Here is a 56,691-nt window from a genome sequence, read left to right as displayed (position 1 = left end):
TCGTCTCGGATCGCTGTCGATTCAGTGCCTGTCAAAGGCCTGTTGCCCTACGACTCACAACCCAGCATTTCGACGGACGAACGGAGCCTCACCTTCTTGGTCCCGAACGAGGCCAACCAAAGCGTCTATCGCCAAGCACTGCTTCGCTTCAGAGAGCTGTACGCAGGCCCGGCGGCTCAAGCCCTGACGCTGGGGCATTCTCTCTTCCTCGAGGTGATTCCTACGAGGATGCGGGGCTACTCGCCTCAGCAGGACATCGAATTGGGAACCGAAGGAGAGAACATCTCGTCCGTGCTCTGGTCCCACTGCGAGCGCCATCCGGATACCCAGCAGGAATGGGTCGATTGGCTGTCCGAGCTGTGCGGCCCGGAGATCGTCGGCCTCGATTTCAGCAGGACCGAGCTGGGGGACGTGATGCTCGTCCTCGTGGAGAAGGACGGGACCCGGACACCCGCGCGAAGCTTGTCGGACGGGACATTGCGCTTCCTGGGAACACTGGTTGCATTGAGGACCGTGCGGGAGGGCAGCCTCGTGATTCTGGAAGAGCCTGAAACCGGACTTCATCCACAGCGCATCCACCTTCTCGTCGAGTTCCTTGAGTCCGTCGTATGTGAGCGCGGGCTTCAGGTCATCCTGACCACGCACTCGCCACAGGTCCTTCAAGCTCTGTCCGCCGAGTCCCTGAAGAACACCGTGCTCTGCGCTCGCTCCCCAGACCAAGAGGGCACGATGCTGCGCCGCCTGGGGGACCTTCCGCACTTCGAGGAAGTGTCGCAGCGCTCCAACATCGAGCACCTGTTCACCACGGGCTGGCTGGAGCGCGCATTGTGAAGGTCCTCGTCATTCCCGAGGACCCCACGCGCGACCAGTACATCCTCAAGCCCATCGTCGAAAAGCTCTTCGAGGAATTGGGACGGAAGGCCCGTGTCGAGGTCCTGAAGGATCCTCATCTCCGAGGCACTTCCGAAGCGCTCGATAAGAAGACGATCGAGAGCATCGTCGCGGAGAACCCGATGGAGAACCTGTTCCTCCTGATGGTCGACCGGGACGGGGATCGGATGCGGAACTCCCATCACGCAGCGGGTCGCGAAGCGGATCATCCACATCGGCTCATCGCCTGCCTCGCACGCGAAGAGGTCGAAGTGTGGATGCTCGCGTTGCATCGCGATGAACTGGGCGCTGCCTGGGCGGAGGTTCGTGCTCACCAGGACCCCAAGGAGCACTACGCGGACCCTTTCCTTCGCCGGAAGGGATGGCTGATGCAGGTGGGCAGTGGCCGCAAACGCGCGATGCAGGGACTGGGAGCCCAGTGGCAGGCCCTGCTCACGGTCTGCCCGGAGCTGAAGGACCTTCGGGACCGGCTGCGAGCCTGGCTGGACCGCACTCCTGTCTGAGTGAGTCCACGGCTGGGGATGTGAGGTCCGAAAGGCGGATCCTGCCCGGCTCAAAGCCCCTGATTCCGGGCACCTGACGCTGGCGCACCGGCTGCACAGGCACGGGCTCCTCCTTCCTCGGAGCGAGCCTGATGTCCCGAATCGATGCGCCCGGTAGCAGTCCCCTGTCCCCCGAACCCACGCTTCCTGAACCTGATGCACCCGCGCCGGAACTCCGCGTGGGCACGACCGCGTCCCGCAGGACCTCCGTCGGTGAGAGCAGCGCGTCCTCGCCGTCGCGCAACGAACTGCGGCCCTATGACGGCCCCTCCGTTGCTCCGTTCTCACCTCGTCCCTCCACGCACGCGGAAGGTCCCGCAGTGTCCGCGCGCGAGCTCGCGGCCATGGGCGGCCGGCTGCGCTCCCCCTCCGCCCCCGTCCCCGAGGACGTCTATGCCTCGGTCCGCTCGCACCTGACGCGCAGCCTGTCGAACCCCTTCCTCACGGACAGCGATGTGAAGGCCACGCACGATGCGCTCGGCTCCGTGCCTCGCGATGCGTACCAAGCCACGCTGGAGCGCATGGACCGTGATGGGCTGCTCGCCACCTATGTGTCCCGGATGGATGCTCCGTCGCGCCAGGCCTTCCTTGAGCAGGCCGCGTCCAACGGCGTCCTCTCGCGTCGCCCGGGCGGCGTGGAGGGGCCGCTCGGCATGCCTGGACGGCCGGAGACCTTCGTCAATGATCCGAAGCTGCCCACTGCCCTTCGCGACGCGGTGAACGGGCACGCCACCGACACGGGCCGCGCCGCCGTCGTCGCCTACGACGCCTCCCTGCAACGCTACGGCGACGCCGTGGCCCAGGCCGGCAGCCTCCAGGCCCTTCGCGCGCTCGGGCCTCCTCAGTCGCTGGACCTGCGTGAGACGTCGCTCGGCCTCTCCTGGTCCGACCCCCAGCGCGAACGCTATGAGTCCGAGTGGAAGGCCGGCCTGGGACGACCCCAACACTCGCTCGTCCAGGCCTATGAGACCGTCACCGCCCGCGCGCAGGTCCTCTCCGGCGAACGTCCCGCCGGTGCCTTCGTCTCCGCCGAAGCGAGCGCGTCCCACGAGATGCTCCACTTCAAGCGCACGGCCCATGCCTCCGCGCGCGGCACCACCGACCTCCAGACGCAGGCGGGCATCGCTTCGAAGGCAGGCCCCCTGGGCCTGGAGGTGATGATGGACGCTCACGGCAAGACGGAGACCCAGCTCCAGGTGGACCTGGGCATCGTCAGCGTGAGCCGCGACTCGGAGGGCAAGGTGGAGCTGTCCATGGGCGCGGGCCCGCATGCCCGTGCCTACGCGGCCCTCAACCCGCGCACCGCGGAGTTCGGCGGCGGCGTCTCCTTCGAAGTCTCCGACAAGGAGAGCCAGAGCCACGCGGGCCTCAAGCTGGGCTACGGCCTGCGCGGCCTCACCCCCGAGCGCGCCTCCCAGGCCGTCCGCAACGACATCCCCGGCCTCTTCAGCCGCCCCCAGGACCTGGACCCCGGCGTCGCCTGGGAGGCCCTGCCCGCGGAGCGCCGCGCCCTCTACGAACGGCAGGGCTGGACGCGCGAGGAGTGGGCCCAGGACTCACGGCGCTGACGACCTCCCGGTCATGGCGAGGACTGCGCCGAACGCTTCGTCGGCGCCTCCTCCGTCTCCGCTTCCGGGCGCAGGGAGATGGCCGTCCACAGCGCCAGGTGCCACGGGACGAAGAGCAGGGCCACGCCATACGAGAACAGGGCCAACGGCAGGGCGATCAGGATCCACACCACCGCCGCCGCCCACAGCACCGTCGAAGCGATGGACTGCATGTCCCTCGACCGCGAGTGATGGCCCATCAGGGAGAGCCCGGTGAAGAGCCAGAGGACCGAGCCGATGCCGAAGGTCACCTCGGCCGCCGCCGGCATCCGGAGGTACTCGAGGAGGATCCACACCCCCACCATGCCCACCGACTGGTACAGCGCGCTCACCACCGCCAGGGTGGCGTTGCCCACGCTCAGCCCCGGCTTCCTGGCGTCCGCGCCCTTCGTCTCCAGCAATTCAGGCGGCAGCTCCATCGCGTACGGATAGCCCATGGCGAGCAGGGCCTCCTTCGCCGCGTGCCGCACCTTCATCCCGCCCGAACCCGTGTAGTCCCCCACCGGGTTGCTCCGGTCCAGGAGCCCCAGCAGCAGATCCGCCCGCTCCCGCGGCGGTTCGTCCGGCGCGGGCGGCCGGCCCAGGCCCACGATGAGCGCGTCGATGTCCGCGCGCACCATCCCCGGCGAGCGCACCTCCTCCAGCAGGAACGTCAGCGGCGGGGACGACACCTCCGCGAGGGACTCGGGAACGTCGTCGGGCGCCTCGTCGGCGATGGAGGACGGCGGCGCGGAACGGAGGGCTTCCTGGGACATGGGTGCTCCTGGAGGACAGTCATCCTCCGGCGGAGGCCCGCGAGCAAGGGGGGCTGCCCCCGCCCTCGGGTGCCATGAGGAGACAGTGTCCGTGGAGCCACCCCGGACGTGTCAGCGCAGGAACTTCTCCACCACCACCACGTCGTGCCACGCACCGTCCACCCGCGCGTGCTTCTCGTGCGTGCCCACCGTGGTGAACCTCAGGCGTTCGAACAGCTTGCGGGTGTGCTCCTGGTCCGCGAGGACGCAGGTGGTGAGCTTGTGGAGGCCCGCTTCTTCCGCGGCCTTCAACAGCGCCTTCAGCAGCAACTCGTCCACGCCCCGGCCCCGGACGTCCTTCGCCACGAAGAGGCTGAAGTCCGCCACGCCCGCGTAGCACTCGCGCGAGCTGTAGGCGCGGGTGGCCGCGCACGCGACGACGCGCCCGTCCTCCTCCGCCACCAGCACCGGGTGCCGCCCGTCGTCCTCGCCTTCGGATGGCGCCTCGAAGGTCGTGGGCCGCCGCGCGAGCGCCGCGTCCTGGAGGCCCGCGATGGCGTCCCGGTCCTCGGGCGTGGCGGGCCGCACGGTGGGCGGGGGCGGCGATGCGCGCGGGGGCACCGGGGCCTCCAGCGGAGCCGGAGCCGACATCGCCATCACGATGGCGCACACCAGCGCCGCGTGCCACGGCATCAGGAGCGCCGTGACGAACTCCCCCTTGAACAGGGCCACCACGGCCATCAACGCCCAGACCACCGCCTGGAGCACGAACCACACCGACCCGCTGGCCTGACGCTTCAGGTCGCCCCTCGCGATGCCCCACAGCGACACCAGCGAGGGGAACAGCACCAGGAACGCCACGGTGCCATAGCCCTTGGAGAGCAGCGCCCCGAAGTCCCACGGCGTCACGTTCGCCAGCGGCATCACCCGGCGCAGCTGGTACAGCGCGCACAGCGCGAGGAAGACCGCGGTGCCCCAGCCGGGCGGCGAGTGCTCCACGGCCCTGGGCGCCGGGGCCTGGGCCTCCGCCTCACCCGCCACCGCCGCGGGAGGAGCCAGGGCCAGCAGGGCCGCCTCGGCCTCCTGCCAGGACTGCTTCCTCGGGGCGGTGGACGGCGGCTCGGGGCGGTGGGCTTCCTGGGACATGACGGCGTTCAGTCTTCCTTCACCGGGCCACCCGGGAGCAAGGGGGTGGGGCCTCCGTCCGGAGGACGAGGGAGCAGCCGCGGACGGCGGCCACCTGCCCCTCGCGTGCGCACCCTTCCCGGGCACACCCCTGATTTCTCATTCGCGACGAGCGAGGACCCCCGATGCCGATGGAACGAGCGCAGCGGTTCGTGGACGCACTGTTGAAACTGGAGGAGCACGGCGACATCGAGCCGATGGTCGCCCTCTTCGCCGACGATGCGCAGGTGAGCAACGTCGCTTCACCCAACGTCTTCTCCGGCACCGAAGGCGCCCGCCGCTTCTGGACCGAGTACAAGGGCACCCTCGGCCAGGTGAAGTCCACCTTCCGCAACATGATTGAGTCCGGCGACCGCGTGGCGCTCGAATGGGAGACGCAGGGCACCGGGCGCAACGGGGCCGCCATCGCCTACGAGGGCGTCTCCATCATCGAGTGGGACGGCGACCGGGTCCGCCGCTTCTTCGCCTACTTCGACCCGCACGCCCTGGGCCAGGAGCTCGCGCACGGCACCGCGCCCCGCTCGCAGGTGCCCTCGACGACACCGGCCTGACACACGGACGCGACTTCCGGCGGTCCCTGGGGTTCTTATGGCTGAGGCCACCCGGGGACATGCCGGCAGCGCAAGGTACACCCGGACCCTGTGTGCACTGCCGTGCACCCGAACCGCGAGCCGGGGTAGCCTGGGAAGACATGGCCCCCCTTTTTCCGACGGGCCGCGTCGTCCCCCGGGAACCCCATGATGACCCGCGTCATTTCTCCCCTCCTGGCCGTCATGCTCCTGGCGGCCTCCCCCGCTGGCGCGGCCCTCGCGCCGGACGCCCCCGTGATGGTCGCCGCGGCGAAGCGCAAACCCGCGAAGCGCAAGCCCGCCACGCCGGTGCCGCCCCCTCCGCAGGAAGCCGCGCCCGCGGCGCCGGTGACGCCGGACGTCACGCCGCCCGTGTCCGCCACGCCGGAGCCCGGCTCCGCCGCGCCGCAGGACTCCAGCGCCGCGCCGTCGTCCGAGCCTGGCCTGGACTTCGACCTGCTCACCCCGGAGGCGGAGGCGTCCGCGGGCCTGCTGGATCCGAACCTGCAGAAGGACCTGGAGACGCGCCGCACCATGCTCAAGCTGCACCAGGGCCTGGGGCTGGCCATGGCGGGCGGCCTCACCGCGGCCACCGTGCTGGGGCAGCTCCAGTTCAACGAGTCGTTCCGGGGCGGCGGGGATGACCGCACGCTGCTTGCCTGGCACCGGGGCGTCATCATCGGCACGTCGGTGCTGTTCGCCACCGTGGGCACGCTGGGCCTGCTGGCTCCGGATCCGGTGGAGCGCCCGTTCCAGTGGGACACGGTGACGTTCCACAAGATCTTCATGAGCCTGGCGACCGCCGGGATGATTGCCCAGGCGGTGCTGGGCATCCTGGCCACCCACAGCTACGGCGAGATCACGGAGCCGAAGTACGCCACCGCGCACCAGGTGGTGGGCTATGCCACGTTGGGCTGCGTCGCCGCGGGCATCGTCACGCTCACTTTCTGACCCCATCCCCCTGTCGTGAATGTCTCCGCGCGCCGGCCGTTGTGCGGAGACAAGACGTAGCCCCCTCTGGAGGACGCCGTGATTGCTCGACGACTCGTTCTTTCCGCTGCCCTGCTGTTCGCGCTGCCCGCCGCCGCGCAGAACGCGAAGATGTACTCGGTGAAGAAGGACGCCAGCTCCCTCACCTACAAGCTCATCCACAAGATGCACACCGTGTCCGGCAAGGCGCCGCCCAGTGAGGGCAAGGCCGTGCTGAAGCCGGACGGCACCCTGCAGGTGGCCGTGCGCGCGCAGGTGAAGGACTTCGACTCGCAGAACTCCAACCGCGACACGCACATGCTGGAGGTGACGGAGGCCGCCAGGTTCCCGCTGGTGGAGGTGAAGGCCGTGGGCACCGGCGTGAAGCCGCCCGCCACCTTCCCGGGCAGCGTGCCGGTGACCCTCAAGGGCAAGCTCACCTTCCACGGCGTGACGAAGGACGTGGAGATCCCCATGACGGTGAAGTTCGACTCCGCGAAGCAGGTCACGGCGGACGGGTCCTTCAAGATCAGCCTGGAGGGCTACAACATCGAGCGGCCCACGCTGCTGCTCGTGAAGGTGGAAGACGAGCTGGTGCTGGAGCCGCACCTCGTCTTCACGGAGGGCACGTGAGCTCGTCGCGCCGGGACTTCTTCAAGAAGCTGCTGGGAACGGGCGTGGTGGTCGCGGGCCTGCCGCCCGCGTGCGCGCCCAACATCGACCCCGCGCCGGTGCTGGACGTGCCCATGCCCGGCGAGGACGGCCTCGTGTCGCTGGTGGTGCAGCGCTACCCGGATTTGTCCCGCGAGGGCGGCGCGGTGACGCTGCGCTTCCCGAAGGAATCCGGGCAGGAGAACCTGCTGGTGATGCACCCCACGGCGGACACCTACGCGGTGCTGTCCGCCACGTGCACCCACGTGGGCTGCCCCATGGGCTTCGACGGGAAGGAGGCCGTGTGCCCCTGCCACCTGTCGAAGTTCGCGCTCGACGGCACGGTGACGCAGGCGCCCGCGACGGTGCCGCTCACTCAGTACGTGTGCACGTACAACGCGGGCACGCAGGTGCTGAGCATCAACATCTTGGACGGTGATCCCAACTTCCCCGCAGTGGTGGGCGGCAAGTTGGCGCTGACCTTCGAGGAGTTCCCGGACCTCCAGAACACAGGGGGCATGGTGAGCGGCCGGCCCAGGGGCTACGGCAAGACGATCTTCGTCTTCAAGCTGGAGGACGGCTCCTACTCCGCGGTGGACTCCGTCTGCACGCACCAGGGCTGCACCGTGGGCTTCGAGGCGAGCATCAACGAGCTGCTCTGCCCGTGCCACGCGTCCACGTTCAGCAAGACGGGCGTGGTCGACCCCGGGGGCGCGGCGACGGTGAACCTGAAGACGTTCCCCGCGACGGCGGACGCGTCCGGCGTGGTCGTCTCCATCGCCTGATGACCGTGGCCTGGACGACGGGAGGCCCTCCGCGCCTCCCGTCTCCTCGGGCCTTGATCAGCGCAGTCGGCTCCAGAACGAGCGCCGGGACGAGATGCGCTCCAGCGCCTCCTGCAGCTCCTCGTCCTGGTCCGCGCGGCTGGCGATGTCCCCCAGCGCGATGATGCCCACGAGCCGGTCGTCGGGCTCCACCACGGGGATGCGGCGCACCTGGCGGCGGCCCATCAGCTCGATGACGCCGTGCAGGCCCTCCTCCGGCAGCACCGCCTCCAGCTCCTCCGTCATCACGTCCGCGGCGCGCAGTCCGTCCACGGCGCGTTGGCCCGTGAAGGCGCGCAGCGCCAGGTCGCGGTCCGTGACCAGCCCCAGGAGCCGCCCCTCCGCGTCCACGATGGGCACCACGCCGCAGTCCTCGTCGCGCATCAGCTGCGCCACCTCGCGCAGGGAGCTGTCACGGCGGGCGGTGCGCACCTGGCGGGTCATGATGTCGCGCGCGGTGAGCGGCTCGCGCTTCCAGCGGCGTCGCGAAGCGTCGGACGCGTCCCGGGAGGCGCGGAGCCTCGGGTCCAGGGGGAAGGTGGCCTCCCGCCTGGGGGCCAGCCGTTCGCGCAGGTGCGGGTCCTCGCGCGGCGCCGGTGACGCGCGGCGCGGGCGGTCGCGCAGCAGGGGCTCCTCCCCGCCGTAGCCGCTGCGGTCCCACTCGCGGTAGTCGGCGCGCTCGGGGGGCATCTCCTGGACGGTGTCCTCGCCCTGGGTGCGCCGGGGGCCCGCGCCGTTGGCGTAGCGCACGTCCCGGTCGTCGCGGCCGTAGGGGCCGGTGGCGCCGCCGTCGCGCTCGCCCTCGCGGTCCGCGCGCCAGGTGCCGGTGTCGTCCACGTCCGTGCGCACGCGGCCCAGGCGCCACGCGGCGGCGCGGTGGAAGCGCCCCTGGCGGTCCGCGGGCAGCTCGTCGCGCCCGGGGCTCCAGCCGCTCACGTCGGACTCCGAGCGCTCGCGCGAGCCCGGCGGCGCCACGTCCGGTGAGCGGTGCGTGGCCATCGCGTCGGTGGGAGGCGTGGAGATGTCCGCGCGCCCCAGGTCATGCCTGCCGTTTCCGTTGCTGTAGTCCTTGGTGCCCATGTGCGTCGCAAGCCTCCTCGACTTGCGAACATGGGAAGCGGGCCCGGACGCGCAAAGCTCCAGCCGGCCAGGTGCGGCGCCGCTCGCCCGTCCGCCCTGGCGCGGGAGGCAACCCGGGCGGGCCGTCAGACGACGGTGAGCGCGTCTCCCAGGTGCACCAGCCCCCGGAAGTCCTCCAGGTCCGCGCCCGCGTCCGGCGCGGCGATGGCCAGCGCGCCCCGGGGCAGCCCTTCGGCCAGCCTCGCCAGCAGCGAGCGGTGGGCCCTGGCGCGCGCGTCCTCCACGCCCGCCAGGTGCTCCAGCGCGCTGACGGCGTCCGTGTCCGCGGCGTTGCTCGCGTGCGGCTTCAGCGCGGCGGCCGGGGCCAGGCCGTCATCCCGCGCCCAGCTGCGGTTGAGCACGTAGCCCGCGAAGGGCAGCCCCTTGGCCTGGAGCGCCTCCTGGAAGAAGGTGGCCTCGCGCAGCGCGGCGGCCTCCGGCGACGTGACGAGCAGGAACGCCGCGTCCTTCGACGACAGGTGCTCGCGCAGCCGGTCCGCGTGCAGGCGGATGCCGGCGAACAGGCCTCCGAAGGCGGCGACGAAGGAGCGCATCTCCTGCGCGAAGCCGCCGCCGAAGATGCCGTCCAGCACCTTGCCCACCAGCGCCTGCGCGCCCTGCCACAGCCGGCCCGTGCGGCCCGAGTCCGGACCGAAGAGGGAGATGATCCGCTCGTCCAGGAAGCGCGACAGCCGGCCCGGGGCGTCCAGGAAGTCCAGCGCGTGGCGGCTGGGCGGGGTGTCCAGGACGATGAGGTCGTAGTGGCCCTCCGCGATGAAGCTGTCCAGCGCCTCCGCGGCGGCGTACTCCTGCACGCCCGCGACCAGCTCCGACAGGAAGCGGTACAGGCGGTGCTCCAGGATGGTGCGCGCGGCGCTCTCCGTGGCGGACATCCGGCGCACCATGCGCTCGAAGACGATGCGCGGCTCCAGCATCCACACGTCCAGCCGGCCCTCGCCGCGCTTTCCGTCCGCGAACAGGCGCTCCGCGGGCACGGAGGTGGGCTCCGCGCCGTTCTCCTTCAGCCCCATGGCCTCCGCCAGCCGCCGCGCCGGGTCGATGGTGAGCACCAGCACCTTGCGACCCGCTCTCGCCGCGGCCACGCCCAGCGCCGCCGCCGTCGTCGTCTTGCCCACGCCGCCCGCGCCGCACAGCACGAGGATCCGCTTGTCGCGCAGCATGCCGTCCAGGTTCATGGCGTGGCCTCCCGTCCGCCGCGGGACGCGGCTCCTTCGAGTGAGGACTCCAGGAGCTCCGCCAGCCGCTCCACCAGCGCCATGCCCGTCAGCGCCAGCTCCGGCAGGCCCCAGTGGGGCACGCCCACGCCCGCCGCCAGCCGCTGACGGGCCATCCGCGCGCGCTCCAGCCGCTCCAGCGCCCGCTGCCCCCGGTGCGGCCCGTGCGTCTCCAACAGCCGCTCCAGCGCCGCGCGCGACTCCGGCGTGAAGGGGTCCTCCGGCATGCGGTTGAGCACCGCGGCGGACAGGGGCAGGCCCACGTCCTTCAGCTCCCCCACCAGCGACAGCGTCTCGCTGACGGGCAGGGGCTCCGGCAGCGTGGTGAGCACCACGCCCGTGCGCGCGGGGTCCTGGAGCAGGTCCAGCCCCTCACGCACCGCGCGCCCCACGGGCCCGCCCGGCATCAGCGACAGGATGCTCCGGGGCAGCGTGGCCAGCGCCAGCGCGTGGCCCGTGGCGGGCAGGTCCACCACCGTGAGCGGGTGCACCCGGCGGCCGTCCGGGTGCGTGAGGCGCACCAGCGCCAGGAGCTGGAACATCAACCCCATCTCCTTGAGCGCGGGGCCCGCCTCCAGGAAGCGCCGCAGCGCCCGCGAGCGCAGCGCGGCCTCCGCCAGCCACTTCACGGGCAGCGTCTCCTCCAGGAACAGCCGGTGCCCCTCCTGCGCGGACAGGCGCACGAAGGACAGGTTCGGCCCCACCGGCACCACGCGCGGCCCGGCCTCCTTCACGCCCACCAGCCCCGCCAGCGTGGACGGGCCCCCCTCGTCCGGGGACAGCTCCGCCAGCAGCACCGGCCGGCCCGCGCGCGCCGCCGCCACCGCCAGTGCGGCGGAGAGCGTCGTCTTGCCCACGCCGCCCTTGCCCGACACGAGCACGGCGCGTCTGCTCCACAAGGACTCCAGCACCACGCTCCCATCCCCCGCGCCAGCGGCGCGACCCTTCACGGTGAGCAAGGAAGCGCGTTCCGACAACCGGCCGGAGATGCGCCCAGGGGCGGCCGTCCGTCTGGCCGCCCGCTCCACGAGCATAGCGGCTTTCTGCTCGCGCCCCGCAGGTCCCCTGCGCCGCGCTGACCCGGCCGTGACACAACGGCCACATCCCAGCGCCATGACGCGACGTGCGAGGAATGACCCGGCCCGGAGGGACACGTGGCGTGCGCGGACGCGACGACCCGGAGGGTTGGGCGGGCGGGTTCCCTCGGAAAAGGAGGGGTCACGGGCTGGTGACGGGCCCCGGGTTTTGGGTACCCTGCGGCCCTCTGCGTGGGAGAGGGCATGGCGGTGCTGCGGGAGTGGGTCTTCGGGACACAGCGTGTCTCGCTGGAGGACTCCGACATCCTCTGGATCAAGGTCCGGGGAGCGTTTTCAGAGACGGACGTGCGGGAGCTGGTGGACCTGTTCCACGAGCTGGAGGCGGGGCCGGACAAGCCCCTGTACCTCGTCGCGGACCTGAGCAGCTCCGAGGGCCTGTCGGTCGCGCCGCGCAAGTACCTGGCCAAGCACCTGAGCCCCACGTGGTTCCGCGCGGTCTGCTTCTTCGGCGCCAAGCGCACGCATCGCGAGGTGCTGCGCGCGCTCGTGGCGGTCGTCAACTTCACCAGCGGCACGAGGGTGGAGGCGGAGTTCTCGGACTCGGAGGCCCAGGCCCGCGCGTGGCTGGCGTCCCACCGGCGCCGTCAGGCAGCGGCGCCGCGCTGAAGGCCCGCCCGGGCGTCCTTCAGTGGACGGCCCAGCGCTCGGCGATCTCCTCGCACGCGAGCACCACGTCGCCCAGCCGGCGGATGTGCGCGCGCGGCGCGACGAACAGCGAGCCCGCGAACACGTCCACCACGGTCATCAGCCGGTGGTCCGCCGGGCCCAGCCGGCACAGGTGCTGCTCCGCGAAGCGCTGCAACAGCGTGCCAATGTACTGGCCGCTGCGCTCGTCCAGCGGGTGCGTCTTGGAGAAGTAGAGCTTCATCAACCCCACGCGCGGGTTGCCGTGCTTGTCCAGCCGCTGCACCACCACCTCCGGGCGCACGCTGATGGTGACGCCGGCCATCTCCAGCACGGGCGGCTCCGCGCCCACCGCGCTGATGATGGCGTCGTCCAAGTCCAACCAGGGCACCAGGTCCGCGAAGCGCTCCAGCGCCTCCGAGCACAGCTGCATGCGCTGCGCCTCGAACTCCGTCTGCGGCACCGCGCAGGCGAACCGGCGCTGGGACTCCCGCAGCACGTTCAGGTCCAGGCCCCGGCAGAGGAAGTCCGTGATGGCCTGGGACGCCTCCGGATAGCGCAGGTACTGGGCATCCGGCGGGTGCTTCTGGTCGTGGATGATGCGCTTGCGGCGGGCGGGCGTGGCGACCAGGTACTCGCCCAGCTTGTTCACCGAGACTCGCGGCAGTTCACGGGTTTCCGTCATGGTGTTTCCCCCTCTGAAAGGCTGTCGGAATGGGTACACAGTACAGAGGGGGTCTGACATCCAATGGACAGCCGGAGCTTGTACGGAAGGGCAGGGGCGCTTCCCTGGACCGGAGGGGGCCGGCGTAGGGTTTCTTCCAGAAGCCGGGGGGAGAACCGCATGGAGCAACAGATTCGCGAGTGGACGTGTGGCGCGCACCGGATCCGCATGACGGCGCCGGACGTGTTGCATACGAAGTACACGGGGCTGGTGGGGCTGCAGGACGCGAAGTGGGCGCTGCGCGTCTACGAGGAGATGGCGGCGCAGGGGCCGTTCTACCTGGTGGCGGAGGTGCCGGGGTCGGAGCTGCCGGCCGAGTCGCGCAAGTACCTGGCCAACAACGTGCGCGCGGAGTGGATGCGCTCGGTGGTGTACGTGGGGTCCGACCTGTCACAGCGCGTGGTGGGCAAGGCGATGTCCGTGGCCATGCTGCTCACCGGCCACGCGGCCAGCTTCGACACGGTCTTCGTGGACACGATGGCGCAGGCGGATGCGTGGGTGGACGCGCACCGGTTGGATCACGCCCCGCGCCGCGTGGGCTGATCCCCGTCTCCGGACGTGACGAAGGGCCAGGACGGGGCGGAAAAGCCCGGCTCCTGGCCCTCGGTGTTTCCAGGGCGCTTCAGCGCTCGCGGTCGGGCAGGCGGTCCGGGTGGCCGTAGCGGTACACGTCGGACACCGGGTTGGTGCCCGCGTCGCTGCGGGGGCCGTCGCCGTCCGGCATGTCGTCCAGCGATGACCCCGGGGCGCGCTCGCGAGGGTCATACGGATGCAGGCCGCTGGCGTCGCGGAGGCGCAGGTCGCGGTCGTCCGCGTCGTCCCCGGCGCGCGGGTGGATGCCCTTCTCGTCGGCCTCGGTCAGCTCACGGCGGGGCTTGCGCTCGTCGTCTTCCTCTTCGGTGTCGGGGCGCTGGGGTTCGCCGTCTTGTCGCGGCGTGGTCGGACGCCCGTAGAAATCCTCGGCGGGCTGCGTGGGTGCGGGACGCTTGTCGTTGCTGGCCATGAAGGAATCCCTCCGTCGGAGGAGGTTCGTCATCGCCCCCTGTGTCCGGCAACCCGCTCCGGAAGCGCCCGTCCGGGCCTGGAGGGCAGGCAGCCAGGCATCAGGGCCCTCCTGTGCGCGGCGTGTCTTGTCCGCCTCGCCAGACCCCGCGTGGGCCTGGGGCAACCTGGCAGCCAGCGGCCCGCACTTGGTGAAGCCGCGGATGCGATCCATTCAGCCGACCCCGGCGCGATCCATTGTCCCGGTCCCTGTGAGCCTTTCAGCGGCTCGTGATTCAGGACGAGACGGGATGCATGAGCCCTGCCCGGGCCAGCAGTTCGCGCACACGACGCGCCAGCGCGATGTGCTCGGGGTTGGCTACGGTGAATCGCTCTGGAGTCAGGATGATCAACGAGCCCCTGTCCTCCACGGGCTCGATACGCACAGGGGCGGGCAATGGCGGCACCTTGCCCAGGTGACTGGAGAGGTACGTCACCCAGCCAAGCCACACGTCGGCCTTGCCGTCCTTGTCGTCCAGGTCTCGATGCGTGCGGGACATTGCCGCGGCCCAGTCGGGTTCCCAGGCAAGTGCCATGCTGCGCGTCACGTCCATCAGCACGGAGGCTGTGAAAATACGCTCCGCGTTTGCTCCCTGGCTGGGGAGCGACAAGAAACAGGAGTTAGAAACTGCTTCCGCATATCCGCCGCAGTGGATGCGCAGGGCCGCGCAATCACGACTGGCTCCGCCGTTGTCGAACCAGAAGCTGAAGCCCAAGTCCTCAAAGACGGGCCCCCCTTTCTCCCGGTTGACGCCTCGCCGGAACATCTCAGCGAGCGTAGGCATGTCGGGCGGCATGAGGGGATGCTTGCGCGCGTCCTTCCGCGACTTGGCGGGCTTGTACCAGTGGGCCAGGAACGGGTCGCACTCCGCCAAGAAGTTGAGGAAGCCCGCTGTGCGACGGGCGCACTCCTCGGGAGACTCTTTGCGCGGCCCCCAGTAGGCGCCTGCAAAGTAGGTATCGGAATAGGTCTCTGAGTCGAGATTCACAAGCATGAGGTTATCCACTCAGAAAACTGGGGTGTGGACGATTTCGACCCCCACAACACGCGCGTTCTTGAAGAGTTCGCGGAAGGCATCGGCAGCCGCCTTCTCCGCGACATGCCACCGGACGGGAATACCCATGCCACGAACTTTTCTGCTCTGGCGCTCTGCTTGCTCAACGAGCATCCGTGCTCCGGAGTTCCGGAACCACTCCTTGGGCTCAAGGCCATCAAAGAACTTCGCGTAGCCGGGTCCCTTGGCCTCAAGCAACACCCCGTCCTTGAAGCCGTCGAACTTCACGCCGCCGGCCTGCGTGCTCATGCCGCCGACCCAGTAGGCATCATCGGCGGAGTGTCCCGTGATCTGCTCCTGATAGCGCCGAGCGGGCGGCTTCATGGACTCCTTCGCCGGTCCCCACTGTCCAGGTCCCTGGGAAGGTGCTCCTCCCTTCGAGGCCGTGTTCGTGCGCTGGAGGATGAGGGCCGCCCCAGGGCCGCCGCTGAGTGCCGCCGCCGCGCGCCCTGCTGGCACCGCGACGCGCTCCAACGCCAGCACGCCCTCCGCTGACAGCGAGAACACCGGCGCCGTGGCCTCCGCACCCAGCGCCATCCCTTTCATCGTCCGCGTCGTGGCCGAAGCCGCGCCCCCGGTGATGAGCAGGCCCGTCGTGAGCCGCGACACCTCGCGGATCTGCTCGCCACGGGTCATGGACTGGAAGCGCTCCCAGTACATGGGCGAGGACGCGATGAGCGCCGCCACGCTCGCTGGCAGGTGGCTCAGCCCCGCGATGCTGTCCACGGGGCGCGTGAGCACCTGGCCCAGCGCGTGGTACAGCTCCACGAACGCATCTTCCGCGCCATCCAGGGTGCGGCTGAGGACGTCCGCGTCGTCGTACACCTCGGCCATGGGCCGCCAATCCGAGGCCTGGAACTGCGCGTCCACGGCGCGGAAGACACCGCCCTTGCCGCTGTAGAAGCGGCCCAGCTCGAAGCCATGCGCTCGGAAGGCGCCGTCCTTCCATTCGACTGGCGCCACCTTCTGCTGCGTGCGCCCGGTGAGCGCCCATGCCAGATAGCCGTCCGGTCTCAGCACCGCGATCTGCGCCCGGGAGAAGCGCTCGACCCGCCGCGACAACTCCTGCCGCGTGACTTCGCCTCCCTCCATCACCTCGCGCAGGATGAAGCCCGCGGCCATGCGAGGCGGGAAGGCGCTCAACGTGACGGGCTTGCTCACCAGCACATCCAGCAGACGCGCGGCTTGCCCAGGAGTCAGCCCCCCTCCCAGAGGGCGCTCGTCCCGCGCATCCAGGCCCGCGTTCGTCAGCAACCGCTCCCAGACGTCCGACTCCAAATCGTCAGTCCGGGTGACGTCCGCCATGGCCACCGTGCGAACGGGGCTTGCCCCCGTCATCACTTCGCGCACGGCCTTGCGGCGGTACAGCGGAGGCGCTTCCTCACGGGACGTGACACTCGACTCCGGAGCGGATGCGCGCGGCGCCCCGTCGTTCGACATGCGCGCCCCAGGGGCATCCGTGGCCGTGGGGGACGTGTAGCTCAGCGTCCTTCCGGGCGCGTGCGGCACGGACGCGCAGCCGGTGAAGAGGAGGGCCACGCACCCGAGCAGGACTTCAACGCGCATGGTCCACCCCCAGGCCCACCGACGCGAAGGCCCCCGGACGCAGCGTCCCGTCAGCAACAGCAGCCACAGCCAGACCGCCCCACTTCGCGTCATTCGCATCCACGCCCCCTGGGATTGACACCTCCGAGGAGAGCAAAGGACACACGTCTGACATTCAGACGGGCACCCGCAGGCCCCGCACCACTGCCAGGAGTGAAGGTCGGCTGCGTCGAGCCGGCGACTATTGATGCCGTGCCAGTCGCAGGGCGCCCGGTCCCGGCCCCGTCGTCGCCTCGTCCGCGCTGCGCAGCGGGCGCGGCTCCGTGCGGATGGCGCCCTGACCCGGCGACGGAAAGGCCGGGACGATGCCCCAACTGCTCCGGGCTGCGATCCGCTTGGCCGACCCCGTCGCGATCCGCTTGGCCGACCCCGCTACGAACAGCTTGGGTGACCCGACTGCGATCCATTACCCCGGCCCGTCACAGGAGCGCTCGCCCACGTCCACGAGCTTGAAGCGAGTGCGGCCCTCCAGCTCCACGGAGGCCCGGTCCAGCGCTGAATCGAGGACGAGGGTCGTCAGGATGCCCGCCGCGACTGGAACCTCCAGGACGGGCTCACCAGGGCGAGGGAGCACCACCCGCCTGTCCCTGCGCTCGCGGACCGCTGATGCCGACTGAGCCTGGGCCGCAGTGAAGAGAAGCAGTCCCCCGAGGACGAGGGGCAGGTTCAACGCGGAGAAAGGGAAGGGCAAGCGGGGCGGCCTCCGCTCGCGAAACTGCCAAACCGGAAGGAACCACAGGCCTGGAAACTCCGCTGACGGTCCAAGCGCGCGGGGGACGGATCCACGGCCACGTGGACGTGGGTCGCCAGGGCCCTCCTGTGCGCGGTGTCAGGGCAACACGAGGAGGATGCCCCCGGCGAGCGAGGGTGCCTCGTCATCGCCAAGGGCACGCACGTGGCCGTATCCGAGCTGCCCGGAGGTGTTGAAGCCCCAGCACAGCGCACGGCCAGAGGAGAGCACGGCGCACGTGTGCTGCCCGCCCGCGGTGACGGACGTGGCGGGGGCGCCGCCCACGTCGATGAAGGCGGCGCCGGGCGCGGAGAGGGAGCGCGTGTTGGCGTAGCCCAGCCGGCCCCGGGCGCCGTTGCCCCAGCACTGGAGCTGGCCGGACTCGAGCAGGGCGCAGGTGTGCTGTGCCCCGGCGGCGACCTGGACGGCGCGGAGGCCCGAGCCCAACGCCACGGCGGTGAGGGGCGTGGCGTAGTCGGGGTTGCCATTGCCCACCTGGCCGTAGGCGTTGGCGCCCCAGCAGCGCAGGGCGCCGGTGTCCAGCAGGGCGCAGGTGTGCTGGGTGCCCAGGGCCAGCTGCACGGCGGTGCCGCCCACGTCCACGTCCCCGGCTGACGACGGCAACTCGGTGTCACCGACATCGTCGTCACGGTTGTAACCCAGTTGTCCGTAGGCATTGGCGCCCCAGCAGCGGGGACGGCCGGAGAAGAGCAGGGCGCACGTGTGGTCGCCGCCCGCGACCAGGTCCTGCACGGGGGCGCCGACCGGGACGTCGGTGGTGGGCGGAGGCTCGTTGTCGCCCAGCGTGTCGGTGTGGCCCAGGCCCAGCTGCCCGTGGGTGTTGTCGCCCCAGCAGCGCACGTGGCCGGAGGTGAGCAGCGCGCAGGTGTGACGGTCGCCCGCGGTGATGCGCAGCGCGCGGGCACCGCCCAGGTCGACGGTGCCCACGCTGGCGATGGGCTCGTCATCGCCGATGGTGCGCGTGTGGCCCAGGCCCAGCTGGCCGGAGGCGTTGGCGCCCCAGCAGCGCACGCGGCCGGTGGAGAGCAGGGCGCAGGTGTGGCCCAGGCCGGTGGCCAGCTGCACGGCCTGCTCACCGGGAGCGAGGGGCACGGGGCCCTTGGAGGCGGGCGTCTCGTCGTCGCCGACGTTGGCGGTGCCGGTGTAACCGAGCCGGCCCTGCGCGCCGCTGCCGAAGCAGCGCACGGAGCCGTCGTTGAGCAGGGCGCAGGTGTGGCTGTCTCCGGCGCGCAGCTGGGCGACGTCGGTGGGGCCGCCGGTCTGCAAGGGGGCGTCGGGGAACTGCTGCGCGCCCAGGCGGTAGGTGGCGGTGGTGCGGGCCCCGGCCGCGTCGGTGACCTGGAGGGACAGCCGGCCCTGGAGCGCGGGCGCGTAGTGCTGGAGGACGGTGGGGTTCGCCTGGGTGGTGAAGCCCGGCGACGGCGTGACGGGCGCGTCCGGGATGAAGCTCCACGCGTAGTCGAGCGTGCGGGTGGGCTGATCATCCGACACGGAGGCGGACCACGCGACGTCGGAGGTGCCCGCGAAGCGGGACGCGGCCAGACCCTGGATGACGGGCGCGAAGAGGATGCGCACGGTGGTGCCCAGCGAGTCCGTGGAGCGATCCGCGGGCAGCACGCGCGTCACGAACGTGGTGCTGACGGAGTGCCCCGCCGGGTTCGTGACGGTGAGCGAGTGCGTGTAGTCGGTGGGACTGGGAACGCCGAACGGGGGCAGGTAGCGGGCGACGAAGGCGCCGGAGGTCCCGGTGAGCGTGAACGTGCCGCTGGAGGGAACGAAGGTGCCGCCGTTGTTCGCGGCGGTGAGCGCGAAGGTGAGGGCCTCTCCGGAGTTGGCCTCGACGAAGAAGGTGACGGTGGCGGGCTGGCCGAAGACGAGCTCGCCGGGAAGCTGGATGCGGGGGATGCGCGGCAGGGTGATGGGCGCGCCGTCGTTGGTGGGCGCGAGCGTGATGGCCACGGACTCGCGGTCCGCGATGAGCGTCTGCGTGGTGCTGCCCTGGAAGAGGAGCGCGCTGTTGCCGTCGTAGGCCCGCGCGATGAACGTGAGGGATTGATGGCGCGGCAGGGACGGCATCGTGCCGGACCAGCCAGCGGGAGAGGGCACCAGGTCGAAGTTGTTGAACAGCGCGCTGTGACTGGCCGCGTCCTCCACGTCGACGCGGATGCGCGCCACGTCCGCGAAGGTGCTGCCCGCCAGGGCGCGCCGTGTCTGGGATTGAGAGCCGGCGGTGTCCGCCGTGATGTTGAACGTCACCGCGGACGTGGGCTCCGGCGTGACCGGATCCGTCGTGGGCGACGTACACGCGGCGGCGGTGCACAGCAGGAGGAGCGCGAGGGCGGCGGGCTTCGTCATGACTCTCACGGGAAGATAGCGGAGCGGGCGCCCGACGTGTGCCGGGCGCCCACGAGTATTCAGGAACTACGGCGTGGGCGGCAGGAGCTGGATGTCGCCCACGGCGGATGGCAGCTCGTTGTCACCGATGTTGTTGGTGTTGCCGTAGCCGAGCTGACCTCTGTGGTTCAGGCCCCAGCACCGCGCCTTGCCCGTGGAGAGCAGCGCGCAGGTCTGGGCTCCGGAGGAGGCCGTCACCTGGTACGCGGTGGCGCCATCCAGGTCCACGGCCGGGCCCGGCGTGGACCGGTTCGTGGTGTTGCCGTAGCCCAGATTGCCGTAGCCCCCGTAGCCCCAGCACCGCACGCTGCCAGTGGAGAGCAGGGCGCAGGTGTGGGCCCCACCGGCGGAGATCTGCAATGCGCTGGTGCCCAGGTCGATGCTCCCTGAGTCCTTGAGCAGGAAATAGCTGAGGGCCTGCCCCGTGCCCAGCTGTCCCGAGGTGTTCAGGCCCCAGCACCGCACGGTCCCCGTCTTCAGCAGGGCGCAGGTGTGGATCCCACCGGCGGAGATCTGTGAGACCGGCCCGGCCGGCTCGAACGGGGTCTGGCTGTTGGGCAGCTCGTTGTCGCCGATGTCGTTGAAGTGGGTCTGGCCGAGCTGACCGTAGCTGTTGGAACCCCAGCAGAGCATCTTGTCGTTGGAGAGCAGCGCGCAGGTGTGGTTGCCGCCCGCGACGACATCCGTGGCGGTGACGTTGCCCAGGTTCACTTCGCCCGCGCTCCAGGGCTGCTCGTCGTCACCGATGCTGTTGACGTGGCCATAGCCCAGCTGGCCGTACTGGTTGCGGCCCCAGCAGCGCACCTTGCCCGTGGCCATCACCGCGCACGAGTGCTCCGCGCCCACCGCGATGCGGATGGCCGGGCCGCCCAGGTTGACGTAGCCGAAGCTGGCCACCGGCTCGCCGTCGCCCAGGTTCTGCGTGCTGTTGTAGCCGAGCTGTCCGTAGGTGTTCTGGCCCCAGCACCGCACCAGGCCTGTGTCCAACAGGGCGCACGAGTGGTTGCCGCCCGCCGCCAGCTTCGTGGCCTTGCCAAGCAGCTTCACCGCGCCGGCCGTGTACGGCAGCTCGTTGTCACCGATGTTCTGGGTGTTCTCGTAGCCCAGCTGACCGTAGGCCCCGTAGCCCCAGCACCGCACGGAGCCGTCATTCAGCAAGGCACACGTGTGGTCGTTGCCGTTGCGGATGCTGTTGATGCCCTCCAGGGGCCCTTCGGCCACGGGCTCGTCCGGGAACTGCTCCGGGGGGAGCTTGTAGGTGAGCGTGGTGGTGCCGTTGTTGCCGTCCGTCACGGCGAGCTTCAGGTCGCCCTGGACGAAAGGGGTGTAGTTCTGGAGCGTGGAGGGGTTCGTCGCGCCAGTGAATTCGGGCGCCGGGCCGAAGAGGATGTCCGCGGTGGACGTGAAGCTCCAGGCGTAGGTGAGCGCCTCCTGCGCCCCGTCGTCACTCACGTCGGCGGTGAAGATGACGTTCTGCGTGCCACGCACCCGCAGGCCGTTGAGACCGTTGATGACGGGATTGAAGAGGACGGCGATGGAGGTGTCGATGGCGCCGCTGGAGGTCTCCGGAGGCATCACCTTCGTGGTGAAGGTGGTGCTGATGGAGTGGCCCGCGGGGTTGGTGACGGTGACGGTGTGTTTGAAGACCGTCTCCGTGCTCACCGTGGGGGGCGTGTACTGGGAGACGAAGGCGCCCGCCGTGTTCTGAAGCGTGATGGCGCCATTGAGAGGCGAGAAGCTGCCGCTGCCCGCGACAGCGGAGGTGATGGCGTAGCGAAGCGCCTCACCGTTGGTGGCCTCCACCGCGAACGTGATGTTGCCGGACTGCGAAGAGGCGAAGGCGCTGGGGATGCTGATCTTCCGGATGCGCGGCAGGGAGATGACCGCGCTGTTGTTGGCGGGGGCCAGCGGGACGGTGACGGTCTCGAAGTCGAGGTTCAGCGTGGCGTCGAGCGTGCCGGAGAAGAGCGGGTTGCCGGAGGCATCGAGCGCGCGGGCGAAGAAGGTGAGGGCCTTGCCCTTGGGGAGGAAGGGCAGCTTGCCGGTCCACGCCCCGGCGGAGGTGAAGAGGTCGAAGTTCTTGAAGATGACCAGGCCGTCGGCGCCCTGCTCGGAGACGTCGACGCGGATGCTGGCGACGTCGGAGTAGCTGAAGGCCTGCGCGGAGACGCGGCCCTTCACGGCCTGGGCGTACAGGTCCTGCGCACCGATGGAGACGGTGACCTGGGACTGGGTCTGGTCGGCGGGCGCGGAAGGCTCGGGCGTGGAAGGCTCGGGCGCGGAAGGCTCGGGTGCACTCGGATCCGCGCTACACGCGGCGAACCACGGCGAGGACAGCGACAACAGCAGCGCGCCCAACATGCCGCGCGACTGGAACCAGCGGGGGGATGACCTCTGCATGGATGACTCCTGAAGGCGGACGAAGGAGGAGCGGGCGCCCTGGTACGTCGGGCGCCCGCTCGGACTTCAACGGCTACGGCGTGGGCGGCAGGAGCTGGATGTCGCCCACGGTGGACGGCAGCTCGTTGTCACCGATGACCGTGGTGTTGCCCTGGCCCAGCTGCCCGGCGTTGTTCTTGCCCCAGCAGCGCGCCTTGCCCGTGGAGAGCAGCGCGCAGGTGTTGCCGCTGCCCGAGGCGCTGATCTGATAGGCCGTCGCCCCACCCAGCTCCACGTTCCCTCCAGGCACCGCCAGGTCCGTCGTGTTGCCGTAGCCCAGTTGCCCGTAGGTGTTGCTCCCCCAGCACCGCATGGCGCCCGTGGAGAGCAGGACGCAGGAGTGCTCGCCACCGGAGGTCACCTGCAAGGCGGTCGTTCCGCCCAGGTTCACCGTCGTCGAGTTGGCGAGGTAGTTGAAGTAGCAGCGGGTCGACGGGTGCTCGGCGCAGTACCAGATGTAGTCACCGTAGAGGTTGTTGCCCGTCTGCCCGTTGAGGTTGTCGCCCCAGCAGATGACGCTGCCCGTCTTCAGCAGGGCACAGGTGTTGCTCCGGCTGGCGGAGATCTGGGCGACAGGCCCCTTGGGCTCGAACGCGGCCTGGCTGCTGGGCAGCTCGTTGTCACCAACGGGGTTGATGTGTGAGTACCCGAGCTGTCCCAGGCCGTTGCGGCCCCAGCAGAGCATCTTGTCGTTGGAGAGCAGCGCGCAGGTGTGGTTGTCGCCCGCGACGACATCCGTGGCGGTGACGTTGCCCAGGTCCACGTCGCCCGCGCTCCAGGGCTGCTCGTCATCGCCGATGCTGTTGGTGTGGCCGTAGCCCAGCTGGCCGTACTGGTTGCGGCCCCAGCAGCGCACCTTGCCCGTGGCCATCACCGCGCACGAGTGCTCCGCGCCTACCGTGATGCGGGTGGCCGGGCCGCCCAGGTTGACGTAGCCGAAGCTGGCCACGGGCTCGCCGTCACCCAGGTTGTCCTTGTTGTTGTAGCCGAGCTGTCCGTAGGTGTTCTGGCCCCAGCACCGCACCAGGCCTGTATCCAGCACCACGCAGGAGTGGTTGCCACCCGCCGCGAGCTTCGTCCCCTTGCCGAGGATCTTCACCGCGCCAGCCGTGTGCGGCAGCTCGTTGTCACCGATGTTCTGGGTGTTCTCGTAGCCCAGCTGGCCATAGACCCCGTAGCCCCAGCACCGCACGGAGCCGTCATTCAGCAGCGCGCACGCATGGTCCCAGCCCGTGCGGATGCTGTTGATGCCATCCAGCGGCCCTTCGGCCACGGGGTTGTCCGGGAACTGGTCCGGGGTGAGCTTGTAGGTGAGCGTGGTGGTGCCGTTGTTGCCATCCGTGACAGCGAGCTTCAGGTCACCCTGTACGGCGGTGGTGTAGTTCTGGAGCGTGGACGGGTTGGTGTCCCCGGTGAACGCGGGCACGGGGTCGAACGTGGTGCCCGTGGCGGGAGTGAAGCTCCAGGCGTAGGTGAGCGCCTCCTGCGCCCCGTCGTCACTCACGTCGGCGGTGAAGATGACGTTCTGCGTGTCGCGCACCCGCAGGCCGTTGAGGCCGTTGATGACGGGGTTGAAGAGGACGGCGACGGAGGTGTCGATGACGCCGCTGGAGGTCTCTGGAGGCTTCACCTTGGTGGTGAACGTGGTGCTGATGGAGTGGCCGGCGGGGTTGGTCACCGTCACGGTGTGGCTGAAGACCGTCTCAGTGGAGACGGTAGGCGGCGTGTACTGGGAGACGAAGGCGCCCGCGGTGTTCTGAAGCGTGATGGAGCCATTGAGAGGCGAGAAGCTGCCGCTGCCCGCGACGGCGGAGGTGATGGCATAGCGCAGCGCCTCGCCATTCGTGGCCTCCACCGCGAAGGTGATGTTGCCCGACTGGGAGGAGGCGAAGGCACTGGGGATGCTGATCTTCCGGATGCGCGGCAGGGAGATGACCGCGTTGTTGTTGGCCGGGGCCAGCGGGACGGTGACGGTCTCGAAGTCGAGGTTCAGCGTCGCGTCGAGCGAGCCGGAGAACAGGAGGTTCCCGGAGGCATCGAGCGCGCGAGCGAAGAAGGTGAGGGCCTTGCCCTTGGGGAGGAAGGGCAGCTTGCCGGTCCACGCTCCGGCGGAGGTGAAGAGGTCGAAGTTCTTGAAGATGACCAGGCCGCCCGCGCCCTGCTCGGAGACGTCGACGCGGATGCTGGCGACGTCGGAGTAGGAGAAGGCCTGGGCGGAGACGCGGCCCTTCACGGCCTGGGCGTACAGGTCCTGCGCACCGATGGAGACGGTGACCTGGGACTGGGTCTGGTCGGCGGGCGAGGACGGCTCCGGCGTACCCGAACCAGCGCTACACGCGGCGAGCCACGGCGAAGACAGCGACAGCAAGAGCGCGCCCAACATGCCGCGCGACCGGAACCAACGGGGGGATGACCTCTGCACGGAACACTCCTGAAGGCGGAAGGGATTGCGGACGGAAAAAGAAGCGGGCGCCCCGGTCCTGCGAGCGCCCGCGAGGACGTCAGCGACTACGGCGCGGGGGGCAGGAGCTGGATGTCGCCCGCGGCGCTCGGCTGCTCGTTGTCACCGATGTTGTTGGTGTTGCCGTAGCCGAGCTGACCGAAGTTGCCCTGGCCCCAGCACCGCGCCTTGCCCGTGGAGAGCAGCGCGCAGGTGTGGGCTCCGGAGGAGGCCGTCACCTGGTACGCGGTGGCGCCATCCAGGTCCACGGCCGGGCCCGGCGTGGACCGGAGCGCGGTGTTGCCGTAGCCCAGCTGGCCGGAGGCATTGGCGCCCCAGCACCGCACGCTGCCGGTGGAGAGCAGGGCGCAGGTGTGGTTGGAGCCGGTGGAGATCTGCAATGCGCTGGTGCCCAGGTCGATGCTCCCGGAGTCCCTGAGCAGGGAGTAGTTGAGGGCCTGCCCCGTGCCCAGCTGCCCTGAGGAGTTGAGGCCCCAGCACCGCACGGTCCCCGTCTTCAGCAGGGCGCAGGTGTGGGTCCCACCGGCGGAGATTTGTGAGACCGGTCCGGCCGGCTCGAAGGGGGTCTGGCTGTTGGGCAGCTCGTTGTCGCCGATGTCGTTGAAGTGGATCTGGCCGAGCTGACCGTAGTTGTTGAAGCCCCAGCAGAGCATCTTGTCGTTGGAGAGCAGCGCGCAGGTGTGGTTGCCGCCCGCGACGACATCCGTGGCGGTGACGTTGCCCAGGTTCACGTCGCCCGCGCTCCAGGGCTGCTCGTCATCACCAATGTTGTTCGTGTTCCCGTAGCCCAGCTGGCCGTACTGGTTGCGGCCCCAGCAGCGCACCTTGCCCGTGGCCATCACCGCGCACGAGTGCTCCGCGCCCACCGCGATGCGCGTGGCCGGACCGCCCAGGTTGACGTAGCCGAAGCTGGCCACCGGCTCGCCGTCGCCCAGGTTCTGCGTGCTGTTGTAGCCGAGCTGTCCGAAGTTGTTCTGGCCCCAGCACCGCACCAGGCCCGTGTCCAGCACCACGCAGGAGTGGTTGCCACCCGCCGCGAGCTTCGTGGCCTTGCCGAGGAGCTTCACCGCGCCGGCCGTGTACGGCAGTTCGTTGTCACCGATGTTCTGGGTGTTCTCGTAGCCCAGCTGACCGTAGGCCCCGTAGCCCCAGCACCGCACCGAGCCGTCATTCAGCAAGGCACACGTGTGGGCGGTGCCGTTGCGGATGCTGTTGATGCCATCCAGCGGCCCTTCGGCGACAGGGTTGTCCGGGAACTGATCCGGGGTGAGCTTGTAGGTGAGCGTGGTGGTGCCGTTGTTGCCGTCCGTCACGGCGAGCTTCAGGTCACCCTGCACGGTGGTGGTGTAGTTCTGGAGCGTGGAGGGGTTGGTGTCCCCCGTGAAGGCCGGCGCGGGGTCGAAGGTGGTGCCCGTGGCGGGCGTGAAGCTCCAGGCGTAGGTGAGCGCCTCCTGGGCGCCGTCGTCGCTCACGTCCGCGGTGAAGATGACGTTCTGGGTGTCGCGCACCCGCAGGCCGTTGAGGCCGTTGATGACGGGGTTGAAGAGGACGGCGACGGACGTGTCGATGACGCCGCTGGAGGTCTCCGGGGGCTTCACCTTCGTGGTGAACGTGGTGCTGATGGAGTGCCCAGCCGGGTTGGTCACCGTGACGGTGTGGGTGAAGACCGTCTCGGAAGACACCGTGGGGGGCGTGTACTGGGAGACGAAGGCGCCCGCGGTGTTCTGCAGCGTGATGGCGCCGTTGAGCGGGGAGAAGCTTCCGCTGCCCGCGACGGACGAGGTGATGGCGTAGCGCAGCGCTTCGCCATTCGTTGCTTCCACCGCGAAGGTGATGTTGCCCGACTGGGAGGAGGCGAAGGCACTGGGGATGCTGATCTTCCGGATGCGAGGGAGGGAGATGACCGCGTTGTTGTTGGCCGGGGCCAACGGGACGGTGACGGTCTCGAAGTCGAGGTTCAGCGTGGCGTCGAGCGTGCCGGAGAAGAGGAGGTTCCCGGAGGCGTCGAGCGCGCGAGCGAAGAAGGTGAGGGCCTTGCCCTTGGGGAGGAAGGGCAGCTTGCCGGTCCACGCCCCGGCGGAGGTGAAGAGGTCGAAGTTCTTGAAGATGACCAGGCCGTCGGCGCCCTGCTCGGAGACGTCGACGCGGATGCTGGCGACGTCGGAGTAGCTGAAGGCCTGCGCGGAGACGCGGCCCTTCACGGCCTGGGCGTACAGGTCCTGCGCACCGATGGAGACGGTGACCTGGGACTGGGTCTGCTCGGCGGGCGCGGAGGGCCCCGGCGCCTCGGTGCCCGAACTACACGCGGCGAGCCACGGCGAAGACAGCGACAGCAAGAGCGCGCCCAACATGCCGCGCGACCGGAACCAACGGGGGGACGTTCGCTTCACTCGACACTCCTTGGGAAGACAGACAGGAAACAGGCCAATGACTCACAGCGGGCACACGCCGGCCTCACGTGCCCGGGACGGAGCCCGGAGACACGCTTCCCGTGCCGCGCTCGGAGCGAGCACGGCCGGGGGACGGCATGGAAAACGGAGGGAATGGACAGGCCTACGCCGACCCGGGGGGACCTCCCGGCCCTCGGCGTATGTCTGGGCTACAGCTGGAAACGCAAATCACAGTGCCAGCGGGTGAAAATGCTGTCACGCCTTTTATTGGTTCCTGTGAAAGTCTGTCAATGTCTGGGTTTGCGCTGACTGGCGGGTGGAACGCGTGTCAGTCGCGGCGGACCCGCGCGGTGACAGGATTTGTCATCCCCCTCGGAACACCCCCTGGAGGAACGGGCCGGCCGGGTGACGCACCGGGTTGATGAGTGAGAGGATTCAAGCAACTCACGGAAGCTTCGTGAAACACTGCAACGCTTTACGGTTCGCGCGAAATCCGGAAAAGACAGTCATGGCCGTCTTGCAGGGCCCCGCTGGTCCCGGGGGACTCGGGTGACCGGAGTCCCAGGGACCCGGTGCGGACGCGCGCTCACACGGGCTGGTGGCCGTCGTCGTCGTCCTCGAGGTCGTCTCCCGGTGCCTCCTCGTCAGGGCTGGCCAGCTCGTCCAGGTCCTCGACCAGGTCCTGGGGCAGGGGCTCGTCATTCAGGTCCGGCGTCACGTCGTCGCCCTGGAGGAACGGCGGCGGGCCCTCCTGGCTCGCGGGCCCGGCGGCCTCGGACGTCATCGCGGCCTCCTCGGCGGTCAGCTCCTCCGGGTGCAGCCCGCCCTCCAGCAGCTCCGCCTGGTTGCGCCGGCCCGTGGCCTCGCGGGCCGCCTCCGCCACCTCCTCCGCCGCGGCCTGCCGCCCGTACGCGGGCGCATGGTCGCGCAGCCACTCCCTCAGGGCCGCCGCCAGCTCCGCCGCCGTGCCGAAGCGGTCCGCCGGGGACTGGCGCAGCGCCCGCGCCACCACCGCGCGCAGCCCCTCCGGCACCTCGCGCGCCATGCGCTCCACCTCCCCGGGCCCCACCAGCGCCATCCGCGCCGCCACCTCCGTCAGGGGCATCCACGTGGGCCCCTGCGCCTGCACCGGCGGCAGGTCCGGCGGGGGCGGAGGCGCCGCGTCCCCCTGCGCCAGCGGGTGCGTCCCCGTCAGCACCTCCAGCAGCACCAGCCCCAGCGAGAACAGGTCGCTCCTCGCGTCCACGGGCTCGCGCCGCAGCGCCTCCGGTGAGGCGTACGCCACGTCTCCCTTCACCAGCGGACGGCTGGTGATCTCCCGCCCCGGCAGCGTGGAGAACGCGGCGGTGAAGTTCGTGAGCTTCACCTCGCCGTGCACGCCCAGGCGCAGGTTCCGGGGGCTCACGTCCCGGTGCACGATGCCCAGCGGCCGGTTCCACTCATCCCGCAGCGTGTGCGCGTGGTGCAGCGCCTCCGCCACCTCGGAGACCACCCACGCCCCGAAGGCCGGGGACATGGGCTTGCGCCGCATGGCCACCAGGTTGAGCACCGTGTCCAGCGACCGGCCCTCCACGTACTCCATCACCACGTGCGGAACGCCCCGGTACGCCTTCAGGTGGTAGACCTTCGCGATGCCCGGGTGGTTGAGCCGGAACGTCAGCTCCACCTCCTCCACCAGCCGCCGCCGCTCCACGAAGCCGGACGGGTTGCGCAGCCGCTTGATGACCACCGGGCCGCCCATCCCGCCCCGGTAGCGCCGCCGCGCCAGCATCAGCAGCTCCCCGGTGGAGCGCACCTCCAGCTTGCGCACGAACTCGAAGGCCGTGCCTCCCACCGTGAACAGCACGCGCGGCCGGCTGGGCATGCCGGGGTTCTCCTCCGTCGTCGTATCGGGCGTCTTCATGTCCTGCCTTCCAACCTCTCAGGTGGAGCGGAAATCGCTCAACCCCGCAGGTAGCACAAACCCTGTCGTGGGGAAAATCTCCAGGGTCGTGTGGATGGCGGTGGACCCTGGAGGTTCATCCGTCCCGGCGCAACCCCAGACGCCGGAGCCACCGCTCCCACCGCCGCCGCCACGCCAGCCGCCGGGCCACCCACCAGGGCATGGGCGGGGGCAGGGGCGCGGCCAGCCCCAGCGACGGGCCGGGCGGAGGCGGCACGGGCGGCGTGGACGCGCTGGAGTGGGGCGCTGCGCCAGGGATGCGCCGCTCGTAGGCGCGGGCCCAGCGGCGCAGCTCGCGCGCCTCTTCGTTGCCGTCGAAGTACGCGTCGGACTCCTCCGTGACGGCCTCGTGGGGCGGCGGCGTGTTGAACAGCGGCGTGTCCCAGCTGTCCGGAGCCCGCTCCAGCGCCGCGCTCAGGTCGGCGTAGAGGTCCGCGCCCATCTGGTAGCGCTGGCTGGCCTCCAGGCGCAGCAGCCGCTCACAGATGTCATTGAGGGCGCGGGGCACGCGCGCGTTGATCGAGCGCGCGGACCGGCCCTTGATGCCCTGGATTCCGCCCAGGAGCGCCGCGGCCGGCAGGTCCGGCGGATAGGGGAAGTCCCCGGTGAGCACCTGGAAGAGCGTGAGCCCCAGCGAATAGAGGTCGTCCGTGGGCTGGTACACGTAGCGGGACATGCCCATGGGGTGGTTCAGCCAGTAGCGCAGGAGCTCCGGGCTGCGGTAGCTGGGCGTGCCCGGCGGCGGCCGCCCGTCCGTGATGGCCGGCGCGCAGGCGTGGTCGCTGGAGCCGAAGTCCACCAGCACCGGCCTCGCGTCCGACGCGCGCACGATGATGTTGCTGCCCTTGATGTCGCGGTGGCGCACGCCCGCGCGGTGGATGAAGTCCAGCGTCAGCGCCAGCTCCGCGAACAGCCGCGCCACCTGCCGCGCCGTGGGCTTCGCCTCCACCGCCCAGTCGGACAGCGTGGGACCCTCCACGTAGTCCATGACCAGGAACAGGTAGCCCGTGCGCGGGTTCGGCCAGCGGTGGTAGCCGCGCAGCGCCACCACGTTGGGATGGGTCATGCGGTGCAGCACGCTCACCTCCTTGAGCGTGCGCGCGTCCACCTGCGAACCCTCCTCGGAGTCCTGCGGCCCCTGGAGCGCGAACTTCAGCGCCACGTGGAAGCCCCCCGTCTCCGCCAGGAACACGGTGCCGTAGCCCCCCGTGGCCAGGCGCTTCAACAGCCGGAAGCTGCCCACCACCTCCTGGGGCTGGAGCAGCAGCGGATGTCCTCCCTCCAGGCTCATGGCGTGGCGCCTCCTGCGCGGAAGGGAAGCCCGGATGCTTCGGGACGTGGAGGGTTGAACCCCAGAGGGAGGACGTGGCTGAGAGGATGCATTCGCGAAAGGAGCAATGGAACCTCCAGGGTCCATAGCATGGCGGACGCCCCTTGGGGTAGTGTTGGTGCCGTGTCAGGTAGGATGCCGGACACCTGACTTCATGGGAGACACGGTCCGGCCAGGGGTGGTGAGCGGCAATGAACGAGGAGCTGGCCATCACGGTGGGCACCGCGGCGCGACAGGCCCGCGAGCGGCAGGGCCTGACCCAGGGCGACGTCGCCAGCCAGGTGGGCATCGCCATGGAGGTCTACAGCCGCATGGAGCGCGGGCGGGTGCTGCCCAGCTCAACCACCTTGCGCCGCATGTGCATGGTGTTGCGCATCCGCGCGGACACGCTGCTGGGGTTGGACGGGCCCTCGCCCCCGGACGAGGCGCTCACGCTGGCCCTGGCGGACCGCGAGGAGGATCCGCCCTCCCTGCGCCGGCTGGTGCGCGCCCTGCGGCCCCTGGATGAAGAGGGGTTGAAGGCCATGGGGCTCATCATCCAGGGCGCGCTCGCGCTGCGTGAACGCTGAGCGCCAGGCCCTCGAAAACTTGCGCCCCGGAGGAGAGGTGCAAGGTTTTGCGCGTGCCCGCCCCGGTGAATGAAAAGCTGAACACGGTGTTTGGAGCCGCCGCCCGAGACGCGCGGCTGCGCTTGGGACTCACGCAGGCGGACGTGGCGGAGCGCGTGGGCATCGCCATGGAGGTCTACAGCCGCATGGAGCGCGGCCGCATGCTCCCCCGGGCTCAAACCCTGCGGCGGCTGTGCGACGTGCTGTCCGTGTCCGCGGACGCGCTCCTGGGTGTGGGGTCCGGCACCTCCCCGGTTCCGCCCCGGGCCTCGCCAGCCCAGGAGGACTCGCTGGAGCTGCGCCGGCTGGTGCGCACGCTGCGCGACCTGGAGCCCCGCCAGCTCAAGGCCGTGGCCCGCGTGGTGCGCACGGTGGTGTCCGTCATGCCCCCAAAACCGGCGCCCGGGTCCTCGCCCACTCCCGCGCCCCGGAAGAAGCCGCGGGCCGCCCGCAAGCGACGCGCCGGTTAGCAGGGCGCCATGGGCAGACAAATCCTCCCGGGCTGCAACGGGATGTCCGCCTGCCTGTCCTCCTGACCCGGGGCCGGGCCACCGGGTGGGGCCCCCTCCCCAATGGCAGACAAGTGGGGTAGCACGGGAGGTACGCCATGCTTCCTCCCCCGACGCCCGCGGATGAGCCGCGGCGCCTCCAGGCGCTGCGCGCGCTGTGTCTGCTGGACACGCCCGCCCACGAGCGCTTCGACCGCATCGTGCGCACCGCGTCGCATCTGTTCCGCGTGCCCATCGCGCTCGTCTCACTGGTGGATGAGAACCGCCAGTGGTTCAAGGCCCGCCACGGCCTGGACGCCACGGAGACGCCGCGCGAGCAGTCCTTCTGTGCCCACGCCATCCTCTCGCCCGCCACCTTCGTCGTGCCGGACGCGCTGGGGGATCCGCGCTTCCACGACAACCCGCTCGTGCTGGGCGCCCCCTTCGTCCGCTTCTACGCGGGCCACCCCCTGCGCGCCGCGGACGGCAGCCGCGTGGGCACGCTGTGCCTCATCGACTCGAGGCCCCGGGACTTCCCGGACGCGGACCGCGCCGCGCTCGCGGACATGGCCGCCTGGGCGGAAGGGGAGATCAACGCCCTGGACGCGCGCGAGGCCCGCACGGCGCTGGAGCAGCAGGAGCGCTTCTTCGAAGTCTCCGTGGACATGCTCTGCATCGCCGCCATGGACGGCACCTTCCTGCGCCTGTCCCGCGCCTGGGGCCGCACGCTGGGCTTCTCCGACGCGGAGCTCTACAGCACGTCCCTGGTGGACCTGGCCCTGGAGGAGGACCGCGCCGCCACCGCGGCGCACCTGGCCCGCGCCCGGGAGGGGCTCCCCGTCCTCCAGTTCGAGCACCGCGCCCGCTGCCGCGACGGCACCTGGCGCTGGCTCCAGTGGAACGCCGTGCCGGACCCGGAGGAGGGGCTGCTCTACGCCGTCGCCCGCGACGTCACCCAGGCCCGCCTGCTGGAGGAGGAGCGCCAGCGCGTGGAGCGGATGAAGAACGAGTTCATCTCCACCGTGAGCCATGAGCTGCGCACGCCGCTCACCTCCATCCGCGGCTCGCTGGGCCTGCTGTGCGGCGGCATCGTCGGTTCCCTGGAACCCGAGGTGGCGCGGATGGTGGGCATTGCCCACAAGAACAGCGAACGGCTGCTGCGCCTCATCAACGACATCCTGGACCTGGAAAAGATGGAGTCCGGCCGGCTGGACCTGCACCTGGCTCCCACGAACGTCGTCCCGCTGCTCGCCCTGGCCCTCCAGGCCCACCAGGGCTACGCGGACGAATACGGCGTGCGCCTGGAGGCCGCGGTGGACCTCCCCCACGCCCACGCGCGCGTGGACGAGGACCGCTTCATCCAGGTGCTGGCGAACCTGCTCTCCAACGCCATCAAGTTCTCCCCCCAGGGCGAGCGCGTCACCCTGTCCCTCACCCGCGAGGCCGGCGCCCTGCGCGTGGGCGTGCAGGACCGCGGCCCCGGCATCCCGGAGGCCTTCCAGGCCCGCGTCTTCCAGAAGTTCGCCCAGGCGGACGCGTCCGACACCCGCAAGCGCCCCGGCACCGGCCTGGGGCTCTCCATCGCCCACGGGCTGGTGGCCCGCATGGGCGGCGCCCTGCGCTTCACCACCTCTCCCACGGACGGCACCCGCTTCTCCTTCGACCTGCCGGAGTGCGAATCCGAGCCCGAAGCCGCCTGACGGACATCCACTTCCGCCTGCCTTCCGTACCGCGATCCAAACCCCTCTTCCTGGAGCACTCCCTCCCATGGCGAAAATCGAGAAGGTCCTGCTCGTGGACGATGAGGATGACATCCGCACCATCGGGCAGCTGAGCCTGAGCCGGGTGGGGGGATGGAAGACGGTGCTCGCGTCCTCCGGCGCGGAGGCCCTGGAGAAGGCGGGCCAGGAGGGCCCCGACCTCATCCTCCTGGACGTGATGATGCCCGGCATGGACGGGCCCACCACGTTCGGCCGGCTGCGCGCCCAGCCCGCCACCGCGAACACGCCCATCATCTTCATGACCGCCAAGGTCCAGAAGCAGGAGGTGGCGCGCTACCTGGAGCTGGGCGCGGTGGGCGTCATCGGCAAGCCGTTCGACCCCATGACCCTGCCGCAGGAAATCCGCCGCCTGGTGCCCTGATGGAACCCCGCCTGTCCAAACGCTCCGCCGCGCTGGCCGCTGGCGCCCTGGTGCTGCTGTGTGCCCTGTTCATCCTGGGCCGCCCGGGCTCCACCGCCGACCACGACCACTACCGCACCCAGCTGCGGCAGCTGCGCGTGGCCACGTCGGAGCTGGAACAGGACGTGCTGCGCCAGCGCGTGGGCATGGCGCAGCTGCACGGCTCCTCCGACCGGGACTTCGACGCGCTCGCCGCCCGCGCCCGTCAGCTGCGCTCGGCGCCCGGCTTCCTCCCGGCGGAGGGCATGCGCTCGCTCAACGCCTCCCTGGACACGTACCTGCGCGTGCTGGAGGGCTCGCGCGCAATCCTGGCGGAGGCCCGCGGGAAGGACCAGCAGCTCGCCGCCCTGCGGGAGGCCTTCCCCGGCGTCATCGCCGCCACCGCCGCCGCGCTGCCCCAGGGCGCGCCGCGCGCGCACGTGGAGGGGATGGACGTGGACGTGCTGCTCGCCTCGCGCGCTCCGGGAGAGGCGTCGGGGGCCCGCGTGGAGGCCTCGCTGGCGCGGCTGGCCCGGGCGCGTGAGCAGCAGCCGCTGGCCGCCCCCGCCATCGCCTCGCTGGACACCCTGGAGGCCCGCACGCGGGAGCTGATGGCGCTCCAGCGCGCCACGGACGCGTCCTTCCAGGCGCTGCTGGACCACGGCGCCACCGGCGAGGCCGAGCGCCTCATCACCACGTACCTCCAGCTCCAGGAGCAGTCCCAGGCCCGCGCGGAGCGCACGCGCATCGTCCTCTTCGGCGTGTGCCTGCTGCTGGTGGTCTACGTGCTCGTCGTGCTGGTGCGGCTGGCGCGGGCGTCCGCGGCGCTGGGCGAGCTCAACCGGGGGCTGGAGGCGCGCGTGGCGGAGCGCACCCAGGCCCTGTCCGCCGCGAGCGCGGAGGCGCGGGCCAGCGACGCGCGCAAGGCGGCCATCCTGGAGGCGTCGCCGGACGGCATCGTGGTGCTGGACGAGTCCGGCCGCGTCGCGGAGTTCAACCCCGCGGCGGCGTCCCACTTCCGCCTGCCGTCCGCGCGGGCGGTGGGCGCGGACTTCCTGTCGCTGGCGCTGCCCGCGTCGCTGCCTGCCTCGCAGCGGGAGGCCGTCCACGCCGCGCTCCTCCAGGAGAGCGGCGCGGCGCGCCTGGAATCACCGTGCCTGCGCGCGGACGGCGACGTGTTCCCCGCGGAGCTCACCTTCGCGCGCGTGCACGCGGACGGCCCGCCGCGCACCACCGTCTTCGTGCGCGACCTCACGGAGCGCAAGGCCGTGGAGCGGATGAAGAACGAGTTCATCTCCACCGTGAGCCACGAGCTGCGCACGCCGCTCACCTCCATCCGCGGCTCGCTGGGCCTCCTGGAGAACGGCATCGTGGGGGAGCTGCCCTCGCAGGCGCTGGACATGGTGCGCATCGCGCGCACCAACACCGAACGGCTCATCCGCCTCATCAACGACATCCTGGACCTGGAGAAGATGGAGTCCGGGATGCTGGAGCTGAAGCTCCAGCCGCAGGCGGCGCAGGACCTGGTGGAGTCCACGCTCGCGGGCGTGCAGGGCATGGCGGAGACGGCGCACGTCACCCTGCGCTCGGACGTGGAGGGCGCGCCGCAGGTGAAGGGCGACCGCGACCGGCTCATCCAGGTGCTCACCAACCTGGTCTCCAACGCCATCAAGTTCTCGCCCCAGGGCGCGTCCGTGGTGGTGGCGGCCGGCTTCACGGCGGACGGCCGGGTGCGCTTCAGCGTCACGGACCAGGGCTCCGGCATCCCGGAGGAGAAGCTCCCCCGCCTCTTCGGCCGCTTCCAGCAGCTGGACGCGTCCGACACCCGCTCCAAGGGCGGCACCGGCCTGGGGCTGGCCATCTCGCAGGCCATCGTGGAGCAGCACGGCGGACGCATCGACGTGTCGAGTCCCCCGGGCCAGGGCGCCACCTTCCACTTCACCCTGGAGGCCCTGCGCGCCCCGTCCGTCGCGCCGCTGCCCCGGGACGAGTCGCGCCACAACGTGCTCATCGTCACCGCGGACACGGAGCTGTCCGCGCTCCTGCGCGGCCTGCTGTCGCACGAGGGCTACCGGGTGGTGCGCGCCGCCACGCTCACGGAGGCCATGCAGGCGGTGGAGCACGCGCTGCCGGACGCGCTGCTGGTGGACACGCAGATGCCGGACGGCACCGTGCTGGACTGGGTGCACCGCCTGCGGGAGCAGCCGCGCACGCGCGAACTGCCCGTGCTGGCCCTGGCCGGGCGCTCGCAGCAGGGAGCGAAGGACGCGGGCACGGCGCTGCTGGTGGACTGGCTGCCCACGCCCGTGGATGAAACCCGGTTGCTCAAGACACTGCGTTACGCCATGCGCCAGCCGGGCCAGGCGCGCGTGCTGGTGGTGGACGACGACGCCACCACGCGCCGGGTGCTGTGCGCGCAGTTCGAACGGCTGGGCGCGCTGTGCATCGAAGCGGCGGACGGAGAGAGCGCGGTGGCGCTCGCGCGCGACACGCCCCCGGACCTCATCGTGCTGGACGTGGGGCTGCCGCGGCTGGACGGCTTCGAGGTCGTGGACATCCTGCGCCAGGGCAAGGGCCGCGCCACGCCGCTCATCGTCTTCACCGGCCGCGAGCTGTCGCGCACCGACCAGCGCCAGCTCACCCTGGGCATCACCCGGCACCTGACGAAGGCCCGCGCTTCCGAAGAAGAGCTGGTGGCCTCCGTGCGGGAGCTGCTCAACGGACTGCTGGCCCGCCGCGACGCCGCGGCCGGGCCCCGAAAGGCGATGCCATGAGCACCGCGCGTAGCGCCAAGACGCTCCTCTTCCTGGAGGACGACCGAGACCTCCAGGCCCTGGTCTGCACCTTCCTGCGGGACAAGGGCTACCAGGTGACCCCCGCCCGCACCGCCGCCGAGGCGCGCGAGGTGCTCCAATCCAAGCCGGTGGACGCCGCCATCGTGGACGGCCTGCTGCCGGGCATGACGGGCGCGGACTTCATCCGCGAGCTGCGCAAGACGAAGCCGGACCTGCCGGTGCTCTTCGCGTCCGCCTTCTGGAAGGACCTGAAGAGCCATGAGCTGCTCACGCGCCAGCTGGGCGTGGCGCGCGTGGTGCACAAGCCCTACCGGCCGGAGGAGCTGGCGGTGTGGCTGGAGCAGCTCTTCGCGGTGGCACAGCCGCCGCCCCCGCCTCCGGAGGCCCAGGACGAGGCGGAGGACGCGGAGCCCGTGGATGACTTCGCGGCCAGCCTGGCCCTCTTGAGCGCGGACTACGGCGCGAAGCTGCCGGAGCGGCTGGCCACGCTCCAGGCCCTGCTCGGCAAGGGGCGCCACGGCGACGCGGCGGCCATGGAGGAGGCCTACAGCGTCGTGCACAAGCTGCACGGCACCGCGGGCAGCTACGGCTTCCGCGACGTGAGCATCACGGCGGGCGCGCTGGAGGACGTGCTCCGTCCGGTGAAGACCGGGGGCACGCTGGACTGGGCCCGGGTGGACGCGGGCTTCCGCGCGCTGGAGGACCGCGTGTCGCTGCCGGTCCTCACCCCGGAGCTGGAGCCCGAAGAGGCGGTGGTCGCCGCCATGGGCACGCTGCTCGTGGTGGACGAGGACGCGGCCGTGCTCGCGGACGCGCGCCGGATGGGCGAGCGCGAAGGGGTGCGCGTGGTGACGGCCGCCACGCCCCAGGAGGCCTGCGCCGCAGTGGAGAAGCAGTGGGTGGACGGGGCGCTCCTGCACATGGGTGAGGCGGGGCTCGCCACCGCGAGCGCGCTGCGCGCGATGGAGGGCCACCAGTCCCTGCCGCTGGCCTTCTCCAGCACGGGCAGCGGCCTCCAGGAGCGCGTGCACGCGGCGCACGCGGGCGCGTCGCTGTTCCTGCCCCGGCCCTTCACCCAGCAGGACTTCGCCACCGCGGCGGAGCGGCTGGTGGCCACGCGCCGGCTGGAGCGCGCGAAGGTGATGGTGGTGGATGACGACCCGGAGGCGGTGCGCGCCCTCTCCCAGGCGCTGGTGAGCGACGCGGTGGAGGTGGTGGGGCTGGAGAACGCCTACGGCCTCTTGGACGCGCTCGCGCAGCACCGCCCGGACCTGCTGCTCCTGGACGTGCAGATGCCCGGGCCCAGCGGGTTTGATTTGTGCCGCATCCTGCGCCTGACGCCGGAGTGGCAGGAGCTGCCCATCCTGCTCATCACCGCGCAGGTGGGGCTGGAGTTCCGGCTGGCCGCGTTCCAGGCCGGCGCGGATGACTACCTGGCCAAGCCCGTGCTGAAGGAGGAGCTGCGCGCCCGCGTGCACGCGCGGCTGGAGCGGGCGCGGCTGTCGCGCGAGCGCACGGAGCGCGACGCGCTCACCGGCCTGATGCTGCGCCGTCCCTTCGTGGAGGCGGTGGGCACGCGCCTGTCGGAGGCGCGCCGGAGCGACAAGCCGCTGGCGCTGTGCTTCCTGGACGTGGACCACTTCAAGAAGGTGAACGACCAGCACGGCCACCTCGCGGGGGACCGCGTGCTGATGCGGCTGGGGCGGCTCCTGGGCGCGCGCTTCCGCCGCGAGGACCTGCGCGCCCGCTGGGGCGGCGAGGAGTTCGTCGTCGCGCTGCTGGGCGAGACGCCGGAGAGCGCGAAGGAGATCCTCTCCCGCACGGCGGAGGAGCTGTCCGCGATGACCTTCGAGGGCGACGGGGGCGAGACCTTCCACGTCACCTTCAGCGCGGGGCTCGCGGTGGCGCCGGGTGACGGCACCACCCTGGACGAGCTGCTGCGCGTCGCGGACGCCCGGCTCTACCGGGCGAAGGAGAACGGCCGCAACCGCATCGAAGCGGAGTGACGCCCGCGCGTCACGGCTCCGCCAGCACCAGCAGCCCGCGCGACAGGTCCACGACGTACACGTGCCCGTCGCCGGGCACGCGCATGCCGATGGCCCCCTGGTAGAGGCTGTCGGTGCTGCGCGGGTGCGCCTCCTGGAAGGAGTCGAAGGCCGCGATCTCCTTCGGGCGCTCGGGCTCGGCCACGTCGAAGACGCGCACGCCCTCGTGGTACCAGGCCACGTAGAGCCGCGTGCCCACCAGCACCATGTTGTGGATGGACGTCTGCGGGCGCTTCTTCACCTCGCCGATGAGGCGGATCTTCGCCGGGTCGGTGACGTCCAGCACGCGCAGGTGCGCGCCGAAGCGCTCGCCGCCCTCGAAGGCGATGGTGCGCCCGTTGAGGGTGCCCACCGCGCTCGCGTGGCTGTACTGGCCGTCGAAGGCATACGTGCCCAGCACGGGCGTCACGTCCGGGCGGGTGACGTCCACGACGACGTAACCGGTGCGCGTGTGGTTGACGTAGAGCCGGTCCTGGTAGGCGAACGCGTCGTGCGGGTAGCTGACGCCCGCCTCTCGCGGCACGGAGATGCGGCCGAGCAGCTGGGGCTCCAGCGGCGAGGCCACGTCGAACAGCAGCGTCTCCCCGTTGGGAGACGGGGACATGGCGTACAGCCGGTCGCCGTCCACGAACACGGTGTGCACGTTGATGGCGCCGCCGGGCAGCGCGCGCACGTACTGGGGATTCGCCGGGTCGGTGATGTCGAAGACGACGACGCCGGAGTTGGCGCTGGCGACGTAGAGCGCGTCGCCCTTGGCCCAGACGCCGTTCCAGTAGTTGTCGTTGGGCAGGCTCACGCGGGTGACGAGCGTGGGGTGGGCCGGGTCCGCCACGTTGAAGACGTTCAGGCCTCCGTCCTCCGTCGTGCCTCGCGGCAGGGACACCACGTAGGCGTGGCCCTTGGTGACGTAGACGTCCACGGGGTCTCCCTCCGGGATGGCGGACTCGGAGACGAGGCGCATGTCCCTGGCGCCGGTGTCCTCTTCCTGGTTCAGGTTCATCCGCTGGGCGTGGAAGGTGCCGGAGTAGTCCGGCACGCCGTCGGTGCAGCGCACGAAGCAGCCGGTGAGGTGGCCGGGCGCCGGCACGCGGCAGCCCGCGAGCGCGTACCGCTGCAACCGGAGCTGGGAGTTCATGATCTCCCCGGTGATGAAGAACCCCTGGGGGCCCACCTCGTTGCGCACCAGGGGGTCGCCCAGGAAGCTGGGGGTGGTATCCAGGCGGAAGCCCGTGCCGAACGTGCTCGTGGCGTTGTAGCGGAAGATGGCCTGGTAGACGCCGGAGGGCTCCAGGGCGCCCACCGCCTTCAAGTCACAGCCGGTCAGGTTGAAGCTGGCCGGGTCGGAGCAGTTCGCGCTCGGCTTCGCGTAGCTCGCGTCCATGCAGGGCTCGTTGGGGACCACGTCGATGTAGTCGGTGAGCTCGACGGGGGGCTTCGGCTCCGACGGTCCCGGTCCGGGAGGGTTGGAGTCGCTACAGCCGGACAGGGACAGGGCGCAGGCGAACAGGCCCGTGCCCAGAATGCGAAGGGAAGACGTCATGGGATGAAGGCTCCTGCGCGGGCTTCGCGGTCCACGGCCGACGCGAAGCCGCGGGAAGTCTAGCGCGACAGCATGGCGGAGGCGCTGGAGGCCGCGCTGACGCGGCAGGCCTTCGAGCCCATCTCCATCCCCGAAGCGCGGAGCCCCCCGGACTGGGAGTTCATCGTCGCTCACGCGCTGTCACGTCACGGCGGACAGGTGGCGTCCTCGTGACCGGGGACCTGGAAGCGGACCTGCGGGTGCCGTAACGGCTGGGCGCTGTGCCGGGAGGTGGGCAGTGGCCGGACGAAGGTAGGGCCGCCTCGGTAGGAGGCCGGATAGGCTCGCGCGCACGTCATGGCCCTCACACGTCTGGACATCGCAGGCTATCGCTCCGTGCGTCAGCTCCACCTGGAGCTGGGGCCGGTGACCGTGGTGGTGGGCCCCAACGGCAGCGGCAAGACGAACCTGTACCGCGCGCTGTACCTGCTCGCGGCGGCGGCGGAGGGCAGGCTCGCGCGAACGCTGGCGGACGAGGGCGGCACCTCGAGCGTGATGTGGGCCGGCCCCCGTGACCCCAAGAAGCCGGCGCGCATGCGTGTGACGGTGGACCTGGACGACCTCACCTACGAATTGCAGTGCGGCGTGGTGCCCACGTCGCCACCCCAGACGATGTTCACCCTGGATCCGGAGGTGAAGGAGGAGCACCTCTGGGCGAACGCCGGAGGCCGGCGTCTGGTGTTGATGGAGCGCAAGGACCGCACGGCCTTCATCCGCGACGCGGACGGCAAGCGCATCACGTTCCCCACGGAGCTCTGGAGCGGGGAGTCGGTGATGGATCAGCTCGCCGAACCGCACCGCTTCCCCAGGCTGGGAGAGGTCCAGCGCACGCTGAGCGCGTGGCGCTTCTACCACCACTTCCGCACGGACCCGGACGCGCCGCCCCGGCACCCGCAGGTGGGCGTGCGCACGCCGGTGCTCGCGTCGGACGGGCGCGACCTGGCGGCGGCGCTCCAGACCCTCTGGGAGATTGGCGATGACCGCGCCCTGGAGCAGGGCATCGACGACGCCTTCCCCGGAGCACGGCTGGAGATTCGAGCGGAGAACGGCCGCTTCAGCCTCTTCCTGCACATGCCCGGCCTGTCGAGGCCCATGGCCGCGCCGGAGTTGTCGGACGGGACGCTGCGCTACCTGTGCCTGCTGGCGGCGCTGCTCAGTCCCAGGCCGCCGCCGTTCCTCGCGCTGAACGAACCGGAGACCAGCCTGCACCCGGACCTGCTGGAGCCCCTGGGCCGGCTCATCGTGCGCGCGTCCGAATACAGCCAGGTCTGGGTGACGACGCACGCGGAGGCCCTGGCGCGAGTCATCGCGGACAAGACCGGCACCTCGCCCGTGCACCTGGAGAAGCAGCAGGGCGCGACGACGGTGAAGCGGAACGGAAGCGACGAATGACCCCCGGCCTCTACCTCACGCACAAGCCCGTGGGCGCCACCAGCTTCGCCACCGTCCGAGCCTTCCAGGAGGAGGCTCAGGCAACGAGGCCCGGCCGCCGCACGGCGCTGGTCCACGGCGGCACGTTGGATCCGTTCGCGGAAGGGCTGCTGCTGATGCTGGTGGGCCCGGCCACGCACCTCTTCGAACACCTGCACGCGGCGCCCAAGGTCTACGAGGCCCGCGTGGAGTGGGGCACGGAGATGGACACCGGAGACCTGCACGGCCGCCCCGTGCACCAGGGAGACGCGACCGCGCTCACCCCCGAGCGCCTCGAAGCAGCGCTGCGCCCGTTCCTCGGCTGGACGGAGCAGGTGCCCCCCGCCACCAGCGCGAAGAAGCTCGGCGGAGAGCCCGCCTACCGCAAGGCCCACCGGGGCGAGGCCGTGGACCTGCCTCCCTCGCGCGTGTACCTGCACACCGCGCGCTGGCTGTCGCACGACCTGCCCAAGGCCAGCACGTTGGAGCTCACCTGCCGTGGCGGCTACTACGTCCGCTCGCTGGCCCGGGACCTGGGGCGCGCGCTCGGCTGCGGCGCGCACCTCTCCGCGCTGAAGCGCACGGCCATCGGCCCGTGGAAGGACCCCGGCCCCGGCGCGCGCATCGAACGGCACGGCCGCGACCTGCTCCCCTGGACGCACTCACGAGCGCTCACGGACCAGGACGTGGGAGCCCTGCGCCAGGGCCAGTCCATCGCCGCCACGCCGCTCCAGCCTCCAGATTGGCGCCTGCCCCCGGGCTATCCGGAGCCCCCGGGCCCGGTGCGCGGCTTCCACCAGGGGAAGCTGACCTTCCTGCTCACCCCCAGGGACGGAGCCCTCTGGCCCGAGACGGAGCTGCGCGGCGGCGTCTAGGAAGTGATGCCTTTCGTCACCACCCCGGGGGCGGGGGGGATGATGACTGTCATCACCGGTGGTGACTGTTGTCACCACCCCGGCTCTCGCGTCATCGCCGCGTAACCCCATGGAATCCTTCAGGGTGTGCTGGCCCGGGGGGCTGGCACGACGCGCGCAATAGGTCCCGGCATGACCGCTTCCGCAAAGGAAGCCGCTCCACCCGGAGATCAAAAATGACCACCATCAAGTCCACCGTCACCGCCACCCTCAACAAGGCGACCGTCAACGACAAGCAGCTCGCGGTCCTGCGCGGCACCTCGTCCCCGGCGAAGCAGGCGGCGGAGATGAAGGCCACCCTCAACAACATGAAGGCGCAGATGGCGGGGATGAAGGCGCAGCTCCAGGACCTGAAGTCCCAGCAGCACATCGGCGACCGCTTCTCCACGCAGGGCCACGGCTGCTGGGGCACCCCCTCGCGTGACAACTGGCAGCCCAAGGACCTGGGCGCCATGGTGGAGATGAACAAGCTGAACCAGACCTCCGGCTCCATCAGCGCGGAGCAGTTCGCGGACAGCATCGAGGCCGCGGTCGGGGACCTGGACGGCCAGGCCGCCTCCGGTGAGTACCGCGCCGTCGCGGACTGGGCCGCCAACAACCGCGAGCGCCTCACCCCGGAAGCCCGCCAGGTGATGGACCTCTACAGCAAGTACGCGGCGCTCTCCCAGTCGCGCGGCGAGTCCGGCATCCCCCAGGGCGACTTCAAGAAGATGCTCTCGGAGATGCGCGACGTGGGTGACGCCAGCGCGAAGAAGGCGCTCGCCCACCTGGACAGCAAGACCCACGGCGGCACGGTGTCCGGGCAGGACATGGCCCGCGCCATCAAGAACGGCACCGCGGACCACGACGGCCAGGCCGGCGGCGCGGAGCTGAAGGAGTTCGAGAAGTGGGCCGCCAAGAACGAGGGCCGCCTGTCCCCGGAGGCCAAGGAGGTCCTGGACGTCTACCGCAAGCACACGAAGGCGGCGCAGGCCCAGGGCCGCTCCGGCCTCACCGACGCGGAGACCGCCGCCATGAACAAGGAGCTGCGCCAGGTGGGCGCCGGTGACGTGAGCGCCCGCAAGGCCACGGAGGCGCTCGACAAGCAGAGCGGCCCCATCTCCGGCGAGGACCTCACCAAGGCCATCAAGGACGGCATCTCCGACACGGACGGCCACTCCTCCACCTCCGAGCTGAAGGAGTTCGAGAAGTGGGCCGCCAAGAACGAGAGCCGCCTCACGCCCGAGGCCAAGGAGGTCCTGAAGACCTACCAGCAGGCCGCGAAGAAGGCCGGCCCGGAGGGCATGACCCAGAAGGAGGCGGACGCCATGTTCAAGAAGATGGAGGGCTTCAAGACCTTCCACGACAGCTCCATGCGCAACGCGCTGGAGGGCCTGGACGCCAAGAAGGGGAAGATCTCCGGCAACGACCTGACCGCCGCCATCGAGAAGGGCGCGGGCGACCTGGACGGCCAGGCGGCCGGCACCGAGTTCACCGACACGATGAAGTGGGCCCGCCAGAACTACGACCGCCTCACGCCCGAGGCGAAGAAGGTGGTCGACACCTACGAGAAGTACGCCACCCGCTCGCAGGCCCAGGGCTCCACGGGCATCGACCAGAAGGACTTCAAGAAGATGATCAACGAGATGAAGTTCATCAGCAACCCGCGCCCCACGCGCCCCGTGTTCTACGCGGCCTGATGTGAAGCAGGGGGGATTGGAAGTCAGAAGGGTCCCGGACCTTCGGGGGAGGGTCCGGGGCCCTTCTTTTTTCTACAGGCGCGTCAGTGCTTCTTCGCCTTGGCGATGGTGGCGTGCGCTTCCTTCACCACGTTCTCCACGGTGAAGCCGAACTTCTGCTGCAGCGCCTTGATGGGGGCGGACGCGCCGAAGCTGCGCATGCCGATGACGCTGCCCGTGTTGCCCACCCAGCGCTCCCAGCCGAACGCCGCGCCCTTCTCCACGGAGACGCGAGCCTTCACGCCCGGGGGCAGCACGCTGTCCTGGTAGTCCTGGGGCTGCTGCTCGAACAGCTCCCACGAAGGCATGCTCACCACGCGCGCCTTCACGCCCTCCGCCTTGAGCTTCTCCGCGGCCTCCACCACCAGCGCCACCTCCGTGCCGGTGCCGATGAGGATGACGTCCGGCGTGCCGCCCTCCGCCTCCAGCAGCGTGTACGCGCCCTTGGCCACGCCGGACGCGGGGGCGAACTTCGTGCGGTCCAGCGTGGGCACCGGCTGGCGCGACAGCACGAGCACCACCGGGTGGTGCTGCTGCTGCGCGATGTAGCGCCACGCCTCGGTCACCTCGTTGGCGTCGCCGGGGCGCAGCACGATGTTGCCCGGCACCGCGCGCAGGGACATCAGCTGCTCCACCGGCTGGTGCGTGGGGCCGTCCTCGCCCAGGCCAATGGAGTCGTGCGTGAAGATGTGGATGGACGGAATCTCCATCAGGGACGACAGGCGCATGGCGGGGCGCTCGTAGTCACTGAAGATGAGGAACGTGGCGCCGTAGCCGCGCACGTGGCTCAGGTTGAGGCCGTTGACCACGGAGCCCATCGCGTGCTCGCGCACACCGAAGTGGATGTTGCGCCCCGAGTACTCGCCCGGCTTCAAGGACGTGGACGAGGAGATGTACGTCTTCGTGGACGGGTTCAGGTCCGCGGAGCCGCCCACGAGCCACGGGTAGTTCTTCGCCAGCGCGTTGAGCACCTTGCCGCCGGACTCACGGGTGGCCATGCCCTTCGCGTCCACGGGGAACACCGGCAGCTCCTTGTCCCAGCCCTCGGGCAGCTCGCGCTTGAGCAGCGCGTCCAGCTCGCGAGCCAGCTCCGGGTGCTGCTTGCGGTAGTCCGCCAGGGACTTCTCCCACGCGTCATGCAGCGCCTTGCCGCGAGCGCCCATGCGCTCCTGGAAGCGCTCGCGCACGCCGTCGGGCACCAGGAACTGCGCGTCCTCGGGCCAGCCGTAGGCCTTCTTGGTGGCCTTGATTTCATCGGCGCCCAGGGGCTCGCCGTGAGCGCTGGCGGAGCCCTGCTTCTTGGGCGAGCCGAAGCCGATGAACGAGTTGACGATGATGAGCGTGGGCTTGCCGCGCTCGTCCTTGAAGGACTTGTAGGCCTTGGACAGCGCGTCCAGGTCGTTGGCGTCGGTGACCTTGAGCACGCGCCAGCCGTAGCCCTCGAAGCGGCGGCCCACGTCCTCGGTGAAGGCCAGGTCGGTGCTGCCGTCGATGGAGATGTGGTTGCTGTCGTAGATCCAGCACAGGTTGGGCAGCTTCAGGTGGCCCGCGAGCGAAGCGGCCTCGGACGCCACGCCCTCCATCATGTCGCCGTCGCCGCACAGGGCGTAGACGTCATGGGTGAACAGGTCGAAGCCGGGCTTGTTGAAGTGGGCGCCCAGCCACTTGCTGGCGATGGCCATGCCCACGCTGTTGGAGACGCCCGCGCCCAGGGGGCCGGTGGTGGTCTCCACGCCGGTGGTCCAGTGGTACTCCGGGTGGCCCGGCGTGGCGGAGTCCAGCTGGCGGAAGTTGCGGATGTCGTCCAGGGACACGGCCGGGACGTCGGTGACCTTGGCGTCCTTCACGCGCTTCACGCCGGCCAGGTGCAGCAGGCTGTAGAGCAGCATGGACGCGTGGCCATTGGACAGGATGAAGCGGTCGCGGTCCGGCCAGTTCGGCGTGGCCGGGTCGTATCTCAGCTCCTGCTGCCACAGCTGGTAGGCCACGGGAGCCAGCGCCATGGGCGCGCCCGGGTGGCCGGAGTGGGCCTTCTCCACCGCGTCCATGGACAGCGTGCGGATGGTGTTGATTGCCTGGGTATCGATCTTCTCGGTCGTCATGCGGCCTCCCGCGCTGAGCCTGCGTCGCGGGCGCACCATGCCGTAACTGGGTCCGCCGCGCCGCACGAAACACGCCCATCCGTCGACGGGCGCACGTCCATTCCAGGAATCAACGCCGCGCCATCGCGCCCCGGGGCGTCTTCCCCCGGGTGAGGTGGTTCACCGCCTCACCCAGTCCCTCCACGGTGAGGGAGAACATGGGGAACACATTGGCGATGACCGCGATGCTGCCCGAGCGCCACGACCCGCGAGGCTCCGGGTTGAGCCACACGTTGCGCTCGAAGTGCTGCGCCAGTTGCATCAGCCACGTGAGCCCTTCCAGCCCCTCCTGGCGGTACTGGCCATTGGCATCCGTGCGGATGCCCAGCTCATACGGGGCCATGGACGCATCGCCCACCATCACCAGCTTGTGATGCCTCCCCACCTGCGCGGTGAGCTCCGGCACGGTGATGCCGCCCGTCAGCTGCGGCGTGGCGTACAGCTTCCCGTAGACGCAGTTGTGGAAGTAGTAGGTGCGCAGCTCCTTGAAGTGCGTGGCCTGGCTGGCGACGCTAAACAGCCGGCTCACCAGGTGCGCGTACGGGTCCATGGAGCCGCCCACGTCCATGCACAGCACCACGCGCGTGTTGGGGCGGCGCGGCGGACGTGTCACCACCTCCAGCTCACCCGCGTTCTTCGCGGTGGCGGCGATGCTCTCGTCCACGTCCAGCTCCTCCGCCACGCCCTCGCGCGCGAAGGCCCGCAGCTTGCGCAGCGCCACCGCCAGCTGCCGGGTGTCCAGCACCAGGTCGTCGCGGTAGCCCGCGTACTTGCGAGCCCCGGCCTGCCACAGCGCCTGGCCCTGACGTCCGCCCGTGCCGCCAATGCGCACGCCCTGCCGGGCCGCGCCGTTGTTGCCAAAGGCAGACGCGCCGCCCGTGCCCACCCAGCGCGTGCCGCCGTCGTGGCGCTCGGTCTGCTCCTTCAGCCGCTGCTCCAGCTGCCGCCGCAGCTCCTCTGGATCCCACTGCTCCAGGAGCGCCAGCTCCTCCGGGCTCAGGTCGGTGCGCTCCTTCGCCTCCTCCAGCCAGGACAACAGCTCCTCGGTGAGCTTCAGCGCGTCGGAAGCGACGCCCTGGAAGTGAGAGAGGAACGCCTGGTCAAAGGCATCCAGCTGCGTCTCCGAGTGCACCAGGAGCGCGCGAGCCACGTGGTAGAACCCATCCAGGCTGCTGTCATGCAGCCCGGCCTTCAGCGCCCCGGCCAGGGCGAGCGCCTCCTGCGCGCCCACCTTCACCCCGCGCTTTCGCAGCTCGTAGAAGAACGGCAGGAACATGGCGTGGCCCCGTGCCCTTTACGCGCGCGTCCGCCGGCCGCGGCCGAAGGCTTCCGCCACCGCCACCAGGTCCTGCTCCTTCTTGAGCAGCGCGCCCAGGAACGGCAGCTGCTCCTCCAGCTTCAACTCCACGACGCCGTTGGCCTTGAGCACCGAAATCCAGTCGATGAGCTCGCTGGTGGACGGCCGCTTGCGCAGGCGCGTCATCGCGCGCAGCTCGTAGAAGACCTTGAGCGCCTGGTCCGCCAGCGCGGAGTCCAGCCCCGGGTGGTGCACGTCCACGATGCGCTGCATGAGCTCGCGCTCCGGGAAGTCGATGAAGTGGAACACGCACCGGCGCAGGAACGCGTCAGGCAATTCCTTCTCGTTGTTGCTGGTGATGAGCACCACGGGGCGGTGCTTCGCCACCACCTCGTCGTTGGTCTCGGAGATGCGGAAGCGCATCCGGTCCAGCTCGTGGAGCAGGTCGTTGGGGAACTCCAGGTCCGCCTTGTCCACTTCGTCGATGAGCAGCACCACGCGCTCCGGAGCAGCGAACGCCTCGCCCAGGGGCCCCATGCGGATGTATCGCCGGATGTCTCGCACGTCCCCGTCCCCGAAGCGCGAGTCATACAGCCGCTGCACGGTGTCGTAGACATACAAGCCGTCCTGCGCGCGCGTGGTGCTCTTCACGTGCCAGGTGAGCAGCTTCAATCCCAGTCCCTGGGCAATCGCTTCCGCCAGCAGCGTCTTGCCCGTGCCGGGCTCGCCCTTGACCAGCAGGGGACGCTGGAGCGTGAGGGCGCAATTGACGGCCGCCTGCAGGCCCTCGCTCGTGAGGTAGGAGTCGGTGCCGCGGAAGCGAACAGGAGTGGGAACCGGAGTCATGGATGGTTCCTTTAACATCCTGGGGAATGTTTCCATCCCTCCCCAGGCGGTTGGGTGTATATCCTGCCCCACATGGCCCCACTTTCCCTTGAAACCGAACTTCGCGACATGGTCCGCCGCGAGTTGCAACTGCAACTGGCTCCCGTTCAGAAGGCCGTGGCCCGTATGGCCAAGGGGCTGGATGCGTTGGATGCACTGCGCGCGGTGACCGACCGCCTGGCGCCGCTGTCCAGCCGCCTGGGAGCCGTGGCGGGCGTGCGGACGCCCACGCTGGCGCCGGAGCCGGTCGCTCGCCGCCGTCCGGGCCGTCCGCCGAAGGCCGCCGCGAAGGCCGCGCCCGCCGCGAAGGCCGCGAAGACGCCCGCCGCGAAGACGCCTGCCGCGAAGACGCCCGCCGCGAAGACGCCGGTTGCGAAGGCCGCGCCCGTGAAGGCGCCCGCCGCGAAGTCTCCGGGCCGTCCGCCGAAGGCCGCCGCCGCGGAAGGCAACGAGGCCTGCGCCGTCATCGGTTGCAAGCGCCAGAGCCGCTCCAAGGGCTACTGCTCGGCGCACTACCAGAAGCTGCGCCTGCTCATCCGCACGGGCCGCCGCCCGGACGCGTGGGTGGATGGCGCGAAGTCGCAGTCGGTCCCGGACGTCACGCTGCCGCGGGGGCGCGCGGGCAGCCAGGCGCTGAAGGAAGCGGCGAAGCCGGTCGCGCCCGCGGCGCCGCCCAAGCCCAAGGCGTGGCTGCGCAAGAAGGGCTCCAGCGGCGGCATGGTGTCGCTGACCTGACGGAGGACGTCGCCCGTGCGCCTCCCCGCGTGACGGGTCGCCCCGAGCGGCCCGCCGTGCGTGCCTCAACCCCGACACGGGTTGCTTCCTTCCATTGACATGCGGGCCGTGGCGGTGTGAATCCCGGCCCCATGAGCGAGCAATATCCAGTCACCGTCGCGGTCCGCCGTCCCGACGGTTCGGTGGAGCAGGTTCGGGTGGGCACGGCGTACAGGAACGGCGAAGGCTTCACGCTGCAGCTGGGCGAGCTGTCCATGAGCGCCACGCCCGTCGCGGCGTCGGCCCCGGCGTATCGCCGCCCCGCGTCCTCGGGCGCCCCGTCCGGTGGCGGCGGTGGCGACGGCACGCTCCTGCCCAACTACGGCCGCAGCAAGGGCGCCCCCGTCTACGGCGCCAGCCTCCAGGACCTGGAGTTCTACGCCAACGGCGCGCGCCGCTCCCTGGCGGACCCCAGCAAGTCGCGCTGGCACGACAAGGAGCGCCAGCTCCTGACCGCCATCGAGACGGAGATCGCCCGGCAGCGCGGTGAGGGCGGCGGCGGTGGCGAGCCCCCCGCGCGCGGTGGCGGAGGAGGCCGTGGCGGTGGCTACGGCTACGGCAACCCGCCGGACGACGGCGACATCCCGCCCCCCGGCGACGACGACAACATCCCCTTCTGAGGTCCGCCTCGGACACCTCCTGCGGCCATGAAAAGTGGCCGCGGGAAGATCCAAAGGGTCCCTCTGCTCGCAATAGAAGTGGAGCGACCCCTGCAAGGCTCGCGGGCGATTGACATCCGCGGCCCAATGGCAGACACCGTGAGTAATCCCGGTGTCCACTATCGGTGAATTGACACATCGCGTGTGATTCATTCCACGTCGATGCCTTCACTTCTGAAGTATTCCGCATCCTGCGGATTTCACAGGCCTCCAGGGCGGTTCTGTCCTGGCCTGTACTTCACGAGTGACTCGTCCAGAAACAGGAACTCCGTCTTTCCAAGGGCTTAGGAAGTGGCCTGGAACGTGCTCTATGCACGCATGCCAGGGAATCCATCCCGTCCGGCAAGGCTGTGAAATCGCGAGGCCATGGAAATGACCGAACGGGTGTGTGTGGTGGGCGCGGGTTCGTTCGTCCCAGCACGGACCATCTCCAACGAGCGGATCGCGAAGGCGATCCCCGGCTGGTCGGCCGCCCGCATCGAAGAAAAGATTGGCATCAAGGAGCGCCGCTTCCTCTGGGACTTCGACGACGAGACGGGCCGCGCCATCCCTCCGCCGGACGACGTGCTGGGGCGCTTCTACCCGGCGACGAACACGGACATGTGCGAGGTGTCGCTGCGCCAGGCCCTCTCCCGCGGCGGCGTGGAGGCGAAGGAGCTGGACGCGCTCTTCGTGGTGACGTGCACCCCGGACGCGCCGCACTTCAACCACGACGCCATGGCCCTGCACGAGCGGCTGGGCCTGCGCGAGGACGCCTTCGCGCTGGTGGTGGACGACGGCTGCGGCGGCACGCCCTACGTGCTGGACCTGGTGCGCAAGATGATGGAAGGCGGCCGCTTCCGCACGGTGGCGGTGGTGGCCTCGGCGTTCACCTCGCCGCTGCTCAACCGGGAGGTCTACACGGACGAGCTGCCGCCCACGCCGGGCCGCCCCAAGGCGCTCAACGCCTACCTGTCCATGTATGTCTTCGGGGACGGCGCGGGCGCGGTGGTGCTGCGCAGGGAGGAGGGTGACGAGGACGGTCCGGGCATCCTCTCCTCGTTCTCCGGCAACGCGTACGCGGAGCTCGTGTCGCGCCGGGGCGGCGGCATGCTGAAGCTGCCCTACCAGCCGGGTCGCACGCGCCCGTCCGACATGGCCTTCGTGGTGGACGGCTTCAAGGTCGCGCGCAGCTACCCGGAGTACATGCAGAAGTGCCTGGACGCGGTGCTCACCCCCACGCTGCGTGAACAGGTGAAGCGCTACTACTTCCACCAGCCCAACAAGCGGGTGATGGACGCGTTCGTGGCCCGCGCGGGCCTGCCGAAGGAGTCCGTGGCCTGCAACGTGGATCGCATTGGCAACACGTCCGCGGCCGGGATGTTGATTCTCCTGGCGGACGACCTGGAGCAGGGTCGTGTTGCACTCGGCAGTGGGGACCTGGTGGTGGTGGCGGCTGTCGGTGCCAACGTCCATTATGGGGCCCAGCTCGTGCGGCTGTAGTGCGCACGGGTCTTCATCTCCTCCCCCCCGGAGATTCCCCCCTCTATGAGTGAGCAGCGCAAGGAAGTCGCGGTCCTGGAACCGGCCATTGCCCAGGACCTGGAGAAGCGTCTGGCCCTGTCGACCCCCGACGACACGGCCCGAGGCATGTTCTTCAATGGCGCGTTGAACGCGGTGCGCATCCTGGGCGGCGATGCCGCGGTGGAGAAGTGCCTGGCGGTGGTGCAGGAGAAGAAGTTCGTGGACTTCTTCAACTACCCGGTGGCGGGCTTCCTGAAGCTGTCCTTCACGGGAGCGCAGCTGATGGGTCCGCAGCTGGGCGGCTTCGACGCGATGTTGCGCAAGATGGGCACGCAGGCCACCACGGACTTCCTGTCGTCGGCGGCGGGCAAGACGCTGCTGCTGCTCGCGGGTGACAGCCCCAAGCGGCTGGTGACGAACCTGCCCACGGGCTACCGCGCGGCGGTGAGCTACGGCGAGCGCAGCGTGGAGTGGACCAGCGACCGCGCGGGCAAGCTCATCATGAGGCGGGACTTCATGCCGCCCGCGTACCACGAAGGCGTGCTCCAGGCGGTCATCGAGGCGCTCGGTGCCCGAGGCGTCCAGGTGAAGGGCCGGCAGACGGGCCCGGTGGACACGGAGTACGCGCTGTCCTGGCAGTGACCGGAGCACGACCCACGCAGTCCTCGCTGTCCTCGACGAAGGATGGGTTTGGACATGTCCCAGGAACAGGCAGGAGCCACGGTGCGGCTGCAGTCCGGCGGCGAGTGGGTGTATGCCTTTCGCTCGCAGGAGGACGCCGCGACGCCACCGGATGAAGCGGTGTGCGCGGCGGCGCCCTTCACGCCCACCGTGAAGCTGGGCGCGGGCCTCTACGTGCCCGCCGGTGACGGCGGCTACGAAAGGGTGGGCTCGGCCACGGCCTGCTTCCGGCTGACGGACCGGGCCTTCACCCCGGGCTCGCAGGTCCCGTTCCACGCGCGCTTCCTCCTGCCGGTGGGAGCCTTCACCGCGCAGGGCGAATGCGTGCTCGTGAGCAACGACCAGCCCCAGGCGGGCGTGGTGCTCGCGGGAGGCGCGCTCAAGCTGGTGGAGGTGCCGCCGGGTTTCGTGGGCGGCGTGATGACGAACCTGAGCGTGTTCAACCCGCTCAAGCTGCCCGGCTTCGCCACCGGCTCGTACTACACGCTCTACACCTTCCGGAAGGAAGGCACGGGCGCCTCTACGCCCTGAGCGGCACCCCAGGGTGAGCAGGAGTGTCGGGGATGCCTGGGAGAATACGTCCCTGGGCATCCGACGCCATCACCAGGGGGACGCATGGAAAGCAGGTGGAATCCGCTCTACGAATCGCTCGGCTATCGGCCGCCCGCGAGCGGAAGGGCCGTGCCGGCGGAAGCACCGCCGCCGGAGGACACGGACCTGCCCCTCCTCGGCCCGGAGGAGCTGGAGGCGCTCAGGTCCGCCTTCCTGCGGGAGCCGGAGGACGTGCTGCGCTGGACGGAGAGTGGCCTGGGCGCGAGGGTCACGGTGGGCGCGTTCGTGGAGGCGCTGCGAGAGCTCGAGCTGCTCTTCACGGACCCCGGCCAGCTCCAGGAGCAGCTGGCCGCGGTGGAGCGCCACGCCCGTCAGGGGACGGGAGGTCTGCCCGCGGACTTCACCTTCCCGCTGAGGACGGAGGAGATCCCCATCGACCCCACGCGCACGCGCTTCGAGCCGCAATCGGACCTGCGAGGCTGGCTGTTGTTCAGCGGCCCCGTGTGGCTGGAGCAGGGCGCGGCGGCGCGGCAGGCCCCCTTCCGCTGGCACTTCGGAGCGAAGAGCCGCTTCGTCTATCCGCTGAGGGAGCCGGAGCCGGGCCAGCCGGTGGAGGTGGCGCTCTTCGGGGACTTCGGCACGGGCGAATACTCCTCCCGGTACATCGCCCGGCAGCTGGTGATGCGCGGCGAGCGCCTGGACTGCGCGGTGCACCTGGGCGGCGTCTTCTACTCGGGCCGCCAGGGCGAATTCGACGCGCACGTGGCGGAGCCGCTGGAGCCGCTGCTCGGGACGACAGCGCTGCTGACGCTGAACGCGCCGCCGGAGATGCGCTCGGGCGCGGGCGCCTACTTCCGCTACCTGGACGAGCGCCGGGGCGCGAGCTCCCGTCACCCGCAGGAGGGCAGCTACTTCTGCCTCGCCGCCGAGCGCTTCCAGCTCATCGGCCTGGACACCGCGTGGTTCGAAGCGGGCCGCCACCGCGAGCCCGCGCTGCTGCAATGGCTGGAGCAACGCCTGTCGGAGGGGCGCCGTCGAGGAGCGATGAACATCCTGCTGACCCACGCCGCGCCCTACGGTCCGGACGCGGCGCGGCTCGCCCCGCTGGTGACGGAGGACCTGAGCACGCTGGTCGTGGAGCGCGAGTGGGTGGACCTCTGGTGCTGGGGAGGCGCCCAGGCCGGAGCGCTCTACGACCGAGCACCGGGGCTGCCCTTCCTCGGCGCCAGCCTGGGCCACGGAGGCTTCCCCTTCGAGCGCAGGGACGCCCCGGAGTACCCGGTGGCGCCGGTCCGCTTCTTCGAGTCCCGGCCGCGCTTCCCGGAATGGACGGGCGTGCGCCAGGACCGGGGCAACCACGGTCACGCGACGCTGTGGCTGCACGCGGACGGCAGGGCGTCGCTGCGCTACACGGACTGGATGGGCCAGGTGCGCTGCGAGGCGACCCTCTCACGCCGGAGCCCCAGGGACCCCGTGACGCTGAAGACGCTCGACGTGAGGGAGTGAGTCTCTGCCCCTCAGGCTCCCTCAGGCTCCCTCAGGCTCCGGTGACGCCGCGCTCCTTCATGTACTTGCGCAGGCCCGCGGCGCCCTGGGCACGCACCTTGTTGTGCAGGAGCGGCGTCCACCCGAGCGCCCATCCCACCGGCCCCAGCGCCTGCCGCGACCAGGTCCAGAAGGGGAACCGGTCGGTGTGGCGGACAATCTTCCCGTCCTTGAACTCGAAGGTCGCGTCGATGCGGTTGAGCACCTTCCGTCCCGTCTGGCTGAACGTGTAGGTCGCATCCCAGTGGGCGCTGCCGGTGCGGTCATCGGCCTGGACCTGGCTGAAGACGAGCTCCAGGTCCTTGCCGCGCTCCAGCAGCATGCGCCACATGGAGGTGGCCCCCGCGTAGCGCAGGCCCTGGAACACGGCGTCGTTGAACTCCACGTCCGGGTGGTAGCAGGCGGCCATGCCGTCGGCGTCGCGCCGCTGGAAGGCCGAATAGAAGTCGGTGATGAGCTGGGCGTTCGGGTGCATGCCGCCGGTCTAGCGGAACTGCCGAGCAATGGAAGGGGCCGCATGGCAGAGTCCGCCGCATGGCTCGCGACATCGTCATCTGGCCCCACAAGGTTCTCACCTCGCCCACCCAGCCCGTGACCGACTTCGGCCCGGCGCTCGAAACGCTCCTCCAGGAGATGTCGGAGGCCATGGCGGAAGCCAAGGGCATCGGTATCGCGGCCAACCAGGTGGGAATCCCCCTTCGAGTGGCCATCGTCGGCCGCGAGGACGGCACCCAGTTCGAAATCGTGAACCCCCAGATGCTCTCGAAGGAGGGGAGCGTGAAGCTGGAGGAGGGCTGCCTCTCCGTGCCGGACGTCTGGGAGAAGTGCCCCCGCGTCGAGCGCGTGAAGGTCCGCTACCAGGACAAGACGGCCCAGTGGCACGAACTGGAGGCGGACGGCCGGCTCGCGCACGTGCTCCAGCACGAAATCGACCACCTGGACGGCCACGTCTTCGTGGACCACCTCTCCAGCCTGAAGCGGACCCTCATCCTGGACCGCATGAAGAAGCTGCAGAAGTCGCTCGCACGCCGGAAGGAAGAGCCCTCGGAAGGCAAGGGGACGAAGCGCTCCTGACGCATGGAACCGCCCTCTGTCCCCCGCAAGGTCCAGGCCTTCCGTGAGGAGTACCGGGCCCGGGCCATCGGGCCCGGCTACCGGGGGCAAATCCACTTCGCCTTCACCAGCCTCGTCTGCCTGGGGGGAATCGCCCTGGCGCTGAGCCAGGTGGAGGCCCCCCGCCTCTGGGAGCTGCTCGGGGTCCCCGCCGTCATCGCGCTCGCGAACACGGTTGAATTCCTCGGCCACCGGGGCCCCATGCACCACCGCACCCGGGGCCTGGGCCTGGTGTTCGAGCGGCACACCGTCCAGCACCACCGCTTCTTCACCCATGAGGCGATGGCGTACGAGTCCCCCCGGGACTTCAAGATGGTGCTCTTCCCGCCGGTGCTGCTCCTCTTCTTCCTGGGAGCCATCGCCGCCCCGCTCGGAGCGCTCTGCTTCCTGCTGATTTCCCCCAACGCGGGCTGGCTCTTCGTCGCCACGGCGCTCGGCTACTACCTGGCGTACGAATGGGTGCACTTCACCACGCACCTGCCGGGCAACCACTGGAGCGCCCGGCTGCCCGGCATCTCCTTCCTCCGGCGTCACCACCAGGTGCACCACGATCCCGTCCGGATGGGCCGGCACAACTTCAACATCACCTTCCCCCTGGTTGATGGGCTCCTCGGGACGCGATGGCGCGCCTCTCCGGATGAGGAGCAGGCGGCACGCCGAGGGAAGTGACGGGGAAGGGGGAAAGCCGGAGCCGGGGGTTCACACCTTGGAACGGCGTGCCCATATCCCCGGCGGCTGAGGACGAATGATCAGGCCCGGATCAATCAGGGTTTGACGTCGCCGAACCGAAGCGTTAGAGACTGGACCTCCGCGCAACGAACCGCCGGCCCCCGGGCCTCGGAAAGTCAGCGCGGGGGAAGAAAAGGATCGACGAAGGTTGTTGATCCCGAACGCGGCAAAGAGGTAGAAGCCGCGCCCCGCCCGAACCGGACCGAAGGCAGCAGGTCGGAACGCAGAGGGCGGACAGCAGCAAACGGTCGCCACCAAAATGGTTGATCGCGGATGCGGTGGTGGTACAAGCCGCGCCCCTCGCTTCGAAGCCCGCGCATTGGCGCGGAAGGCACTTCGAGGAGAGAGCAGCACCGACAAGGAAATAGGGCAGTCAACGAGCGAGTTGACAGCGAACGCGGCGAAGAGATAGAAGCCGCGCCCCACCGAAGAAGCAACAGTCCGGAAAGCAACACGACGGACGCAAAGCGGTGAGGAAAGCTGACAGCAAGCGGTTGACAGGGAGCGCGGCGCTGAAGTAGAAGCCGCTCCCCTTCGAAAAGAAGCGGCGGAAGTCACTGGACGGCGCCGACGAGATTCGAAGCAGCCCGCAGGACGCAAAAGCGAAGTTGACGCTGACTGCGAACTGAAATAGAAGCTGCAACCCGCCGGGCGAAACAAACCGGCAACGAAGTAGACGGTAGCAAAAGTCGCGAAGCAAAACAAGCGGCTCGGTCTTTGAAAACCAAATAGCAAGCCCAAGTAGTAATGGATTGCGGAAACCCGCAGTCAATTTTTTGAGGGCGCTTTACCTCAAGAGCAGCGCTGAAAAGCGCAGCGAGAGGGAAGTGCCGACGAATCAGCGAGCCGAGACTCCTTAGCCGGGTCTCGGGGAACGCCGGTTCAAGCAAACCAAGAATACAATTGGAGAGTTTGA

Annotated in this window: 48 protein-coding genes (1 of these 48 only partly in view); 27 read left to right on the top strand and 21 right to left on the bottom strand. The window is 70.2% G+C overall.

Annotated features, from left to right (window positions below; genetic code table 11):
- The 3 genes from D7W82_RS10945 to D7W82_RS10935 all read left to right on the top strand — a co-directional run.
- Positions 1 to 831 carry the 3' portion of an AAA family ATPase gene (locus D7W82_RS10945; protein ID WP_147439292.1) on the top strand. The gene continues 381 nt to the left of window position 1, outside the view, so 831 of the gene's 1,212 nt are visible here — the last part of the coding sequence; its start codon lies beyond the left edge, outside the window; the stop codon is at positions 829 to 831.
- The gene (locus D7W82_RS10940; protein ID WP_120618284.1) at positions 828 to 1,394 is read left to right on the top strand and encodes a hypothetical protein; all 567 of its coding nucleotides are present in this window, start codon (positions 828 to 830) and stop codon (positions 1,392 to 1,394) included. Before D7W82_RS10945 ends, D7W82_RS10940 begins: the two co-directional genes overlap by 4 nt.
- Before the next feature lie 218 nt (positions 1,395 to 1,612).
- The gene (locus D7W82_RS10935; protein WP_147439291.1) at positions 1,613 to 3,001 is read left to right on the top strand and encodes a hypothetical protein; all 1,389 of its coding nucleotides are present in this window, start codon (positions 1,613 to 1,615) and stop codon (positions 2,999 to 3,001) included.
- A gap of 11 nt (positions 3,002 to 3,012) precedes the next feature.
- Here the strand turns inward: D7W82_RS10935 and D7W82_RS10930 are convergent, their stop codons facing one another.
- Both D7W82_RS10930 and D7W82_RS10925 read right to left on the bottom strand, forming a co-directional pair.
- Entirely contained in the window at positions 3,013 to 3,795 is a 783-nt protein-coding gene (locus D7W82_RS10930; protein ID WP_120618282.1) for a hypothetical protein, read from the bottom strand.
- Positions 3,796 to 3,906: 111 nt separating this feature from the next.
- Positions 3,907 to 4,920, bottom strand: a complete 1,014-nt coding sequence (locus tag D7W82_RS10925) for a GNAT family N-acetyltransferase (RefSeq protein ID WP_147439290.1) — start codon at positions 4,918 to 4,920, stop codon at positions 3,907 to 3,909.
- A 164-nt stretch (positions 4,921 to 5,084) separates the two neighbouring features.
- On the opposite strand from D7W82_RS10925, the gene D7W82_RS10920 reads away from it, so the two are divergent.
- The 4 genes from D7W82_RS10920 (at position 5,085) to D7W82_RS10905 (ending at position 7,933) form a co-directional block, all read left to right on the top strand.
- Positions 5,085 to 5,510, top strand: coding sequence for a nuclear transport factor 2 family protein (locus D7W82_RS10920; RefSeq protein WP_120618280.1), 426 nt, complete (start codon positions 5,085 to 5,087; stop codon positions 5,508 to 5,510).
- Positions 5,511 to 5,696: 186 nt separating this feature from the next.
- The gene (locus tag D7W82_RS10915) at positions 5,697 to 6,479 is read left to right on the top strand and encodes a hypothetical protein (protein WP_120618279.1); all 783 of its coding nucleotides are present in this window, start codon (positions 5,697 to 5,699) and stop codon (positions 6,477 to 6,479) included.
- A gap of 78 nt (positions 6,480 to 6,557) precedes the next feature.
- Complete coding sequence (locus D7W82_RS10910) at positions 6,558 to 7,130, top strand: YceI family protein (protein WP_120618278.1); 573 nt, start codon at positions 6,558 to 6,560, stop codon at positions 7,128 to 7,130.
- Positions 7,127 to 7,933 (top strand): ubiquinol-cytochrome c reductase iron-sulfur subunit, encoded by an 807-nt coding sequence (locus D7W82_RS10905; RefSeq protein ID WP_120618277.1) that lies wholly within the window; start codon positions 7,127 to 7,129, stop codon positions 7,931 to 7,933. The genes D7W82_RS10910 and D7W82_RS10905 overlap by 4 nt, the downstream gene beginning before the upstream one ends.
- Positions 7,934 to 7,990: 57 nt before the next feature.
- On the opposite strand, the gene D7W82_RS10900 is transcribed toward D7W82_RS10905, so the two are convergent.
- The 3 genes from D7W82_RS10900 to D7W82_RS10890 all read right to left on the bottom strand — a co-directional run bounded on the left by D7W82_RS10900 (position 7,991) and on the right by D7W82_RS10890 (position 11,237).
- Entirely contained in the window at positions 7,991 to 9,052 is a 1,062-nt protein-coding gene (locus D7W82_RS10900) for a CBS domain-containing protein (RefSeq protein ID WP_199727725.1), read from the bottom strand.
- A 125-nt stretch (positions 9,053 to 9,177) separates the two neighbouring features.
- Positions 9,178 to 10,287: an ArsA-related P-loop ATPase gene (locus D7W82_RS10895; protein ID WP_120618276.1), complete on the bottom strand. Its 1,110-nt coding sequence runs from the start codon at positions 10,285 to 10,287 to the stop codon at positions 9,178 to 9,180.
- On the bottom strand, positions 10,284 to 11,237 hold the full coding sequence (locus D7W82_RS10890) for an ArsA-related P-loop ATPase (RefSeq protein ID WP_120618288.1): 954 nt from the start codon (positions 11,235 to 11,237) through the stop codon (positions 10,284 to 10,286). The genes D7W82_RS10895 and D7W82_RS10890 overlap by 4 nt, the downstream gene beginning before the upstream one ends.
- A gap of 369 nt (positions 11,238 to 11,606) precedes the next feature.
- On the opposite strand from D7W82_RS10890, the gene D7W82_RS10885 reads away from it, so the two are divergent.
- Complete coding sequence (locus tag D7W82_RS10885; RefSeq protein ID WP_120618275.1) at positions 11,607 to 12,029, top strand: STAS/SEC14 domain-containing protein; 423 nt, start codon at positions 11,607 to 11,609, stop codon at positions 12,027 to 12,029.
- Between the two features lie 19 nt (positions 12,030 to 12,048).
- On the opposite strand, the gene D7W82_RS10880 is transcribed toward D7W82_RS10885, so the two are convergent.
- Positions 12,049 to 12,732, bottom strand: coding sequence for a hypothetical protein (locus D7W82_RS10880; protein ID WP_120618274.1), 684 nt, complete (start codon positions 12,730 to 12,732; stop codon positions 12,049 to 12,051).
- A 159-nt stretch (positions 12,733 to 12,891) separates the two neighbouring features.
- Between D7W82_RS10880 and D7W82_RS10875 the strand changes: the two genes are divergently transcribed.
- Positions 12,892 to 13,314: an STAS/SEC14 domain-containing protein gene (locus D7W82_RS10875; protein ID WP_120618273.1), complete on the top strand. Its 423-nt coding sequence runs from the start codon at positions 12,892 to 12,894 to the stop codon at positions 13,312 to 13,314.
- 79 nt (positions 13,315 to 13,393) lie between these two features.
- On the opposite strand, the gene D7W82_RS10870 is transcribed toward D7W82_RS10875, so the two are convergent.
- The 10 genes from D7W82_RS10870 to D7W82_RS10825 form a co-directional block, all read right to left on the bottom strand.
- On the bottom strand, positions 13,394 to 13,774 hold the full coding sequence (locus D7W82_RS10870) for a hypothetical protein (protein ID WP_233587414.1): 381 nt from the start codon (positions 13,772 to 13,774) through the stop codon (positions 13,394 to 13,396).
- Positions 13,775 to 14,048: 274 nt separating this feature from the next.
- The gene (locus tag D7W82_RS10865) at positions 14,049 to 14,807 is read right to left on the bottom strand and encodes an immunity 52 family protein (RefSeq protein WP_120618287.1); all 759 of its coding nucleotides are present in this window, start codon (positions 14,805 to 14,807) and stop codon (positions 14,049 to 14,051) included.
- Positions 14,808 to 14,819: 12 nt separating this feature from the next.
- Positions 14,820 to 16,433: a restriction endonuclease fold toxin 5 domain-containing protein gene (locus D7W82_RS10860; protein ID WP_120618271.1), complete on the bottom strand. Its 1,614-nt coding sequence runs from the start codon at positions 16,431 to 16,433 to the stop codon at positions 14,820 to 14,822.
- Between the two features lie 445 nt (positions 16,434 to 16,878).
- Positions 16,879 to 17,142, bottom strand: a complete 264-nt coding sequence (locus D7W82_RS10855) for a DUF2381 family protein (protein WP_233587415.1) — start codon at positions 17,140 to 17,142, stop codon at positions 16,879 to 16,881.
- A gap of 159 nt (positions 17,143 to 17,301) precedes the next feature.
- Positions 17,302 to 19,578: an RTX toxin gene (locus tag D7W82_RS10850; RefSeq protein ID WP_120618270.1), complete on the bottom strand. Its 2,277-nt coding sequence runs from the start codon at positions 19,576 to 19,578 to the stop codon at positions 17,302 to 17,304.
- A gap of 66 nt (positions 19,579 to 19,644) precedes the next feature.
- Positions 19,645 to 22,017 carry an RTX toxin gene (locus tag D7W82_RS10845; RefSeq protein ID WP_120618269.1) on the bottom strand — a complete coding sequence of 791 codons (2,373 nt, stop codon included), beginning with the start codon at positions 22,015 to 22,017 and terminating at the stop codon, positions 19,645 to 19,647.
- A 73-nt stretch (positions 22,018 to 22,090) separates the two neighbouring features.
- Positions 22,091 to 24,439 carry an RTX toxin gene (locus tag D7W82_RS10840; RefSeq protein ID WP_120618268.1) on the bottom strand — a complete coding sequence of 783 codons (2,349 nt, stop codon included), beginning with the start codon at positions 24,437 to 24,439 and terminating at the stop codon, positions 22,091 to 22,093.
- A gap of 125 nt (positions 24,440 to 24,564) precedes the next feature.
- Positions 24,565 to 26,868 carry an RTX toxin gene (locus tag D7W82_RS10835; protein WP_120618267.1) on the bottom strand — a complete coding sequence of 768 codons (2,304 nt, stop codon included), beginning with the start codon at positions 26,866 to 26,868 and terminating at the stop codon, positions 24,565 to 24,567.
- 625 nt (positions 26,869 to 27,493) lie between these two features.
- Complete coding sequence (locus D7W82_RS10830) at positions 27,494 to 28,810, bottom strand: serine/threonine-protein kinase (protein ID WP_120618266.1); 1,317 nt, start codon at positions 28,808 to 28,810, stop codon at positions 27,494 to 27,496.
- Between the two features lie 115 nt (positions 28,811 to 28,925).
- The gene (locus tag D7W82_RS10825) at positions 28,926 to 30,140 is read right to left on the bottom strand and encodes a serine/threonine-protein kinase (RefSeq protein WP_120618265.1); all 1,215 of its coding nucleotides are present in this window, start codon (positions 30,138 to 30,140) and stop codon (positions 28,926 to 28,928) included.
- 230 nt (positions 30,141 to 30,370) lie between these two features.
- Between D7W82_RS10825 and D7W82_RS10820 the strand changes: the two genes are divergently transcribed.
- The 6 genes from D7W82_RS10820 (at position 30,371) to D7W82_RS10795 (ending at position 38,236) form a co-directional block, all read left to right on the top strand.
- A complete protein-coding gene (locus D7W82_RS10820) occupies positions 30,371 to 30,748 on the top strand; it encodes a helix-turn-helix domain-containing protein (protein WP_120564535.1) in 378 nt (125 codons plus the stop codon).
- A gap of 53 nt (positions 30,749 to 30,801) precedes the next feature.
- A complete protein-coding gene (locus tag D7W82_RS10815; protein ID WP_233587412.1) occupies positions 30,802 to 31,257 on the top strand; it encodes a helix-turn-helix domain-containing protein in 456 nt (151 codons plus the stop codon).
- 137 nt (positions 31,258 to 31,394) lie between these two features.
- Positions 31,395 to 32,975, top strand: coding sequence for an ATP-binding protein (locus tag D7W82_RS10810; protein ID WP_120618263.1), 1,581 nt, complete (start codon positions 31,395 to 31,397; stop codon positions 32,973 to 32,975).
- A 67-nt stretch (positions 32,976 to 33,042) separates the two neighbouring features.
- A complete protein-coding gene (locus D7W82_RS10805) occupies positions 33,043 to 33,417 on the top strand; it encodes a response regulator (RefSeq protein WP_014400722.1) in 375 nt (124 codons plus the stop codon).
- Entirely contained in the window at positions 33,417 to 36,209 is a 2,793-nt protein-coding gene (locus D7W82_RS10800; RefSeq protein WP_120618262.1) for an ATP-binding protein, read from the top strand. The genes D7W82_RS10805 and D7W82_RS10800 overlap by 1 nt, the downstream gene beginning before the upstream one ends.
- Complete coding sequence (locus tag D7W82_RS10795) at positions 36,206 to 38,236, top strand: response regulator (RefSeq protein ID WP_120618261.1); 2,031 nt, start codon at positions 36,206 to 36,208, stop codon at positions 38,234 to 38,236. The genes D7W82_RS10800 and D7W82_RS10795 overlap by 4 nt, the downstream gene beginning before the upstream one ends.
- Positions 38,237 to 38,246: 10 nt before the next feature.
- Here D7W82_RS10795 and D7W82_RS10790 read toward each other — a convergent pair whose 3' ends face one another.
- On the bottom strand, positions 38,247 to 39,815 hold the full coding sequence (locus tag D7W82_RS10790) for an LVIVD repeat-containing protein (protein WP_120618260.1): 1,569 nt from the start codon (positions 39,813 to 39,815) through the stop codon (positions 38,247 to 38,249).
- 72 nt (positions 39,816 to 39,887) lie between these two features.
- Here D7W82_RS10790 and D7W82_RS40490 point away from each other — a divergent pair, with 72 nt between their 5' ends.
- The 4 genes from D7W82_RS40490 (at position 39,888) to D7W82_RS10775 (ending at position 43,857) form a co-directional block, all read left to right on the top strand.
- Complete coding sequence (locus D7W82_RS40490; RefSeq protein ID WP_158617632.1) at positions 39,888 to 40,028, top strand: hypothetical protein; 141 nt, start codon at positions 39,888 to 39,890, stop codon at positions 40,026 to 40,028.
- Between the two features lie 123 nt (positions 40,029 to 40,151).
- Positions 40,152 to 41,246 carry an AAA family ATPase gene (locus tag D7W82_RS10785; RefSeq protein ID WP_120618259.1) on the top strand — a complete coding sequence of 365 codons (1,095 nt, stop codon included), beginning with the start codon at positions 40,152 to 40,154 and terminating at the stop codon, positions 41,244 to 41,246.
- Complete coding sequence (gene truB, locus D7W82_RS10780) at positions 41,243 to 42,139, top strand: tRNA pseudouridine(55) synthase TruB (protein WP_120618258.1); 897 nt, start codon at positions 41,243 to 41,245, stop codon at positions 42,137 to 42,139. Before D7W82_RS10785 ends, truB begins: the two co-directional genes overlap by 4 nt.
- Before the next feature lie 215 nt (positions 42,140 to 42,354).
- Positions 42,355 to 43,857: a hypothetical protein gene (locus tag D7W82_RS10775; RefSeq protein WP_120618257.1), complete on the top strand. Its 1,503-nt coding sequence runs from the start codon at positions 42,355 to 42,357 to the stop codon at positions 43,855 to 43,857.
- Between the two features lie 83 nt (positions 43,858 to 43,940).
- On the opposite strand, the gene tkt is transcribed toward D7W82_RS10775, so the two are convergent.
- From tkt to D7W82_RS10760, 3 genes are all read right to left on the bottom strand, one after another.
- Entirely contained in the window at positions 43,941 to 45,998 is a 2,058-nt protein-coding gene (gene tkt / locus D7W82_RS10770; protein ID WP_120618256.1) for a transketolase, read from the bottom strand.
- Between the two features lie 109 nt (positions 45,999 to 46,107).
- Positions 46,108 to 47,313, bottom strand: coding sequence for a VWA domain-containing protein (locus tag D7W82_RS10765; protein ID WP_120592322.1), 1,206 nt, complete (start codon positions 47,311 to 47,313; stop codon positions 46,108 to 46,110).
- A gap of 18 nt (positions 47,314 to 47,331) precedes the next feature.
- Positions 47,332 to 48,180 (bottom strand): MoxR family ATPase, encoded by an 849-nt coding sequence (locus tag D7W82_RS10760; protein ID WP_120618255.1) that lies wholly within the window; start codon positions 48,178 to 48,180, stop codon positions 47,332 to 47,334.
- Between the two features lie 165 nt (positions 48,181 to 48,345).
- Here D7W82_RS10760 and D7W82_RS10755 point away from each other — a divergent pair, with 165 nt between their 5' ends.
- The 6 genes from D7W82_RS10755 (at position 48,346) to D7W82_RS10730 (ending at position 53,894) form a co-directional block, all read left to right on the top strand.
- Positions 48,346 to 48,954 (top strand): vegetative protein, encoded by a 609-nt coding sequence (locus D7W82_RS10755; protein WP_370450980.1) that lies wholly within the window; start codon positions 48,346 to 48,348, stop codon positions 48,952 to 48,954.
- Between the two features lie 131 nt (positions 48,955 to 49,085).
- Entirely contained in the window at positions 49,086 to 49,613 is a 528-nt protein-coding gene (locus D7W82_RS10750) for a hypothetical protein (protein ID WP_120618253.1), read from the top strand.
- A gap of 411 nt (positions 49,614 to 50,024) precedes the next feature.
- Positions 50,025 to 51,134 (top strand): 3-oxoacyl-ACP synthase III family protein, encoded by a 1,110-nt coding sequence (locus D7W82_RS10745; RefSeq protein WP_120618252.1) that lies wholly within the window; start codon positions 50,025 to 50,027, stop codon positions 51,132 to 51,134.
- Between the two features lie 45 nt (positions 51,135 to 51,179).
- Positions 51,180 to 51,797 carry a DUF2378 family protein gene (locus D7W82_RS10740; RefSeq protein ID WP_120618251.1) on the top strand — a complete coding sequence of 206 codons (618 nt, stop codon included), beginning with the start codon at positions 51,180 to 51,182 and terminating at the stop codon, positions 51,795 to 51,797.
- Positions 51,798 to 51,851: 54 nt separating this feature from the next.
- Complete coding sequence (locus D7W82_RS10735) at positions 51,852 to 52,367, top strand: hypothetical protein (protein ID WP_120618250.1); 516 nt, start codon at positions 51,852 to 51,854, stop codon at positions 52,365 to 52,367.
- Between the two features lie 84 nt (positions 52,368 to 52,451).
- Positions 52,452 to 53,894, top strand: coding sequence for a hypothetical protein (locus D7W82_RS10730; RefSeq protein WP_120618249.1), 1,443 nt, complete (start codon positions 52,452 to 52,454; stop codon positions 53,892 to 53,894).
- A 31-nt stretch (positions 53,895 to 53,925) separates the two neighbouring features.
- Here the strand turns inward: D7W82_RS10730 and D7W82_RS10725 are convergent, their stop codons facing one another.
- Entirely contained in the window at positions 53,926 to 54,408 is a 483-nt protein-coding gene (locus D7W82_RS10725; protein WP_120618248.1) for a nuclear transport factor 2 family protein, read from the bottom strand.
- A gap of 59 nt (positions 54,409 to 54,467) precedes the next feature.
- On the opposite strand from D7W82_RS10725, the gene def reads away from it, so the two are divergent.
- Together def and D7W82_RS10715 are read left to right on the top strand one after the other, a co-directional pair.
- Positions 54,468 to 55,007 (top strand): peptide deformylase, encoded by a 540-nt coding sequence (def, locus tag D7W82_RS10720; protein WP_120618247.1) that lies wholly within the window; start codon positions 54,468 to 54,470, stop codon positions 55,005 to 55,007.
- Positions 55,008 to 55,010: 3 nt separating this feature from the next.
- A complete protein-coding gene (locus D7W82_RS10715) occupies positions 55,011 to 55,715 on the top strand; it encodes a sterol desaturase family protein (RefSeq protein WP_120618246.1) in 705 nt (234 codons plus the stop codon).
- Positions 55,716 to 56,691 lie beyond the last annotated feature (976 nt).

Source organism: Corallococcus sp. CA049B, assembly GCF_003611685.1.
GTDB lineage: Bacteria > Myxococcota > Myxococcia > Myxococcales > Myxococcaceae > Corallococcus > Corallococcus coralloides.
This window is presented reverse-complemented; position numbering and strand designations above follow the sequence as displayed.

Excerpts from the sequence above, each read along its gene's own strand:
- truB (WP_120618258.1), top strand. The coding sequence starts at position 41,243 with ATGACCCCCGGCCTCTACCTCACGCACAAGCCCGTGGGCGCCACCAGC.
- D7W82_RS10835 (WP_120618267.1), bottom strand. The coding sequence starts at position 26,868 with ATGTTGGGCGCGCTCTTGCTGTCGCTGTCTTCGCCGTGGCTCGCCGCG.
- D7W82_RS10875 (WP_120618273.1), top strand. The coding sequence starts at position 12,892 with ATGGAGCAACAGATTCGCGAGTGGACGTGTGGCGCGCACCGGATCCGC.
- D7W82_RS10870 (WP_233587414.1), bottom strand. The coding sequence starts at position 13,774 with ATGGCCAGCAACGACAAGCGTCCCGCACCCACGCAGCCCGCCGAGGAT.
- D7W82_RS10915 (WP_120618279.1), top strand. The coding sequence starts at position 5,697 with ATGATGACCCGCGTCATTTCTCCCCTCCTGGCCGTCATGCTCCTGGCG.
- D7W82_RS10785 (WP_120618259.1), top strand. The coding sequence starts at position 40,152 with ATGGCCCTCACACGTCTGGACATCGCAGGCTATCGCTCCGTGCGTCAG.
- D7W82_RS10810 (WP_120618263.1), top strand. The coding sequence starts at position 31,395 with ATGCTTCCTCCCCCGACGCCCGCGGATGAGCCGCGGCGCCTCCAGGCG.
- D7W82_RS10760 (WP_120618255.1), bottom strand. The coding sequence starts at position 48,180 with ATGACTCCGGTTCCCACTCCTGTTCGCTTCCGCGGCACCGACTCCTAC.
- D7W82_RS10900 (WP_199727725.1), bottom strand. The coding sequence starts at position 9,052 with ATGGGCACCAAGGACTACAGCAACGGAAACGGCAGGCATGACCTGGGG.
- D7W82_RS10740 (WP_120618251.1), top strand. The coding sequence starts at position 51,180 with ATGAGTGAGCAGCGCAAGGAAGTCGCGGTCCTGGAACCGGCCATTGCC.
- def (WP_120618247.1), top strand. The coding sequence starts at position 54,468 with ATGGCTCGCGACATCGTCATCTGGCCCCACAAGGTTCTCACCTCGCCC.
- D7W82_RS10745 (WP_120618252.1), top strand. The coding sequence starts at position 50,025 with ATGACCGAACGGGTGTGTGTGGTGGGCGCGGGTTCGTTCGTCCCAGCA.
- D7W82_RS10735 (WP_120618250.1), top strand. The coding sequence starts at position 51,852 with ATGTCCCAGGAACAGGCAGGAGCCACGGTGCGGCTGCAGTCCGGCGGC.
- D7W82_RS10795 (WP_120618261.1), top strand. The coding sequence starts at position 36,206 with ATGAGCACCGCGCGTAGCGCCAAGACGCTCCTCTTCCTGGAGGACGAC.
- D7W82_RS10860 (WP_120618271.1), bottom strand. The coding sequence starts at position 16,433 with ATGCGCGTTGAAGTCCTGCTCGGGTGCGTGGCCCTCCTCTTCACCGGC.
- D7W82_RS10755 (WP_370450980.1), top strand. The coding sequence starts at position 48,346 with ATGGCCAAGGGGCTGGATGCGTTGGATGCACTGCGCGCGGTGACCGAC.
- D7W82_RS10790 (WP_120618260.1), bottom strand. The coding sequence starts at position 39,815 with ATGACGTCTTCCCTTCGCATTCTGGGCACGGGCCTGTTCGCCTGCGCC.
- D7W82_RS10920 (WP_120618280.1), top strand. The coding sequence starts at position 5,085 with ATGCCGATGGAACGAGCGCAGCGGTTCGTGGACGCACTGTTGAAACTG.
- D7W82_RS10885 (WP_120618275.1), top strand. The coding sequence starts at position 11,607 with ATGGCGGTGCTGCGGGAGTGGGTCTTCGGGACACAGCGTGTCTCGCTG.
- D7W82_RS10840 (WP_120618268.1), bottom strand. The coding sequence starts at position 24,439 with ATGTTGGGCGCGCTCTTGCTGTCGCTGTCTTCGCCGTGGCTCGCCGCG.
- D7W82_RS10750 (WP_120618253.1), top strand. The coding sequence starts at position 49,086 with ATGAGCGAGCAATATCCAGTCACCGTCGCGGTCCGCCGTCCCGACGGT.
- D7W82_RS10765 (WP_120592322.1), bottom strand. The coding sequence starts at position 47,313 with ATGTTCCTGCCGTTCTTCTACGAGCTGCGAAAGCGCGGGGTGAAGGTG.
- D7W82_RS10800 (WP_120618262.1), top strand. The coding sequence starts at position 33,417 with ATGGAACCCCGCCTGTCCAAACGCTCCGCCGCGCTGGCCGCTGGCGCC.
- tkt (WP_120618256.1), bottom strand. The coding sequence starts at position 45,998 with ATGACGACCGAGAAGATCGATACCCAGGCAATCAACACCATCCGCACG.
- D7W82_RS10830 (WP_120618266.1), bottom strand. The coding sequence starts at position 28,810 with ATGAAGACGCCCGATACGACGACGGAGGAGAACCCCGGCATGCCCAGC.
- D7W82_RS10825 (WP_120618265.1), bottom strand. The coding sequence starts at position 30,140 with ATGAGCCTGGAGGGAGGACATCCGCTGCTGCTCCAGCCCCAGGAGGTG.
- D7W82_RS10850 (WP_120618270.1), bottom strand. The coding sequence starts at position 19,578 with ATGACGAAGCCCGCCGCCCTCGCGCTCCTCCTGCTGTGCACCGCCGCC.
- D7W82_RS10845 (WP_120618269.1), bottom strand. The coding sequence starts at position 22,017 with ATGCAGAGGTCATCCCCCCGCTGGTTCCAGTCGCGCGGCATGTTGGGC.
- D7W82_RS10880 (WP_120618274.1), bottom strand. The coding sequence starts at position 12,732 with ATGACGGAAACCCGTGAACTGCCGCGAGTCTCGGTGAACAAGCTGGGC.
- D7W82_RS10865 (WP_120618287.1), bottom strand. The coding sequence starts at position 14,807 with ATGCTTGTGAATCTCGACTCAGAGACCTATTCCGATACCTACTTTGCA.
- D7W82_RS10805 (WP_014400722.1), top strand. The coding sequence starts at position 33,043 with ATGGCGAAAATCGAGAAGGTCCTGCTCGTGGACGATGAGGATGACATC.
- D7W82_RS10895 (WP_120618276.1), bottom strand. The coding sequence starts at position 10,287 with ATGAACCTGGACGGCATGCTGCGCGACAAGCGGATCCTCGTGCTGTGC.
- D7W82_RS10775 (WP_120618257.1), top strand. The coding sequence starts at position 42,355 with ATGACCACCATCAAGTCCACCGTCACCGCCACCCTCAACAAGGCGACC.
- D7W82_RS10730 (WP_120618249.1), top strand. The coding sequence starts at position 52,452 with ATGGAAAGCAGGTGGAATCCGCTCTACGAATCGCTCGGCTATCGGCCG.
- D7W82_RS40490 (WP_158617632.1), top strand. The coding sequence starts at position 39,888 with ATGGCGGAGGCGCTGGAGGCCGCGCTGACGCGGCAGGCCTTCGAGCCC.
- D7W82_RS10820 (WP_120564535.1), top strand. The coding sequence starts at position 30,371 with ATGAACGAGGAGCTGGCCATCACGGTGGGCACCGCGGCGCGACAGGCC.
- D7W82_RS10725 (WP_120618248.1), bottom strand. The coding sequence starts at position 54,408 with ATGCACCCGAACGCCCAGCTCATCACCGACTTCTATTCGGCCTTCCAG.
- D7W82_RS10925 (WP_147439290.1), bottom strand. The coding sequence starts at position 4,920 with ATGTCCCAGGAAGCCCACCGCCCCGAGCCGCCGTCCACCGCCCCGAGG.
- D7W82_RS10715 (WP_120618246.1), top strand. The coding sequence starts at position 55,011 with ATGGAACCGCCCTCTGTCCCCCGCAAGGTCCAGGCCTTCCGTGAGGAG.
- D7W82_RS10930 (WP_120618282.1), bottom strand. The coding sequence starts at position 3,795 with ATGTCCCAGGAAGCCCTCCGTTCCGCGCCGCCGTCCTCCATCGCCGAC.